Below are 57,671 nucleotides of genomic sequence, written 5' to 3'. Positions count from 1 at the left end.
GCGATCGTTCTTCAGCTCGGTCATAGAGTTTCCCGTTCTCGTCGGTAAAAATGGTCAGAGACAATGGGGAGCAATGATACCCCGTTTGCACGAATAAAAAAGGGCGGCTTACCCTTAGCAAGCCGCCCTTTCTGACTCTGGTCAATCCAGCGTTAAACGTCCAGGTAGTCCAGGATGCCTTCGGCCGCCTGACGTCCTTCCCAGATTGCGGTAACCACCAGATCCGAGCCACGCACCATGTCGCCACCAGCGAAAATCTTGGCATTGCTGGTCTGGAACGGGAACTCGGCTTCTTCTGCCGCAGCAACCCGTCCGGAGTCGTCCGTGTTCACGCCCAGCTCTTCAAACCAGGGTGCAGGGCTCGGGCGGAAGCCGAACGCTACCAGCACGGCATCAGCGGGAATCACTTCCTCACTGCCCGGAACCACTTCCGGACGACGACGGCCGTTTTCGTCCGGCTCACCCAGCTCCGTGGTGACTACCTTTACACCCTCAACGCGGTCTTCACCGATGATGGCGATGGGCTGACGGTTGAACAGGAACTTGACGCCCTCCTCTTTCGCGTTGGCCACTTCCCGACGGGAGCCCGGCATGTTGGCCTCATCGCGGCGATAGGCACAGGTCACGCTCTCGGCCTGCTGGCGAATGGAAGTCCGGTTACAGTCCATAGCGGTGTCACCACCACCCAGCACCACAACACGCTTGCCTTTCATATCGATGAAGTCAGATTCCTTTTTCTCGAAACCCAGGCGACGGTTCACATTCGAAATCAGGAACGGCAGGGCGTCATAGACACCCGGCAGATCCTCACCGGGGAACCCACCTTTCATGTAGGTGTAGGTGCCCATACCCATAAAGACGGCATCGAATTCTTCCAGGATTTTGTTCAGCTGAACGTCTTTGCCTACTTCGGTACTCAGGCGGAACTCCACGCCCATTTCCTCGAACACCTTGCGGCGACGGGACATAACGGATTTTTCCAGCTTGAACTCAGGAATACCGAAGGTCAGCAGGCCACCGATCTCCGGGTAACGATCAAACACCACAGGCTTGACGCCGTTGCGCACCAGAACATCAGCACAACCAAGCCCTGCGGGACCAGCGCCAATCACAGCCACCTTCTTGTCAGTCCAGGTGACATTGGACATGTCCGGTTTCCAGCCCAGCGCAAATGCGGTGTCGGTAATGTACTTCTCAACAGAACCGATGGTAACCGCGCCGTAGCCATCATTCAGGGTGCAGGCACCTTCACACAGGCGATCCTGCGGGCACACACGACCACAGACTTCCGGCAGGGAGTTAGTCTGGTGACACAGCTCCACCGCCTTCATGATGTTGCCCTCCGACACCAGCTTCAGCCAGTTCGGAATATAGTTGTGTACCGGGCACTTCCATTCACAGTACGGGTTCCCACACGCCAGGCAGCGATGGGACTGGGAGGCCGCATGGGTTTCGCTGAACGGGTGATAGATTTCCCCGAATTCCTTTTTGCGCTTCTTGGCAGGCACCTTCTTCGGGTCTACCCGCCCAACTTCCACAAACTGAAAGTCATTGTTGAGACGTTCTTTCATGTTGCCACTCTCATCAGCTCGATTTCGACGGGGGCCGCACCGGAGTGCGACCCATCAACCTTGTTGGACCTGCCCGTTATTCCGGACGAGCGCGGGTGCTTGCCAGCAGGCTGCGAAGGTTCGCGGCCTTGGGCTTGACCAGCCAGAAACGGCCGATGTAATCGTCGAAATCTTCAAGTAGGTGCTCTGCCCAGGCACTTCCGGTTTCGGAGATGTGCTCCCGGATCACGCCACGCAGGTGGTTCCGGTAGGCTTCCATGTCTTCACGGGAAATACGCTGGATCTCAACCAGTTCATGGTTGTATTTGTCCACAAAGGTGTTGTCCAGGTCCAGCACATAGGCGAACCCGCCGGTCATGCCGGCACCAAAGTTGTAGCCGGTGGACCCCAGCACGGTGACCAGACCACCCGTCATGTATTCGCAGCAGTGATCGCCAGCACCTTCAACCACGGCATGGGCGCCGGAGTTACGAACCGCAAAGCGCTCACCGGCGGTGCCGGCCGCAAACAGCTTGCCACCAGTTGCGCCATACAGACAGGTGTTACCGACAATGGAGGTTTCCTGGGTCTCGAAATCACTACCACGGGGCGGCTTGACGACCAGCTTACCGCCGGTCATGCCTTTACCCACGTAGTCGTTAGCATCACCCTCCAGAATCAGGTTCAGACCACCAACGTTCCAGACACCGAAACTCTGGCCAGCGGTGCCGGTCAGGTCCAGGGTGATGGGCGCATCGGTCATGCCCTGGTTGCCGTAACGGGCGGCAATCTCGCCAGACAGGCGTGCACCAATGGAACGGTCACAGTTAGTCACCCGGTAACTCCAGGCACCGCCGGACTTCTCGGCGATGGCAGCAGCGGTGTCTTGCACCATCTGCTCCGCCAGCTTACCTTCATCGAAAGGCTTGTTGCGTTCAATCTGACAGGTGTGCGGCTTGTCAGCCGGAATGTGGTCATTCTGCAGCAGACGGGTCAGATCCAGCTTCTTCTGGCGCTCGGTATTACCCGGCAGACGCTCCAGCAGGTCAACACGGCCGACCAACTCTTCCAGAGAACGCACACCCAGCTTCGCCAGCCATTCACGGGTTTCCTCCGCCACAAAGCGGAAGAAGTTCATGGCCATTTCCACGGTGCCCTTGAAGTGCTCTTCGCGCAGATAGTCGTTCTGTGTCGCGACACCGGTCGCACAGTTATTCAGGTGGCAGATCCGCAGGTATTTACAACCCAACGCCACCATCGGAGTGGTACCGAAGCCAAAGCTTTCCGCGCCCAGAATCGCGGCTTTCACCACGTCCAAGCCAGTCTTGATGCCGCCGTCGGTCTGCAGGCGAATCTTGCCTCGCAAATCGTTGGCGCGCAGGGCCTGTTGGGTTTCCGTCAGGCCCAGCTCCCAGGGGGAACCAGCGTAGCGGATTGAGGTCAGCGGACTGGCTGCGGTACCGCCGTCATAACCGGAAACCGTAATCAGGTCGGCATAGGCCTTGGCAACGCCCGCGGCAATCGTGCCCACACCAGGCTCTGATACCAGCTTGACGGAAACCAGCGCCTCCGGATTCACCTGCTTCAGGTCGAAGATCAGCTGCGCCAGGTCTTCAATGGAGTAGATGTCGTGGTGCGGCGGTGGCGAAATCAGGGTGACACCCGGCACCGAGTAACGCAGGCGCGCGATCAGGTCATTCACCTTACCACCCGGCAACTGGCCGCCTTCACCCGGCTTGGCACCCTGGGCCACCTTAATCTGCATAACATCGGCACTACGCAGGTACTCAGCGGTCACACCGAAACGACCGGAAGCCACCTGTTTGATCTTGGAACGCTTGTTAGTGCCGTGACGAGCCGGGTCTTCGCCGCCCTCACCGGAGTTGGAACGACCACCCAGCGTGTTCATCGCCACGGCCAGAGCCTCGTGCGCCTCCGGAGACAGGGCACCCAGAGACATCGCCGCAGAGTCAAAGCGCGGGAAAATATTCTCCACTGGCTCAACGTCGCTCAGGTCAATTGACTGGATGCCCTCACGGAACACCAGCAGGTCGCGCAGGGTGGCAACCGGGCGCTCATTGACCAGACCAGCATATTCCTTGTAGGTGCCATAGTCGCCACTGATCACGGCATCCTGCAGTTTGCCCACCACGTCCGGATTGAAGGCGTGGTATTCCTGGCCATGCACGTACTTGAGCAGGCCGCCCTGGGAAATCGGCTTACGGGGCTTCCAGGCGACCGCGGCCAACTGCTCCTGATCCTGCTGGAAATCGAAGAAGTCGGCACCCTGAATCCGGCTCGGGACGCCTTTGAAACACAGGTCTACCACATTGTCGGCAAGACCAATGGCTTCAAACAGTTGCGCACCGCGATAGGAGGTAATGGTGGAGATCCCCATCTTCGACAGGATCTTCAGCAAGCCCTTGTTGATGCCCTTACGGTAATTGTTCTTGGCTTCGATCGGATCCATCAGCATTTCGCCGGTGCGAATCAGATCGTTCAGGATCTGGTACGCCAGGTACGGGTAGACCGCCGTAGCACCAAACCCGAACAGTACCGCAAAGTGATGCGGGTCCCGAGCCCAGCCAGTCTCCACGATGATGTTGGAATCACAGCGCAGACCTCTCGCCACCAGGTGATGGTGCACTGCGCCGGTGGCCATCAGGGCATTGATGGGGAGATCGCCCTGAGCCAGATCCTTATCGCTGAGAATCAGCAGCACCTTGCCATCACGGACGACTTTTTCAGCCTCGTCACATACCCGACGAACCGCCTGCTCCAGGCCCTCTTCCGGGCGATAGCTCAGGGCAATTTTTGCCACTTCAAATCCCGGACGATCGTTATTACTGATCTTCAGGAACTTGGCCGGCGACAGCACCGGCGTGGTCAGGATAATCCGGTTAGCGTGCTCCGGAGACTCCTCGAAAACGTTCTGCTCTGCGCCCAGACAGGTCTCCAGAGACATGACGATGGTCTCACGGAGCGGATCAATGGGCGGGTTGGTGACCTGCGCGAATTTTTGCCGGAAGTAATCCGCCACATGGCGCACCTTGCTGGACAGAACTGCCATCGGGGTATCGTCCCCCATGGAACCGACCGCCTCCTGGGCACTCTCAGCCAGTGGGCGCAGCACCTGGTCCCGCTCTTCAAACGAGATATTGAACATCTTCTGATGAACCAGAAGCTCGTCGGATTCCATCAGTTTGAATTCCGGGGTCGCCTGATTCAGCGTGGTCTCGACTCGCAGCGCGTTGTCTTTGAGCCAGCGCTTGTAGGGCTGGGCTTTTTTGAGCCGCTGGTCGATATCCCCGGTATGCAGGACCTCGCCGGATTCGGTATCGATGGCCAGCATTTGACCCGGGCCAACCCGCCCCTTGGCCACCACATCATCCGGTGAGTAGCTGTACGTACCTACTTCCGAGGCCAGGGTGATGAAATCGTCCTTGGTGATAACCCAACGTGCAGGACGCAGACCATTGCGATCCAGCATACACAGCGCATAACGGCCATCTGACATTACCAGGCCCGCCGGGCCATCCCAAGGCTCCATGTGCATGGAGTTGTACTCGTAAAAGGCCCGCAGTTCAGAATCCATGGTATCGACATTCTGCCAGGCAGGCGGAATCATCATGCGCACCGCCCGGAACAGGTCAACACCACCTGCCAGGAGCACTTCCAGCATGTTGTCCATGCTGGAGGAGTCGGAGCCAGTCAGGTTAACCAGCGGCTGCAGGGTCTGCAGATCCGGCAAATCCGGTGAGCTGAACTTGGCTGCGCGGGCGATTGCCCAGTTACGGTTACCGTCGATGGTGTTTATCTCACCATTATGGGCCAGGAACCGGAACGGCTGCGCCAGCGGCCAACGCGGCATGGTGTTGGTCGAGAAGCGCTGGTGGAAAACGCAGATGGCCGTTTGCAGATCCGGATCACCAAGATCCTTGTAGAAGTTGGCCAGATCCGCGGGCATCATCAGGCCTTTGTAGGCCAACGTCTTATGGGAAAGACTGCAGATATAGAATTCCGGGTCTTCCGCCATATCTCGTTCAGCGTGGCGGCGCCCGACGAACAGACTGATCGCAAATTCCTTTTCTTCCTTGCCGCCGGGCTCTACAAATACCTGTTCGATGCGTGGCAGACAATCCAGAGCCATGGGGCCAAGGCAACTGTCATCGACGGGCACTTCCCGCCAACCCATAATTTCAAGGCCTTGCTCCGTCAGCCTTTTTTCAATAGCTGATCGGCCAGCAGAAGCTTTTGCGTCGTCCTTAGCCAAAAAAACCTGGCCAACCGCAAACAAGTCGCCAGGTTTTTTGCCGAAGGCTGCCTGGGCAGCTTTATAGAGGAAGGCCTTGGGGCTCTGAATAAGCAGACCACAACCATCACCGGTCTTGCCATCGGCAGCAATGCCGCCCCGGTGAGTCATGCAGGTCAGAGATTCAATGGCTGTCTGCAACAGCTTATGGCTCGCTTCGCCCTTCATGTGGGCAATCAGGCCAAAACCGCAGTTGTCCCTGAACTCATCAGGATGATACAAGCCTGTTGTCATAAGCGTTCTCTCGCGTGTAAATGCTTCCCGCCAGCGACGACCTTGCACCGAAATGGTGCGAGAAATGCGCTGACACCGAAAAAAAGGGGGAAGGGATTTTACACACGTGAAACTACGTATACAATTTTTTTCGCTGTTCGGGCCACCGCCACCCCGAAAAACGCACCACTATGGTGCAGACCTACAGGCTCCTGAATGCCCGCGCCCAGGCATTGCTCACTCCCAACTCCGGGGGAAGATTACGCGCCGCAGTCTGCGCTTCAGCCTGACTGGCGAAGCGGCCATACAACAACATGAACCACTGGCGCCCTTGCCTTTCACCGACAGTATACTCGAGGGCGGACCCGTCAGATGCCCGGCCAAGCACCTCCAGTACGGTCGACTCGTAATTACCGGCAACCAGTTGCAGTGTCCACCCTTCCCGCGCTCGCAGCTCACCTATTGGCACGTATGAGTCAGGCATTTCCGGAGCGAATTGGGGCAAATCTGGCTCTGGCTCTGGCCCTGGCCCTGGCCCTGGCCCTGGCTCTGGCCCTGGGACAATCTCTGTTTCAGGCGGGGCCTGTGTCAATTCCTCAGCCGCATTGTTCTCGCCCGGAACGACAGGCTCATCCTGGCCCGCAGGCGCAATCAAAGGCGCTATTTCCGGTTCAGGATCCTCAGCACCCGGACCAATGGTAATGCTCTTACGGACTAGCTCAGGCTCAACCTCGGCGCCGGCTTGTCGCTGAACCGTGCTCTCGTATTGCTGGGAAACAAACCACCAGGATGCCGCCAGCAACACCAGCCCCAGCGCAGGCCACCGTAAATGCGCAACCGTAAAACCAGCTTTTGAAGAGGACGTTGCCGAAGACGGCACCATGTCCAGCCAAACACCCGGCGCAACACGCTTTAGCCGACCAAAGCTACCCTGACTCAACACCTCAAGCTTTTTCAGCCGAGAGGCCGACAGCAGCTCAGACTGAGAACCACCCGCCCGGTGAACCCTGGGTTCGAGATAAGCCTTGACATCTTCGCGGCTTAACGGAGGCAGGTTCAGGTGATGCGCATAAGCGGAATCCGGACGATCTTCCAACTGGCTCCAGACCTGCTCGGTTCCGGCCAGAATCGGAACGGCAGAAACAGACCGTTCTGATGCCACAAAGCCTGCTACCAGAAGATTCAGAACATCCGACTCAACCCGGTCTGCATCGTCAATCAGCAGCACTTGCCGGTGACCTCGGCGGAGGCCGGATTCGGACCAGCGAAAAAAGCGATAAACGGCCTCTCTGGGCTCAGAGTCTGCCGGTATCCCGGATTTTGCCAGTTGTTTCAGGTAACGCGCGAGAGCCTGGCGGCTGGTAAGCGCCGACGCGGGAATTCGATGAAAATCAAGCCTTGAGGACTCGCTGCGCACCAACTCTGCCAATACCCGGGTCTTACCGGCCCCCGGCGCACCGGTCAGAACCAGCACCATGTCCCCGAACCCACAAAGATGGCGCAACGTCTCCAAAGCGTGCTGACGCATGGCATCCGGGAAAAACGGCGTTTCCATCTCGAGAGGATTGTCTCGAAGACCGTATCGCTGCTGGAGTCGAGGGAAAAGCCCCCCACCATCGGAACTGTTCAAGGATTCTTGAGTCACACGCTGTCCCTGTTTCGAAACTCAGAGCCCATCAGCCTGCCTGTGGCAGGAATGCCCTCAAGGTATCACGGATGTTGTCAGCGGAGGCATTCTCGGTGATAAAGGCATCACCTATTGCTTTCAGGAGAACCAACCGTAGCCGACCATCCACATTCTTCTTGTCCACGGACATCAGATTCATGAAGTCCTCTGATGTCATGCCGCTCGGTGCCCACTCAGGCAAACGAGCGCGCCGAATCAGGGCAACCGCCCGGGCCCGGTCGTCCGCCGAGATCAGCCCCTCTCTCACAGAGAGATCGGCTGCCATCATCATACCCGTGCCCACGGCTTCACCGTGCAACCAGTTGCCGTAGCCAGCAAAGGTTTCAATGGCATGACCAAAGGTATGGCCAAGATTGAGGATTGCACGCAACCCGCCCTCTCGTTCGTCAAGCGCAACAACTTCCGCCTTACAGACACAGGAACGATAGATCGCCTCACCTAATGCCTCAGCATCAAGTCGTAACAGGCTCTCCATAGAATCCTCAAGCCAGGCCAGGAAAGACTCGTCCCGAATCAGACCATACTTGATCACCTCAGCGAGTCCGGCAGACACCTCCCTCGCCGGCAGCGTTTGCAAGCTGTCGGTATCGATCAGGACCGCCTGCGGCTGATGAAAGGCACCGATCATGTTCTTGCCAAGCGGATGGTTGATCCCCGTTTTCCCCCCGACAGAGGAGTCCACCTGGGAAAGCAGCGTGGTCGGCACCTGAATGAAGGGAACACCACGCTGGTAACAGGCCGCCGCGAAACCTGCCATATCACCAACAACACCACCGCCCAAAGCGACAAGGGTGGTTTTTCGGGTATGACGTTTCTCCAGCAGAGCATCAAAAATCAGGTTGAGGGTCTGCCAGTCCTTGAACTTTTCGCCATCGGGCAAGGTAACCATGTCGATGGTTTTCCCGGGAAAACAGCCTTTCACTTTCTCAAGGTACAGCGGGCCAACGGTATCGTTGGTAACGATCATAACCTGCTGGCCCGTCACCCAGGGTGTCAGGTCAAACGAGCCCAGCAGCCCTTGCCCGATAATGATCGGATAACTACGCTCCCCAAGCTCAACCTTCAGCTCTCGAAGTACCTTGTGCATTATGCCTGCCCTCTTTCCGCCGCTGCCTTCTGTGGCGGGGCGTTTTAGGATTGATACGGTTGACCAGTTGCCGCACGACAAGACGTGGGCTTTTGCGATCGGTAAACATCACGATGTCTGCCAACTCGGTATAAAGCGGATCCCGAATCGCAAACAGCCTGCGCAACACGCCTTCCGGATCGTCATTCTGCAGCAACGGTCGGTTACGATCCTTTCGGGTGCGCTCAACCTGTTGATCGATGGAGGTTTTTAGGTAAACCACCACAGCGTTCTTTTTCAACAATCCGTGGTTTTCAGCACGCATGACGGCACCGCCCCCGGTCGCCAGCACCGTGCCCACCTCATTGGACAGCTCGTCAAGCATTGCGGTTTCACGCTGACGAAAACCGTCCTCACCTTCAACATCGAAGATCCAGGGAATATTGGCACCACATCGCTCTTCGATAATCCGGTCCGAGTCCAGGAATCGATAGCCGAGCTCCCTGGCCAGCAACCGGCCAATGGTGCTTTTTCCAGCCCCCATGGGCCCAACCAGAACAACACGTTTGGGCAAAGACATAATTTCCGCTCAACAGGTTTCAGGCGGGTGAGAATAGCATAAGGACCGGCAATCCATAAGCGGCTTGGAACCGGTGAACCACCCCTGAACGAAAAAACCGCCGGGGTTACCGGCGGTTTTGAACCATTGGCGAACGGTTACTGAATCAGATCGTTCTTGATGATCTTCGGTGTAATAAAGATCAACAACTCACTGCGCTCATCAATATGCTCCGTACGCTTGAACAAGCGACCAAGGTATGGGATGTCACCAAGGAAAGGCGTTTTGGTTGTCTGAGTAGCAACTTCTGACTGGAAGATACCGCCCAACACAACTGTCTCTCCATTGGCCACCAGGACCTGAGTCGTGACTTCGTTGGTATTGATGGAGGGAATACCAGCAGTTACTTCACCGCGGGAATCCTGATTCACAACGAGGTCCATAATAATGTTGTCGTCCGGAGTGATCTGAGGAGTAACTTCCAGTGACAGCACAGCTTCTTTGAACGATACCGAGGTGGCACCACTGGATGATGCTTCTTGGTAAGGAATTTCCTCACCCGATTTGATAGACGCGGTCTGGCGATCAGCAGTCACAACTCGAGGTTGAGACACTACTTCTGCCCGCCCGTCGCTCTCGAGCGCCGACAACTCCAAATCTACAAGAAAGTCATCACTACCCCAGCCGATCGCAATGGATGAAGCACCTTCACCGGTAACCCCGAGATCTGCAACCAGTCCCCCGGGGAATGAGAAGCTGTCTCCGTCGCCGTTTGCAATGTCAGTAGCCTCACTCAGAGTATCCAGGGAGCCACCCACCTTGACGATATTGTCCCCACGGATGTCAAATCCGCCGCCGCCCCAGCGGACGCCCAGATCCTCAGCAACGTTGGTTTGAGCTCGCACAATGCGGGCTTCAATAGAAACCTGACGGACTGGCACGTCCCAAGTAGATACCAGGCGACGAATTTCCTCAAGTTTCTCGGCCGTCTCACGAACACTGATGGTATTGGTTCTTGCATCAGAAGACACAAAGCCGCGGGAAGAGATCAGTTCTTCATCCGCCTGGATCAGCGACACTACATCTGCGGCCTTGGCATAGTTCACCTGAATAATATCCAGCCGCACCGGCGCCAGCTCAGCGATCTGCTTATTTGTCTCGAGCTCCAGCTTCTCACGAGCCGCAATTTCTTCAGCAGGCGCAACCAGCAGGACGTTGCCAATCTGGCGTTTGTCCAAACCTTTGGTTTTGAGGATCAGATCCAGCGCCTGGTCCCAGGGCACATTCTGCAGGCGCAGAGTGATACTGCCACCCACTGTATCACTGGCAACCAGGTTAAGACCGGTGAAATCAGCAATCAGCTGCAGGACAGAGCGAACTTCAATATCCTGGAAGTTCAGGGAGAGCTTCTCGCCGGTATACGGGAACTTCTCCTCTCTGCGAGCTTCGGCTTCCTCCTGAGTCAGCGCTTCAACACTCACGGTGAATTCGCGACCAGACTGATAAGCGATATAGTCGTAGTCGCCCTCCGGCCGAATTTCAACTACCGCACTGCCATCTTCTACATACGTATCGATGCGCGTAACCGGGGTAGCAAAATCAGTTACATCCAGGCGGCGCCGAAGATCCGCAGGCACCTGAAGATCCGGCATGGTCAAGCGGATCCGGCCGCCCAACTCATTCAGGTTTACGGTCGCCGTGTTACTTCCGAGATCGACGATCACCCGACCTTCACCCTCTTTACCTCGACGGAAATCGACGCCAGCCAACGCATTCGACGATGCTGGAGAATCCGTTGTCGTGCGCTGTGCCGGCTGAGAAGAGGTAGAGGCGGCGGCATCGGACTCACCGCCAATGGTCATTACCAGAGAGTTGTTGGTACGCACGGTGTCGTGAGGTACCAATTCAACCAGGTTAAAGATCAACCGAGTACGATCCTTGGTTTCCACCACGGTCACGCTCTGAGCATTACCTGAACCCAGAGGGATACTGCGCTGATTCAGAGCACTGGTGGTGTCCTTCAGATCTACCGCTATCCGGGCCGGCCGTTCTATGGTATAGCCCGACGGCTCCGGCGGCGTGCCATCAAACTGCATAGTGACTTCCAGCCGCTCTCCTGGCAGCGACGAAAACGACAAGTCCTGCAGCGTGACCGCGCTGGCCAGGCCGCTCCATAACCCGATGGCAATCACGCCTACGCAGACATTGAGTTTTTTGAACATCGCTAGCCTCGACCCTAAACCTGTTTGTTCGTGCATGTTTCTTGAATTCATACCGTTACCGCTCCTCAGCCTTCATCCAAAGACAGGGAGCGCGGGCGTTCTACCCAACCACCCCGGCCATTCGGAACGATTTCAATCAGTTCAATGCGGGTTTCACTGACGCCCACAATACGGCCATAGTTCTGGCCCATGTAATTACCGGTGCGCACCCGGTGAATGCCACCGGCGCTATCTCTTATCAGGGCGAACAGGTTCCCCTCAACCCCCTGCAGGGTGCCCACCATGGCCAGAGACTTCAGATCAAAGTTCTCGAGAACCTCCCTGGGGCGATCCAGATCCGGCTCAACATCACTGACCGGCTGTTCATCCACCATGGTAAGCTGAACATCGACTGGCGGCTCAAACGGCGCCCGGCGATCGGCCGCCGAATAACTGAAAGCCTCATAGGCCTTAAACTCCGGCAAGGGTTCCACGTGTCCCCGAGGCTTGGCCCGAGTATCCGCCATGAACTTGTCGAGATCCGAGAAACCGTTTCCCTGGGAACAAGCCGTCAGCAAAGACGCCAGACACACACCCAGCCAGGCTTTTCCCGCATGCTTTCCTGTCATGCTCATTCTCCAGCCCGGTAGCGGTAAGTACGGGCAACCACCTGCATGTCCAGCTGGTCTCCGTCTCCGCCCATTGGTTTAATGGTTAAATCGTGCAGTGTTACGATGCGCGGCAGGCTCGCCACACTGCTTACGAAAGAGGCCAGCTCATGATACGAACCTGACACTCGGATATTGATGGGAAGCTCGGAATAGAAGTCTCGCTGCTGCTCCGGCTGAAGCTTTACTTCCTGCAGCGCCAAACCGCTCCCTAACGCCGTATTGGTAATATCTTCCAGCAGGCCAGGCACCTCGGTTTCACTAGGCAGCTGACGCACCAGCGCTCCAAAGGTTTCCTCCATCTCTTCCATCTGTGCCTTGAAAACATCCAGGTTCGCCACCTGATACGCTTTTTGCTCGTAGCGCTGCTTGAGCTCCTGCTCTTGCTGCTCCACTCGATCAAGCTGGGCATACTGATCCTTGATAAAGAACCAGTATCCACCACCGAGTATCAGGCTGAAGACAATTAACGCCACGATAGCCTTTACCGGCGCGGGCCAGATACCTGCGTTGTTGAGATCAAGATCATTGATATCGAATTCGTTAAGACTTTTCAGAGAGTCCGCGAGGCTCATCAGTTATCCTCCCCTTCGGGCTCTGGTGTCCGTTGCTGGACAGAGAGATTGAACTGACTGTAGCCAGCGCGACGGCTGTCTGCTGCGGCCACATTAGTCAGATTGGGATTGGCAAACCATTCAGAATCTTCGAACTGACGCATCAGGTTCGAAATGCGGCTATTGGACTCTGCCATACCCACGATTTCGAGTCGCTCACCGGTTTTCTTGAGATCGGTGTAGTAAAGTCCGTCAGGAAGGGTTCTCACCAACTCATCGAACACCCGCACAATTACCGGCCGCTTGCCCTGAAGATCCTGAATCACCTGCATGCGCGCCAGCAACTCATCGCGCTGACGCTTGAGGTTTTCAATCTCCTTGATTTGCTTGTCCAGCTCTTTCGTCGCGGTCTCGATATAGGCATTACGGGATTGCTGGTAGGCAATCCGGCTGTCCATATCCGATTTCCAGAGGAAAGCGAGGCCACCCGCGATAATCACGGCGCCCAGTATCATCACGACAAACTGCTTCTGCTTCTCCGCGCGAAGCTCTTCCCGCCAGGGCCTGAGGTTAATCTTTGCCATCAGTCAAAACTCCTCATTGCCAGACCACAGGCAATCATCAATGAGGGGGCATCATTGCTGAGCGCAGAGGCGTTGACCCGGGAACCCACCGCCATGTTGGCAAACGGATTGGCCACCAGGGTTGGCGTTCCGGTTTTCTCTTCCACCATTTCCGTGAGCCCCTGAATCGACGCTGTTCCACCGGCGAGCACCACGTAATCCACCACGTTGTACTGACTGGCGCCGAAGAAAAACTGCAGCGCCCGTGCCACTTGCTGAACAACCGCTTCCCGGAACGGGGTCAGGACTTCCTCGTTGTAGTCGTCCGGCAAACCGCCCTGCTTCTTGGCCAGACCCGCCTCTTCAAACGAAAGCCCGTAACGACGCTGAATTTCTTCCGTCAGCTGTTTTCCGCCAAAGATCTGCTCGCGGGTATAGACCGTTTTGCCCTCTGCCAGCACACTCAGGGTTGTCATGGTTGCACCGATATCGACGATGGCAACCACCAACTCCTCGCCCTGAGAATCAAGCTGGGGCTCAATCAGACTGTAAGCGCGCTCCAGAGCGTAGGCTTCCACATCGACAATCCTGGTTGTCAGCCCTGCAATTTCCAGGGCGTCTTCGCGGATATCGACGTTTTCCTTACGGCAGGCCGCCAGCAGCACATCCACCTGGTCCGGGTTGGATTCGGAAGGGCCCTGGACTTCGAAATCGATCGCCACTTCATCGAGGGGGTAAGGAATGTACTGATCCGCTTCCAGTGCGATCTGGTCTTCCATCTCAAACTCGTTAAGACCACCATCCATCTGGATAACCTTGGTGATCACCGCCGAGCCGGAAACAGCAACAGCCACCTGTTTCACACTGGTGCGTGACTTGGACGCGACACGCTTGAGCACTTCCCCAACCGCTTCGACGTCTGTGATGTTTTTTTCAACAACTGCATTGGCCGGCAACGGCTCTACCGCATAGCTCTCGACCTTGTATCGATCGCCATGTTTTGACAGCTCTAGCAGCTTGACCGAACTGGAGCTTATATCCACCCCAAGGACGGCACTGGATTTTTTTCCTGGTAATCCGAACACGCGCTCACCCTATACCTGGTTAAATGCACCCGGCGTTGGAACCCCTGAACCACTCCCTGTAAAGGCGATCATTTCAGAGGCGTTCTATGTGTTTTTTATGTAAGAGAATTTCTTATTTATTCCGTCTACAATGCAATCTCTCGAATTTCGGGAGACATTGCAGACGGCGAGGCGACCGAACCTTCCTAAAGCAATTTCTCAAATAATAGACCTATATCCAACAGTTGTCAGAAAAAAATGTCTCATTTGTTGCGTACATCTCGCGTTTTTGCCTGGTTCTTTCTTACCGGCCTGAGTGTCGCCATTATTATTTCCTCAAGCCTGTATCTTTATCTTCGGCCCAATCTGCCACCGGTCGAGCAATTGCTGGATGTCCGGCTGCAGACGCCTTTACGGGTGTATAGCAAAGACAACAGATTAATAGCAGAATTCGGTGAAAAGAGAAGGGCACCGATCACAATAGAACAGATCCCTACAATTCAGTTACAAGCCTTTCTGGCGGCGGAAGACGCGCGTTTTTACGAGCACTTCGGAGTCGACATTAAAGGCCTGACGCGGGCTGCAGTGGAACTGATCACCACCGGAGAAATCCAGTCTGGCGGCAGCACCATCACCATGCAGGTTGCAAAAAATTACTTTTTGTCACGCGACCGGACCTTCATCCGAAAGTTCAACGAGATACTGCTGGCTCTTCAGATTGAACGTGAACTGGATAAAAACCGGATTCTTGAGCTCTACCTGAACAAGATCTACCTCGGTAACCGGGCCTATGGAATCGCCGCCGCAGCCCAGGTCTACTACGACAAACCGGTGACAGAGCTGTCACTGGCACAGATGGCAATGCTGGCCGGCCTGCCCAAAGCCCCTTCGGCCTATAACCCTCTCGCAAATCCGGAACGAGCCTTGATCCGCCGTAACTGGATTCTCGGCAGGATGAAAGACCTGGGCTACATCACCGAAGACGCCTGGTCTCTGGCCAGCAAAGCACCTCTGACCGCCAGCTATAACACCCGTGACGCCGAAGTGGACGCCGACTACGTGGCAGAGATGGCCCGGGCAGAAATGGTTCGCCGCTACGGGGAAAACGCCTACACCGACGGTTACAGCGTGACCCTGACCGTCGACAGCACCAAGCAACAAACTGCCACCAAGGCATTGAGAGCAGGCCTCGAAGCCTATGACCGCCGGCACGGATTCCGAGGCCCCATCGGACAGTTTGATATTGAAGGCCTGACCCCGGCTGAACTGTCGAACCAGATGCAGAACTACCCGCGGGTTGAAGCACTGGTACCAGCCGTTGTGACATCCATAGATGACGAAAAGGATGAAGTGAGAGTGCACACCCGGCGCCTGGGGCCGGGCGTTATGCCCTTTGACACCATGACCTGGGCACGCCGATTCCGCACCGAGAGCATCACCGGGCCCGAACCACAGAACCCTTCCGACGTGGTAAGCCCCGGGGATGTTATTTATGTAAAAGTTGACCAACTACCACAGATTGCAGACGCTGAAGCAGAGCCTGAGAGCGAGAGCGTATCGACTCAGACAGTCACCGAACTGCGGGTTTCCCTGGCGCAGGCACCCAGAATCGAGGGCGCGCTCATCTCTCTCGAGGCCAAAACTGGCGCCATTGAAGCCTTGGCGGGCGGCTACAGCTTCAACCAGAGCAAATACAATCGCGCCACCCAGGCCAACCGTCAACCAGGCTCTACGTTCAAGCCGTTCCTGTACCTTTCCGCGCTGGAGAACGGAAGAACACCCGCCACCATCTACAACGATGCCCCGATTGTGTTCGAAGATTCCGAACTTGAAACCGCATGGCGGCCACAGAACTCATCAGGTCAGTTCTACGGACCAACCACCTTGCGCGAAGGCCTTTACCGTTCTCGCAACCTGGTTTCCATTCGCCTGCTGAGAGACCTTGGCATCAACACCACCCTCAACTATCTTGAGCAACTCAAGCTCCCGACCGAAAACATGCCGTCCAACCTCTCACTCTCTCTGGGCAGCGGCCTGCTGACCCCCATGGAGCTGGCAAGAGGCTTTGCGGTGATAGCCAATGGCGGTTACGACGTACAACCCTACCTGATTGAACGAATCGAGGAATGGGACGGCAACGTAGTCTATGAAGCCCCGAAGACCATATTGTGCGACGAAAACTGCGACGCTGCCTCTACGCAGGCCGCCGATGCCGAACAACGCACTTCGGAGCAACCACCCGAAATTGAAGGCATGACACTGCCAGCCTCCGCTGCCGGGGAGAACACAACCGAACCACGAATCATGCAACGCCTGGCCGACGAACGATCAATCTATATCATGCACTCCATGATGCAGGACGTGGTTCGCAGGGGAACCGGGCGGCGCGCTCTGGCCCTGAACCGCAGCGACATCGCCGGCAAGACCGGCACCACCAACGAGCAGAAAGACACTTGGTTCGCGGGCTTCAATCACGACATTGCAACCACGGTCTGGGTCGGATTTGACCAACCCTCTCCCCTGGGTCGCGGCGAGTATGGCGCCAGTACCGCACTGCCGATATGGGTCGACTATATGAAAGTAGCACTGGCAGGCCAGCCAGCAGCCACCATGCCCAGGCCCAATGGCATCGTGAATATCCGGATCAACCCGAAAACCGGAGAAAGAGCTCGACCCGGCGAAGAAGCCGTTTTCGAGATATTCAAGGAAGAAGACGCACCCTCGCCTCTGCCAGCCGAGAGTATCGGAGGGAATGGCGACAATAGTAACGGGGACGACCTGTCACGGCAGATCTTCTGATCGGCCGTAGCCCCCAACCAGTAAGCACAAAAAAACCGGCGGGATCTCCGCCGGTTTTTTTGAAGCCAGACTACATCCCGATCAGATGATGTCGTCCATGGACTTCAGCGGGTAGTGCGCAGGGTACGGATTACGCGCAACACCGGAATCTACCGCAGCACGGGCCACGGCGGCCGGCACCACTTCCAGCAGACGAACATCCATCGGCTTTGGAATGATGTATTCCTTACCGAATTCGAACGAATCAACACCGTAGGCTTCACAGATTTCCTGCGGCACCGGCTCTTTGGCCAGCTCACGGATTGCGTTAACCGCGGCAACCTTCATTTCCTCGTTGATAGCGGTTGCACGTACATCCAGTGCACCACGGAAAATGAACGGGAAGCCAAGCACGTTGTTCACCTGGTTCGGATAGTCAGAGCGACCTGTCGCCATGATCAGATCATCACGGGTAGCCAGAGCCACTTCCGGGCTGATTTCCGGATCCGGGTTGGAACAGGCAAACACCACCGGGTTCGGCGCCATTTTCGCCAATTGCTCGGCAGTCAGAAGGTCCGGGCCGGACAGACCCAGGAACACGTCGGCACCGTCGATGGCGTCGTCCAGAGTACGCTTGCCGGTATCGTTGGCGAACATCGCCTTGTACTGGTTCAGATCATCACGACCAGAGTGGATCACACCCTTACGGTCGAGCATGAAGATGTTCTCAGAGCGCATACCGCAGCTGATCAGCAACTTCATGCAGGCAATGGCGGCCGCACCGGCGCCCAGACATACCACCTTTGCCTCTTCAATTTTCTTGCCCTGCAGCTCAAGGGCATTGATCATGCCGGCCGCAGTTACGATAGCGGTACCGTGCTGGTCATCGTGGAAGATGGGCACGTTACACTTTTCAATCAGCGCACGCTCAATCTCGAAGCACTCCGGTGCTTTGATGTCTTCGAGGTTGATACCACCGAAGGTATCGGCGATACGCTCAACAGTTTCAATAAACGCTTGCGGGCTTTCGGAATTAACCTCGATGTCGAAGACGTCAATTCCGGCAAAGCGCTTGAACAGTACGCCCTTGCCTTCCATTACCGGCTTGCTCGCCAGGGGGCCGAGATTACCCAGACCCAGGATGGCAGTACCGTCAGAAATAACGGCTACCAGGTTACCCTTGGCTGTGTATTTGTATGCATTCTCGGGGTCCTTCGCGATCTCGCGGACCGGTTCGGCAACCCCGGGGCTGTACGCCAGGGAGAGGTCGCGGGAAGTCTGGGTCGGCTTCGTGATTTCAACACTCAGCTTACCCGGCCGCGGTTTGGCGTGATATTCAAGGGCTGCTTCTTTCAGATCTTGAGACATTGCCACTGTTCCGTTTGTCACGTTTAAAGGTAAATCCCGCTGGAGCTCGCCCAACGGAGCGCGCCATTATGGCGCGCCCGACCCAAAACGACAAGCCGAAATCGAATATTTTGTGAACAGTCAATAGTGCATTTTGCGTATATAGCAAACTTTATTTTTCAATGGCGCACAAAAAAAGCGCCCAAAGGCGCTTTTTCAACATCCCGGCGCGGATCAGTCTTTCTTGCCACCGATACGGCTGCCGAAACGCTTCTGGAAGCGATCGATACGACCACCGGTGTCCATAACCTTCTGCTTGCCGGTGTAGAACGGGTGGCACTGGGAACATACGTCCAGCTGCAGATCGTGACCGATGGTAGAACGGGTCTTGATCACATTACCGCAGGAACAGGTAGCGGTGATGTCTTCGTACTTCGGGTGAATACCTTCTTTCATGGCGAACCTCGTTAGGTCATGCCGCTACCTGATCACGGGGCACCTTAGCTGCCCAGGTGCCAGGCACCGCATGTTTGAATCAATTGAAAAGACCGTGCACAATCAAGCCCGGCCAGAAACAGACCGCGAATCTTACTGACAAACCCGACCACAGGCAAGTATCTTGGCCCTCCGGAACCGTCCGGATACCATGCAACCAGCCTACTTTTGCCCGCTTTCAGGATACGCAGTTACCGTGACACGGCCCTCAATCGCCCGCATCGCCCTGAATCGCCCGCTCCGGCGACTCTTTGATTACCGAATCCCGGAGACCATCACGGTCTCACCCGGGCAACGCGTAAAAGTACCCTTTGGCAGGCAAACCCTTACCGGCCTTGTCGTGGAAACCGGCGTCACACCACCAGACGGCATTACCCTGAAACAAATTCTGGACGTGCATGAGCCCTGGCCCGCCTTACCCCAAGCCACCTTCCGGCTCCTGAGCTGGGCCAGTGACTACTATCAACACCCCTTGGGTGAGTGCCTGTTCACCGCCCTGCCTCCCGCATTACGCCGAGGCCGGCCGTCACAGCAGAAACAGGATGAACACTGGCAAGGCACCCAAAACATCGCCTCACTGCCGGCAAACGCCCATCGACAGAAAGCCTTGCTGGAAGCCATCCAGCGCGCCCCCGGCATATCGACCGGCGAACTGGTTAAAGCCGGCTTCAACCGCCCTCAGATCAAAAGCCTTCACGATAAAGGCCTCATCGAACTTAGCGATCCACAGCATCCGACTTCCAGCGAGAGCATCGTCACAGTCGACGGCCCCAGACTCTCACCCGCGCAACTGGCAGCGGCCAAAGAATTACCGCAGGTTACAGATCGCTTCAGCGCCACACTTCTTTATGGCATCACCGGGAGCGGCAAGACCGAGCTCTATCTTCATTATCTGACACAAAAACTGCGGGACGACCAACAGGCTCTGGTACTGGTTCCCGAAATCAACCTCACCCCCCAAACCCTCGCCCGCTTCCGGCGCTACTTCGGCAACCGGATTGTAGCCTGGCACTCGGCTCTAAATGATGGCGAACGCCTGGATACCTGGCTGAGAATCCGAAACGGGGAACCCATTATACTGATCGGCACCCGTTCTGCTGTCTTGCTGCCCTTTACCAACCTGCGCGCCATTATTGTGGATGAAGAGCACGACAACTCCTACAAGCAGGGGGAGGGATTTCGCTACTCGGGGCGAGACGTCGCGGTATACCGTGCACACCTCAATAAGTGCCCCGTCATCCTGGGTTCGGCCACGCCATCACTGGAATCCTGGCACAATGCCAGGCAAGGCAAATACCACCTTATCCGGCTGGAGCAAAGGGCTGGTAACGCCTTGCCACCGGAAGTGGCCTTGCTCGACATACGCAGCCGACCTCTGGAGGCCGGCCTTTCGCGACCCACCCTGAACGCCATAAAGGAAACACTGGCACGAGGTGAGCAGGCACTGGTATTTGTGAACCGGCGGGGATTCGCCCCCATCATGATGTGCTTCGATTGTGGCCACATGGAGGAATGCCCGCGCTGCGATACCCGACTGACATACCATCGCCGGGACAGAGCCATGCGTTGCCATCACTGCGACTTCCAGATGGCCGCAAGCCACATCTGCCCCAAATGCCAGAGCGAAAATTTCAAGCCCGTAGGCCAGGGCACAGAGCGCACAGAAGAAACCCTGGCCGAACAGTTTCCGAACACCCCCATTGTACGGGTAGACAGGGACAGCACCCAGCGCAAAGGGAGCATCCAGAATATACTGGCTCAGGTTAACAGCGGTGCGCCCTGCATACTGGTGGGCACCCAGATGCTCGCCAAGGGCCACGACTTTCCGAACGTGACGCTGGTTGCCGCCGTCAATGCCGATGGCGGCCTGTTCAGTGTCGATTTTCGGGCGCCGGAACAGATGGTACAGACGCTTTTGCAAGTCAGCGGCCGCGCTGGCCGGGGCGAAAAACCTGGCAAAGTGATGATCCAGACCTGCCACAGCGACCACCCGCTATTGAAATCGCTCTGCAAGGGCAACTACGCCGCCTTGGCAGACCAACTTCTGGCCGAGCGCCAAACCGGCGCCCTTCCACCATTCCGTGCTATGGCCATACTCCGCGCGGAAGCCGACACCATGCAGGCAAGCCTGCAACTGCTGGACACCATTAAACCCATGACGGCAGTGAGCGGCATAGAAACCTGGGGGCCGCTACCGGCGGTAATTGCACGTAAAGCCGACCGGCACCGGGCGCAACTGATCCTGTGCAGCGACAATCGGCGCCGACTCAACCACTTGCTTAGTCACATATGTCAACACCTGGATCAGAGCAAGCTGCCTGCGAGCACTAAATGGATTGTGGATGTGGATCCCCAGGAAACGAGTTAATTTCTCAGACACCACTGGCGCCCCAACGTTTTTGCTTGCAGCCCGACTTTCCGCGATAATACGCCCCTTCTGTTTTCAACGGGCGCCCTGCCCTGACACCCATTCTTCTGCAAACCGAGTCATTCGACAGCATGAAAGAGACCGTATCCGAGCTTCTCCAGTCTGCACTGGCGACCCTTCAGTCTGACGGCACACTGCCGGCAGACCAGAGCTTCACTCCTCAGGTGGGCAACACCAAAGACAAGTCCCACGGGGACTATGCCTGTAATATTGCCCTGGTGGCATCCAAAGCCGCCGGCTGCCCGCCTCGCAAGCTGGCCGAAGCCCTGGTGGCGGCATTGCCAGAGAGTTCTGCCGTGGAAAAGGTGGAGATTGCCGGGCCGGGATTTATCAATTTTTTCATGAGCACCGCCAGCGCCTTCGGCATTGTGAACACCATCCTGGACGAAGCGCAGCAGTTCGGCCGCAACAACTCCGGTAACGGCGAGAAGGTTCAGGTGGAGTTTGTGTCTGCCAACCCCACCGGCCCGCTGCACGTAGGCCACGGCCGTGGCGCCGCCATTGGCGATTGCCTGTGTCGGTTACTGGAAGCCAACGGTTACGACGTTACCCGGGAGTTCTACTACAACGATGCCGGCGCCCAGATCAATAATCTGGCCCTGTCGGTACAGTCCCGCGTTAAGGGACTGACGCCGGAAGACGAAAGCTGGCCGGAAGACGGCTACCGGGGCGATTACATTGTCGATGTGGCCAACGCCTATATGGCCGGCGAAACCGTGATTGCCGACGACCGGGAAGTCACTGCCAAGGCCGACCCGGATGATCGGGACGCCATCCGCGAATTCGCCGTGGCCTACCTGCGCCGTGAGCAGGACCTGGACCTGAAAGCCTTCGGGGTTCAGTTCGATGTGTATTTCCTGGAATCGTCCCTGTACGAGGACGGCAAGGTGGAAGCCACCGTTGAGCGCCTGAAAGCCAACGGCTACACCTACGAGCAAGATGGCGCCATGTGGCTGAAAACCACCGAGTTCGGCGACGACAAAGACCGGGTTATGCGCAAAAAGGACGGCGGCTACACCTACTTCCTGCCGGACGTGGCCTACCACCTGGACAAGTGGCAGCGCGGCTTTACCACTGTGATCAACGAACAGGGCGCAGACCATCACTCCACGGTAACCCGTGTGCGCGCTGGCCTTCAGGCACTGAAAGCCGGCATCCCCCAAGGCTGGCCGGACTACGTTCTGCACCAGATGGTGATGGTGACCCGCTCCGGCCAGGAAGTGAAAATCTCCAAGCGGGCCGGCAGCTACGTCACCGTACGGGACCTGATCGACGAAGTGGGCCGGGATGCCACCCGGTTCTTCCTGGCGGCACGGCGCGTGGATTCCCAGTTGACCTTCGATATCGACCTGGCCCGCTCCCAGACCAATGAAAACCCGGTGTATTACATCCAGTATGCCCATGCCCGGATTTGCAGCGTACTGCGCAAACTGGCCGCCGAGGGCGTGCAGCGTGGCATGAACGAATGTGTCGGCGACCTGAGCCTGCTGACTCTGGATGAAGAGAAAGAGCTGGCCAACCAGTTGGCGAAGTATCCGGAACTGATTGCCAACTCCGCCGCCCAGCGCGAGCCCCACCACCTCACCCATTACCTGCGTGAGCTGGCGGGCCAGTTCCATACTTACTACAACGCCCACAAGGTGCTGATTGAAGATACCGCCCTGCGGGACGCCAGAGTCAGCCTCTACCTGGCCGTGCGCCAGGTGATTGCCAATGGCCTGGACCTGCTCGGCGTAAGCGCACCAGAGGAGATGTAATCAGGCCATGGCCAGAGATTACGCCAGGAAAGATCGCCCTGCGGGCAAAGGGGCCGCCGCCAGCAAGCCCGCGGCCAGGCCCCGCAAGCCGTCCAAACCCAAAAAGAGTGCACCCTCGCATTCACAGCATGGCGCCTTGTCTATGAAAACCATCCTGTCTCTGGCCGCCGTGGGTGGCTTCATCGGCTTTATCGTCTACCTGAACACCTTGCCCGGCGGGCCGGAAACGGCCAGGCAAACCCCGATTCAGGAGCAAACCCCGGTAGCGCCCAAGCAACCCGCCAACACCACGGCTAAACAGAACACTCGGCCGAAAGAGCAGAACTTCCGATTCTACGAAATGCTGCCGGAATCCGAGGTCGTTCCGCCCAAAGTGGAAGAATATACCCCGGGCCCGGCCATGCAGGAGTTCGATTATGTCGTACAGTCTGGCTCGTTCAGGAGTAAGGAAGACGCCGAGCGACAGCGTGCGCAGATCGCCTTCCAGGGACTCAGGGCTCATGTACAGCGTATTGATCTCGACAACGGAAGTGTGTGGTACCGCGTAAATGTGGGGCCATTCAACTCCCGCAGCCAGATGAACTCGGCGGTCGACAAGCTGGTTACTATCAATATCCAGCCTCTGGTGCGCAAGATCCCGAAAGAAGGCTGAACTGTGTTCAGCCACCTCCCCTGCTCTTGAAATCCCGCCCAGCGCCTCCATAAAGCCAAAATACAAATTCAAACAGGCAACTGGAGCCCCAATGACCACCATAGTTTCCGTACGCCGGGAGAATGAAGTCGCCATGGGCGGTGATGGCCAGGTATCCCTTGGCAACACCGTTATGAAAGGCAATGCCCGAAAGGTACGCCGCCTGTACAACGGCCAGGTAATCGCTGGCTTTGCCGGTGGCACCGCCGATGCCTTTACCCTGTTCGAGCGATTCGAGGCCCAACTGGAAAAACACCAGGGCAATCTCACCCGTGCCGCTGTAGAGCTGGCCAAAGACTGGCGCACGGACCGTGCCCTGCGCAAACTGGAAGCCCTGCTGGCCGTTGCGGACAAAACCGCTTCCCTGATCATTACCGGCAACGGCGACGTAATCGAACCGGAGCAGGGGCTGATCGCCATCGGCTCCGGAGGTCCGTTTGCCCAGGCCGCCGCCCGGGCACTACTGGAGAATACCGAGCTCAGTGCCCATGAAATCGCCGAAAAAGCGCTCGAAATTGCCGGTGATATCTGCATTTACACCAACCAGAACCGCACTCTGGAAGTGCTGCCCATTAAAGACTGACGACCGGAGCGACCATGTCTGCAATGACTCCCCGAGAGATTGTCCACGAACTGAACAAACACATCGTGGGCCAGGAAGAAGCAAAACGCGCCGTCGCCATTGCCCTGCGTAACCGCTGGCGCCGCATGCAACTGGACAGCAGCCTGCGGGATGAAATTACCCCGAAAAACATCCTGATGATCGGCCCTACTGGTGTCGGTAAAACGGAAATCGCCCGCCGGCTGGCCAAACTGGCGGATGCCCCCTTCCTGAAAGTGGAAGCCACCAAATTTACCGAAGTGGGCTATGTAGGCCGGGATGTGGAATCTATCATCCGCGACCTGGCCGACATGGCGGTGAAAATGCTGCGGGAACAGGAAATGAAGCGGCATGAACACCGTGCACTGGATGCCGCCGAAGACCGCATTCTGGATGCCCTGCTGCCGCCTCCCAGGGATTTTAACGAAGACAGCCAGCGCACCAATGCGGACTCCTCAACCAGACAACTGTTTCGCAAGAAACTGCGGGAAGGTGAACTGGACGACAAAGAAATCGAGATCGATTTGCGCAGCAGCAGCGCCGGCGTGGAGATCATGGCGCCTCCGGGCATGGAAGAGATGACCTCTCAACTGCAGAGCATGTTCTCCAACCTGTCTTCGGACAAGCGCAAGACCCGCAAGATGAAAGTGGCGGATGCCATGAAGCGGGTGAAGGACGAAGAAGCCGCCAAGCTGGTGAACGAGGAAGAGATCAAGCAGAAGGCCATTCAGGCGGTTGAGCAGAACGGGATTGTCTTTATCGATGAGATCGACAAGGTTGCCAAACGCTCGGAAAACACCTCCTCGGATGTGTCCCGGGAAGGCGTTCAGCGCGACCTGTTGCCTCTGATTGAAGGCAGCACAGTAAGCACCAAATACGGCTCCATTCGGACTGACCACATTCTGTTCATCGCCTCCGGCGCGTTCCACCTGTCCAAGCCTTCAGACCTGATTCCGGAACTGCAGGGCCGCCTGCCGATTCGCGTGGAGCTGCAGGCGCTGACGCCGGACGACTTCAAGCGCATTCTGACCGAACCGGATGCCTCGCTGGTGCAGCAGTATGAAGCGCTGATGGGCACCGAAGGTGTGAAACTGACCTTCGCCGACGATGCCATCGCCCGCATTGCGGAAGTGGCTTACAAGGTGAACGAAACCACCGAAAACATCGGCGCCCGCCGCCTGCATACGGTGCTTGAGCGCTTGCTGGAAAGTCTGTCCTACGACGCCGGCGACCAGGTCACCGAGACCTTTGAGGTGACAGCGGACTACGTTGACGAGAAACTCGGCGAACTCTCTGAAGACGAAGACCTGAGCCGCTACATTCTCTGATTCGCGGTTTCCTGAAATGCCAACAAAAAAGCCGGAGGGGATGACCTCTCCGGCTTTTTCACGCCCGTATCAGCAACATCAGTACTTATTCTGCCTTTGAGAACAGGTGCGTGACGGTACTGAAGCCGCTCGCAATCCGGTTCTTCTCGCCCTGCTTCTTGCGACCTTTGGCCACATACAGGGGCAGCATTTCACCATACAGGCTGGTACTGATGGTTCTCTGCTCATCCTCAAGACGATCCCGGCGCAGCGTAATGCCGTACTTGCGCAGTTTGGGCTCCAATTCATCTGCCCGCCGGAGCAGATCTCGGCGGGTCATCTGATAGGCGTGCTCACACACCATACGGCGACTCTGGAAGCTGAACACGTTTGAGAAAAACAGCTTGGCATCATCCCGGGTAGGTTCAAACAGCAGTATGTCCTTATCCGGATAATCACGGGTGTATTGAGCAATACCCGACTGCATACGGGAATAAACCATGGTCCGGAACATCTGGGACAACAGATTCGGCATTCCGGAACGGGTAAGCTCTCCCGGCTTCATGGTACCGGCGCGTACCGCAGCACTGGCATCAATGGGCACCTGGGGATTGACCGCCAACACCAGATCCGCGCCGTCTTCAAAGGCGACAGAAGCATGCAGCCCCTTTCTCAGGGTACCGTCCACGTAAAAACGACCATCAATCTCGACCGGTACGTACAGACCTGGCGAAGAGGTGCTGGCCTGAACCGCCCGGGATATGGGGACATGATCGTACCCGGGCGCACCAAAGCAGACCGCCTCCGTGCTCTCCACGTCTGCAGCAACCACATACAGACTCCGCTTGAGCTGACGAAAATCATTGGTGCGGCCAAGCATGGTGAAGGCGCGTTTCAGATACTCGTGCAACCCCTCGTTATCGAAGAGTCCGGCCGGTGCCGCCTGGGCCAGGATAGTCATGGCTTCCAGCAGGCTCTGGTCGTAAGGATTGTTCACGAACCGGCTGACCGCCGTTGAAAGCAAGCCCGGCACGGCGAGCAGCCGGCGCCCGATCTCACGCAAGGCAGGGCGATAGAAAACCTCAGGATGGAACGGATGAACCTCGGCTTCGTTCCGCACGAAGATACGGCAAAGCTGGGCCGTGGTCATCTGGTTTGCCAGGTTGGCGGCCACAAAAGAGCCTGCGTTCACGCCGACATAGACATCGATATTATTGAAGTCCAGACCATCCAGCGCTTCGTCCAGAGCCCGCAGGGCACCGATCTCGTAAATGCCACCCAGAGGGCCACCGCCGCCAAGGGCGAGGCCGATTCTCGGTGCTGGCTTGAGCTCGGTCGCTGTCTTCATTGACTGTCCTTATCGGATACTGCTGCAGGATTTCAGTTATCCAACAACCTAACAAGGGAATTTAGAGTGCGCACACTATAACCCTCATAATGCTCAGGAAACGGCCTGTTCCGCCAGCGCTGCTGACGAGGTACGGGCAGGACGTAAGTAGCGACCAAACCCTGCATTGCGTAACGCCAGATCAACACAGCTCTTGATGACATGGGGCGAATCCAGCAACAGCACATCTTCCAACAGTTGAATGGCCCATTCCCGCCCCACGCTGCGGATTACGGACTTCACTTTTGGCAAACTGGCCGCGTTCATCGACAGGGAGTCATAGCCCATGGCCATCAGCAACAGAGCACCGCCCGGATCACCCGCCAGTTCGCCACAGATACCCACCGGTTTGCCCACCGAATGGGCATCCTGCGCCACCCGCACCAGCGCCTGAAGCACCGCCGGATGATAGGAGTGATAAAGCTGCGCTACCCGCGGGTTGTTGCGATCTACCGCCAGCAGATATTGAGTCAGATCGTTGGAGCCCACCGACAGGAAATCCACCCGCTCGGCCAGCTCACGAATCTGGTAAACCGCGGCCGGGATTTCCACCATCACACCCACCTTGGGCATGTGGATGTCGTAACCTTCCTCACGGACTTCGTGATAGACCCGATAGATCAGGTGCAGGGACTCCTCCACCTCAGAGATATTGCTGATCATCGGTAACATGATCTGCAGGTTGTTCAAGCCTTCGCTGGCCTTGAGCATGGCCCGCACCTGAACCAGGAAGATCTCGGGGTGGTCCAGCGTTACCCGGATACCGCGCCAGCCCAGGAACGGGTTTTCTTCCTGAATGGGGAAATAGGTCAGCGCCTTGTCACCGCCAATATCGAGGGTTCGCATGGTGACCGGATTGGGGGCAAAGGCCTCCAGCTGTTCCCGGTAGTATTCCCTCTGCTCCTGCTCGGACGGGAACCGGTCCTTGATCATGAATGGCACTTCGGTGCGGTACAGGCCGATACCCTCGGCACCATGGGAAAGAGAGCGCACAACGTCGGTCATCAAACCGGTGTTTACCAGCAGGGAGACCCGGTGACCATCTGTGGTCTCGCAGGGCTTGTCACGCAGCGCTTCAAGGCCCCGAACCAGCTCGTCTTCTTCGTCGCAGATAGCCTGAAAAAAGGTCCGGAGATCGGCCGAGGGAGACGCGAAAATCTGCCCCTCGAAACCGTCAACAACCAGCTCCCGGCCGTCGAGCTGGTTAACCGGGATATCCACCAGCCCCATTACGGTGGGAACACCCATGGCCCTGGCCAGGATGGCCACATGGGAATTGCTGGACCCCTTAACGGAAACCAGGCCGACCAGCTGCCCTTTGGGCACTTCACCGAGCATGGCCGGTGTCAGCTCTTCACTGACCAGTACGGTGCGTTCGGGATATTCCAGATGCTTCTGCTCACCTTCCTGCAGGTGTGAGAGTAATCGGCGGCCCAGATCACGGATGTCGACTGCGCGTTCTTGCAGGTACAGGTCGTCCATCATCTCGAAATGACGAACATACTGCTGAACCACCTGTTTCAAGGCACCCTGAGCCCAGACGCCTTCCCGGATTCGATTCGCCACCTCACCCGGTAGCGCCTCATCTCCCAGCATCCGCAGGTAAACATCGAACAACGCCTGCTCTTCCGGCCGGAGCTGGGACGCCAGGCGGTTGGCAACGCGTTCGATATCTTCCCGCACCGCCGAAACAGCTGAACGAAAGAGCTCGAGCTCCTGGCCAATGTCTTCGGTCGGCTTTTCCGGAACCACGTCCAGATCGGCAGCAGGATAAACCACCACGCCCGTTCCAATGGCGACACCCGGCGCGCCGGGAACACCACTAAAACTCACATCCCGCGCTTCCTCACCCGTCAGCGACAGGCCACTGATGGCCCCTGTCGCCTCGCTGTGGGCAATCACACCTGCCAATTGAGCTGAAACCGTGACCAGAAAAGCTTCTTCACCTTCATCGAAGCAACGGGAACTCTCCCGCTGCTGCACCACCAGCACGCCCATTACCCGGCGATGGTGGATAATCGGCACCCCCAGAAACGAGCGAAAGCGCTCCTCACCGGTTTCCGGGAAGTAACGATAGCGCGGGTGGGATGGTGCATCCTCAAGATTGATGGGTTCTTCACGTGAACCCACGAGACCCACCAGACCCTCGGAATAGGCCAGGCTGACCTGGCCCACGGAGTCTTTGTAAAGGCCTTCAGTGGCCATCAGGATATAGCGATTGGAGGCGGGATCCAGCAGATAAACCGAGCAGACTTCTGTGCCCATGGCCTTTTGCACCCGCGATACAATGATTTCCAACGCCTCCTGGAGATCGCGGGCGCTGTTTACCTCTTGTACTAGACTTCGCAGGATGCTCAGCATGGAGTCAGTCCGTCATTTCTGATGTTCCTTCATACGCCGTGGGTTCTCGGCCCGGTGCCACTGCTCCATGTTATGAAACAGTCTTGGAGCCAGCTCCCTCAACGCGCGCCTGTATACTTCTCGTTTGAATGAAACCACCTGCCCCAACGGATACCAGTAGCTCACCCACTGCCAGCCGTCGAATTCCGGTGAATCCGTGCCATCCACGCGTACGTGCGCGTCTGGCGATAACATCCTCAGCAGGAACCATTTCTGTTTTTGCCCCACGCATACGGGGTGCGAGTTATGGCGTACCATCCTCCTCGGAAGCCGGTAACGCAGCCAGCCCCGGGTGCAGCTGATGATTTCCACATCGCTGGCACACAGGCCGATTTCCTCTCCAAGCTCCCGGTAGAGTGCATCCTCGGGGGTTTCGTTGTGCTTGATACCGCCCTGAGGAAACTGCCAGGAGTCCTGCCCTATTCGCCTTGCCCAGAGAACTTCTCCCCTGTGGTTGGCCAGAATGATTCCGACGTTGGGTCTGAAACCGTCTGAGTCGATCACGGCACAGTCCTCGTAGTAGTCGGCTGCCGGTTATTTTTTAACCGGCGAAAATTGTCCAAGTTGCTCTCATTCTTACAGAAACCCAAGGCTTCGGCAAACGGAGCTGTTGGCGGCACGTTACTGCCATGCCGTGGTAGACTGTCGCCTTTGCCATGATGCCTGTACGGATGGGAGGAGAAGGCTTGACGCTCGCGATTTTTGATCTGGATAACACTTTGCTGGCCGGGGACAGCGACCATGCATGGGGCGAATTCCTGGTGGAAGAGGGCATGGTGGATGCGGAGGAGTACAAGCGGGCCAACGACCGCTTCTATCAGGAATATCTGAATGGAGAGCTGGATGTTTTCCATTACCAGCGCTTTGTCCTGGCCCCCCTCACCCGCCACAATCTGGAAGAGCTTGAAGGCTGGCGGGCTGCTTTCATGGCCAAGAAGGTGCAGCCGATGATGCTGGACAAGGCGGTGAAGTTACTCGCGGATCATCGCGAGCGGGGCCACACGCTGATGATCATTACGGCAACCAGCCGTTTTATTACCGAACCTATCGCCGAAATGCTGGGAGTGGATCATTTGATTGCCACTGAGCCAGAGCTGGTGAACGGGAAATTCACGGGTGAAGTGGCGGGCACACCGAGTTTTCAGGAGGGCAAGGTGGAGCGACTGAATGACTGGCTGACTGCCCACGGCGAGAGCCTTGAGGGCGCCTGGTTCTACAGCGATTCCCACAATGATTTGCCGCTGTTGCGGAAGGTGGATAATCCCGTGGCGGTGGACCCGGACCCTACCCTGGAGAAAACGGCAATTGAGAATGGCTGGGCGGTGATGTCTTTACGGGATTGATCCTGGTTGGTGCTACCGGACCGGCCATGGGCCGGGTGAGCCTTTCCGGGATACGCTGTGAATACATCCATGTACGCTCGACAAAATCATCCATGATTTTGACGATCCCGGAAAGGCTCACCCAGCCCACGGCCTGCTTTTGGCGAACTCGCCGATTATAGAAATCCAGTCAATGACCGCACAAAGCAGGACTTGATGTAGTCTGTCTCCGGAATCCCCGGTACGATCGGATGATCCGGCGCCTGGTGACCCTGCTCCAGCAACTGCACAAACCGATCAATTTTGCGGCCGCTGCTACGAATAATATCGATCAGCTTTTCCTGGGAAAGGTGCATGGAACAGGAGGCCGACACCAGCAATCCGTCGCGCTCCAGCAGCCTGAGTCCCAACTGATTCAACCGGGCATAGGCCTGCTCACCGGCTTTCTGGTCCCGGCGGCGCGGGATCAGTGCGGGCGGGTCCAGCACCACGATGTCGAATTTTTCCTTTTCGTCCGCCAGGGCTTTCAGGGCATCAAAGGCATCACCTTCAATGGTATCCACGTTTTCCAGCCCATTCAGTTTGGCGTTGTGGTGTACCGCATCTACGGCGGCTGACGATGCGTCCACGCAGGTCACCTGGGATGCGCCGGCGCAAGCGGCCTGAATGCCCCAACCGCCCACGTAACTGAACACATCGAGAACTTTTTTGCCGGGCGCGTAGGCCTGCAGGCGCTGGCGATTCATGCGGTGGTCATAGAACCAACCGGTTTTCTGGCCGCCCGCCAGGGGCACTTCAAAGCGGGCGCCGTTCTCTTCCACCAGTACGGTGTCGGCTTCCGGACCGTGGGCAAACTCCACGTAAGTATCCAGCCCTTCTACTTTGCGCATTTTGCCATCGTTCTTCAGCACGATGATGCGGGCATGAGCCAGGCGCTGGACGGCACGGACAATAGCCTCCTTCATCTGCTCCATGCCGGCGGTGGAGATCTGCACTACGACGACATCATCGAACCGGTCTACTACCAGGCCAGAAAGACCATCGCTGTCGCCGAATACCCAGCGATAGAAGGGTTTATCAAACAATCGCTCCCTCAGACTCAGGGCCGCCTCCATGCGATCAGTCAGCCGCTTGGGCGTCATGCCGTGAGCAGCATCACGACTGATCAAACGACCGCAGATCAGGGAATGGGGATTCACAAACGCCACCCCCATCGGTTTGTCGTTCGATGCCCGAACCTGCACCTGCGCGCCGGGCTGAAACTCCGTCAGCGGGCTGCGGCGGGTATCCACCTCGTTGCTGTACACCCACAAATGACCGGCCCGGAGACGACGTTCTGCGCCTTTGCGCAGATAGAGAACGGGGAATTCCATCAATAATTATTCCTCAGCAGCCACGTGTTCAGCGTAGGCAGCCGCATCCATGAGGCCTTCCAGCTCGCCTTCGTCGGCCAGCTTTACCTTGAACATCCAGCCATCGCCGTAGGGGTCTTCGTTCACGATTTCCGGCTCGTCTTCGAGCTTTTCATTGATCTCGATGACCTCGCCGGTTACCGGACTGAATACGTCCGACGCGGATTTCACGGATTCTGCCACGCCGGCTTCTTCGCCGCCGTTTACCGTTGCGCCCATTTCCGGCACACCGATGTAGACCACGTCTCCCAGCTGCTCCTGGGCAAAATCGGTGATGCCCACGGTGGCGGTGCCGTCAGCGTCCACGCGCACCCACTGGTGAGTTTCGATGTACTTCAGATCAGAAGGGATTTCACTCATGATTTGTGTGTCCTGTGATAATTTTCCGCGCAGTTTAACCGAAGAGATTAGTTCCAGCGAATGCTGCGGGCCAGCTTCACGAACGCGTTCAGATAATCCACCGCCTCGTCACGCTCCCGGAAACCCAGAAAAATCTGTTTGGGCATACCTTGTTGACCGAGTTTCAGGGCTCTGATGGGCATGTTCCGGGCATAGTCATCCACCAGCCAGCGTGGTAACGCACTCACCCCTCGCCCTGCAGCAACCATCTGCAACATGATATCGGTGGTCTCAATGGTCTTATGGCGTGCCGGTGCGGTATGCGCCGGCAGAAAAAACCGCGTGAAGATGTCCAGACGCTCTACTGCCACCGGATAAGTAATCAGCGTTTCTTTTTCGAGTTGATGCGGCTCTACCCATTTTTCATCAGCCAGCGAATGATCCTCCGACACCACCAACACCTGTTCATAATCAAACACGGGCTCAAAACTGACCCCTGGCTTGTGCAACGGGTCCGGGGTAACCAGCAAGTCGATGTCATGACCAAACAACGCGCCCATACCACCGAATTGAAACTCCTGTTTTACATCCACATCGACATCCGGCCACTGCTGCAAGTAAGGGCCTACTACTTTCAGAAGCCATTGATAGCAGGGGTGACACTCCATGCCAACTCGCAAGCTGCCGCGCTGCCCTTGGGCAATCTGGTGAATCTGCATCTCAGCGTGTTCAAACTGCGGCAGCAAACGATTGGCCAATGCCAGCAGTTGATGACCAGCCTGCGTCAAACGCAACTGACGCCCCTCTCGGAGCCAGACCGAAGTGCCCAGTTGTTGCTCCAGTTTACGAATAGCGTGGGACAACGCCGACTGGGTGAGGTGTAGCTGTTCCGCCGCAGCCGTCAGTGAACCCTGGCGCTCCACCGCTCGCATGATTTCCAGATGATGCCGCTCGACCATAACCTTTCCGTGAACGTTTTTCATGATTTAGTGAAATAATACCATTTTTATTCATGCAAAAGCCCACCTAACCTTGAGACCTGACTCAACACACAGGATTCAAGGACTCAATCATGGCAACCACACATAACCTCGGCTTCCCCCGTATCGGTGGCCAGCGTGAGCTGAAATTCGCGCTGGAAGACTATTGGGGCGGCCGGCAAACCGAACAGGAACTGGCCATCACGGCAGCCGATCTGCGTCGGCGTCACTGGCAGCAACAGGCCGGGCTCGATTACGTGCCGGTAGGCGATTTTTCCCTTTACGACCAGGTGCTGGATATGTCCGTCACTCTGGGAAACCTCCCCATCCGGGCCGCCGGCAAAGAAGGCTCGGAGCTGGACGCTTACTTCCGTGCCGCACGTGGCCGGGGTGCCAATGATAGCCCCTGCTGCGCCACCGCCGCTGGCGAGATGACCAAGTGGTTTGACACCAACTACCATTACATTGTGCCAGAGCTGACGGCTGACACTCACTTTGAACTCAATCCGGAACGATTGTTAACACAACTGTCCGAAGCACGGAAACAGGGACTCAACGCAAAACCCGTGATTATTGGCCCGGTGACCTATCTCTGGCTGGGCAAAACCTCGGATGCTAGTAATCGACTGGATTTGCTGGAGCGCCTGCTGCCGGTGTATTCGCAACTCCTGGAAGCTCTGGCGGATGCCGGTGCGGAATGGGTTCAGCTTGACGAACCGGCCCTGGTCACAGATCTTGATGCCAACTGGCGTTATGCCTTCAATCTGGCTTACCACCAGCTCAAAGCGAACCGCCCGAAACTGCTATTGGCCACCTATTTCGGCGAGCTTCGGGACAATCTTCAACTGGCGTGCGAATTGCCCGTTGCAGGACTGCACATCGATGCCATCAGCGCGCCGGCCGAAGTCAGTCGCGTGGCAGACTGGCTGCCGAGTCACAAAGTGCTTTCTCTCGGCGTGGTCAACGGTCGCAACATCTGGAAATCGGATCTGAACAGCACCCTAGGCTGGTTGGAGCCCCTGAACGAAAAACTGGGCCAACGTCTGTGGCTGGCACCGTCCTGTTCGCTTCTGCATGTCCCTGTTGACCTCTCCCGAGAACAAGAGCTTGATAGCGACATCCGCAACTGGCTAGCGTTTGCGGTTCAGAAACTCGACGAACTGCAGATTCTCGCCCGAGCACTGAACGAGGGCCGCAGCAGTGTGCGCGCCGAGCTGGCAGACAACCAATTGGCCATCGATAGCCGCCGAAACTCCCATCGCGTGACCAATCCGGAGGTTCGAAAGGCCGTTGCTTCGGTTACACCTGAGCTTGGCAATCGCCAGAGCCCCTACCCTCAGCGAATCGCCCGCCAGCGGGAGAGACTAAATCTGCCCGCCTTCCCGACCACGACCATCGGATCTTTCCCACAAACCCGCGAGATTCGACAGGCGCGACTGCAATTCCGTAAGGGCGAGCTGAGCGAACAGGCTTACATCGAACAAATGCGAGCAGAAATTGTTCGCTGCGTGGAAGCGCAGGAAAAGCTCGGACTGGATGTTCTGGTACACGGCGAACCGGAACGTAACGACATGGTGGAATACTTTGGCGAGCAACTGGACGGCTATGCCTTCACGCGCTTCGGCTGGGTTCAGTCTTACGGCTCGCGCTGCGTGAAACCGCCAATTCTGTTTGGCGATATCCGCCGCCCCCAGGCCATGACCGTGGAATGGATCCGTTATGCCCAGTCGCTGACCGACAAACCGGTGAAGGGGATGCTGACCGGCCCAGTGACGATTCTGAACTGGTCTTTCGTACGGGATGATCAGCCTCGCAAGGATTCCTGCCTGCAACTGGCCCTGGCGATTCGCGAGGAGGTTCAGGATCTGGAAAAAGCCGGCGTGAACATCATCCAGATCGACGAAGCCGCTCTGCGCGAAGGTCTGCCGCTGAGAAAGTCGGACTGGGCAACGTATCTGGAGTGGGCAATCAACAGCTTCCGCATCGCCGCCAACGGCGTAGATGACAGCACCCAGATCCATACCCATATGTGCTACTCGGAATTCAACGACATCATCGAAGCCATTGCCCGTATGGATGCCGATGTCATCACCATCGAGACCTCTCGGTCAGACATGGAACTGCTGGATGCGTTCCGGAGCTTTGAATACCCCAACGACATTGGTCCGGGCGTATACGACATCCATTCGCCCAACATTCCAGACAAGGAACATATCATCAACCTGATGACTCTGGCGGCTGAACGTATCCCCGCAGAACGGCTGTGGATTAACCCGGACTGCGGCCTGAAAACGCGGAAATGGGAAGAAGTGACGCCGGCACTGGAAACCATGGTAGCGGCCGCACGGGAACTGAGAAGCTAGGTTTCACAAGCGGCAATCTGTGGGTGCGCCCAAGGAAATGCACCCGCAGATTTAGCGGTGCGGCTACCACTTGTCGAGCTGCAAGCCATGCTCTTCCAGGTAATCGCCATGCTCTTCCAGATAAGATGCTGTGGCACTGGCAAAATCGTCGGGGTCACCCTCAACCTCAGTAGCAGATACTCGCATCACCTCCACTGCGTTACTTTGCTGGCTCATCATCCACATTACGACCTGGCCGCCGGGGGCCAGGCCAAGTACCAGGCTATGGCGGGGCATATAACGTTCTTTGCCACCAGGAGTCGTGGTAAGGGCGGGCACACTCATTCTGGCTTCCAGATCGTCAGGAACCCTGATCAACGTTGAGTAAAACTTCTGCTCGGCATACGAGAACCAGTGAAGCGCAATCAAGTTGGGAAACGGATCCATTTCACCGCCACCACCTCGTGGACCATACTTGCCCGTCCAACAACATGAAACAGTGCCTATAGGCACGCGCCAGCTGCGCTCACCCGACCTCTCGAGGTGCATGTTCATCACCCACATCTGATAGTGCTGCGGAGCAGCTACACCAATATACCAGGGAATATCACCTTTCTTCGCTGTGGAGCAGCCAGTGATAAGCAAGCCAACGCTGACAATCATCAAAAGCCTTCGAAGAGAATACATAACGGCACCTTATCGGTTGGCATGAATGGCGCGCTCTCCTGACGAAGCAGGAGCATTAGGACTAAAGTTTCGTCCGAAACGAATGTTCGTAACGGTTTCACCGATCATAAACCTTAACGCGTTATAGTTTGCCGAATAGTGAACATAGCGCTGCCTAATCAATGCCTGTTGACCCAAGGTCAACGAGGGAGAATCACAACCAGAAATAACTTGATGAAGAATGTCCTCGGAAACTTGCATCAAGTCATCAGGTATACGCGTTTCTTCGTCTGCACGAATATCTCGTAGCGGCACTCCAGCCTGGCTGGCCAATTCCCACATAACTTTGAAAGCTATTCTGGAATACTCTCCCCGAACCTGCCGCACCATCCGCAACGCCAGCTCTACCCGTCCATCTGGCGCCGGGTGAGCGGATACTTTCTTATGCACTTGATAATAAGCATCTCCCAGCGGACCGAGCTGACTGGGTGCTGGATCCGGTTCTTCAGATGATTGAACAGGCATGCTGTATTCCCCGATCCAGCCTTCCGATTCAAATTTGAGTTTCAAGTTATTCAGGTTATCCCATTCCATCGTCTGCTCTGGCCAACGATGACGATGTGTCGGAATCACATAGTAAGGAGTTACCAGAACATCCTCGCGTTGATTATCCGAGTAACCACCACCGATATCGGAATGCACCCCCGGCAATGAGATTTCCCGGAAGTTTTCAGGGAGACTGCCATCAGAATTCCGTAAGCTGTTGAGGGAGAAATTTTCCCGATGTTCGTCAGCTGCAATTAAATGCGCTGCGGCCTCTACCTTTTTGGGATCGAGATAGACAGTAACAGGTGCATTACGCTCATTCGACGGCGATAAATCAATGGCGAGCGGATTAATTACCGCAGCCACAGTGTCGAATACCCCCACAAAGCGGACAGCAACCTTACCTGGCCATTCCATGTCAAATGACTGAAACATCCGCCCCAGTGCACCAGTTGATCCTTCGAGTATTTCGTGGGCTGCCAAGCGAGCAGAGGCTGCGCCACGACTGAACCCGAATAAATCTACCGTTAGCGTTCTAATATTGCTCGAGAGTCCCAAACCATATATTCGCCGAACCACTCTAGAAAAGGCATTTCTCACCTGACTAACGATTCCTGTCTCCCCCATTCCAGAAACAGATCCAACCAACGAGTCACCTTCGCCAGTTTTAGTGCCAATACCAGGTGCATAAATCCATAGACGATGTGTAGCTCGACCATTCGATTCTTCACTGGACTCAATATAATGACGAGCCAGCTTCGCCACATTACTCGGCGCATTGCCATAACTCCCACCCAATGCCAGAGACAATCGATACTCACATTCCTCCAGTGACATCTCGCCGCGCTCAAAAGCCTCAACGCATTCGGTCGCCACTCGCTCTTCCAGTTCCCTGGAATTTTCAGCATTGTTGAGGGTGCCATCAGTGAAGATGCCGATTTCGAGATGGACCTCCGGAGGTGCTTCGGTGGTGGAAGATTCGGTCGTCTTGGTCAGTGGAGAGACAGGCAAAACGTTTTTCGAGAATGAGCTGGGTGAGCCGCCGGATTGAACGTCTTGCCGCGAAGCCTGCTCGCGCTGTTTAAGGCGATACTCCATCGCGAAATCGCCTGAAGGCAGACTTCCCACGCCCAGACTGCCCTGAACCCGCAAATCTCCCGGGGTAATACCGTGCTGATTCAGAGCGTTTACTCCGGCGATGATCTCATGATCAACTCCGGCGTCTGTCACCTGCCAACGGCCCTCGCCTCTCTCCCCCTCACGCCAACGCACGACGGGTGAGGATGGTGCGCCATCAATACTGTCAAAAACCAGAAGAAGTCGCCCATCCCGTATTTCCCGGAGGACATTTTCGATATGCGTATTGCGCTGTTCCTTAAACGCACGTGCTCCCAGACCGTAAGTTGCCGGCCGTCCAAGCAGACGCTCAAGGTTCAGGTTGGGGTCGTTCTGAATAAAACCGCGGGCTTTTTCCAAGGCAAAGAAGGGCGATTCCAGCCCTGGCAGATCTGCAGCCTGCAGATCCTGAGGTTGTATGATTTTCATTGCGTGTCATCCGTTGACGGGTGCTGATTTTCCCTGTGAAATCCCTTTCACAGGGATGTCATATTATCAAAGTCGTCAACGTAAACCGTGATCTGCCTTCAGCCAGGCCCGAATCAATACCCGGTACTCTTCTCATCCAGGTCAAACTCGAAACTGGCCGCCCGGCGGACTTCCGTTTTGAAGCATCCCGAGGGGTCAAGTTCCAGCCAGCGATAGCCGGGGGCCAAAGGCTCCACGGCAAAGTCGCTGGATCCTGTGGCAAACTGGATGCAGGTGGAGGGTGTAGCCAGCAGACATGCACCATTGCGCTGCTGTTCAAGCTCTTGATGAATATGACCCCATAGCACCACACGAACCTGCGGATGCCGGTCAATCACTTGCCAGAAGGCGTCCCGGTTTTTGAGCCCGATTTTTTCCATCCAGTCTGAGCCGATATCCACCGGGTGGTGATGCAGGCAAACCATAGCAGGCAGCTCTGGCCGTTCGGACAGAGCCCGATCGAGAAAACTCAATTCATCGGCCGAAAGCTCACCAAACACTTTGCCGTGTACCGAGGAATCCAGCATGACAAACTGCCAGCCGCCCTGTATCCATTGTTTCTGATCAGAGCCGGTCTCCGCCGCAATCGCAGACAACAGCGCAGAATCGTCGTGATTACCAGCAATCCAGAGCGAGGGGCAATCAAACGCCTGCAGTTGTTCACCGAAATACCGGTAGGCCTCCGGCGATGCATCCTGGGTGAGGTCTCCGGTGGCAAGAATCAGGTCGGGCTGGCCGTGATTGCGAAGCACTTCGCCAATCACCGCCGCCAGGCTGTCACGGGTGTTGACTCCCAGCAAGGCGCCATCCGCAGACGCCATCAGGTGCGGATCGGTAAGCTGCAACACATTGAGTGGGCGCGCCGTTGTGGGTTTGGTCATGCCAGGCCTGTTCTGTTTTCTGCAAGCAGTTGATAATCCAGACAAGTGTACGATGGCTGAGTTCAGATTGATTGTTCACGAATGGAAGGTGGATCACATTCTGACCAGCGGCACGCTAGATTTTGCAGTATTTGACAACTCTGCCACAGGTCCGACAACCGACTTTATAGACTTTCGGCGAACTGAGAAACCGTGCAGAGATGATGTCTTTCAATCGATGCCTTCGCCCGCCGACCAGGCTGCATGCTCCATCGGCAGGTGCCCGAAACGCAGGCAGTAGTCCAGCCAATCGGCCAGGAAGCCGTTCACCTGAACCTTTTCATCCGGGTGATGCATAAACCGGTTCGGATAGTCATTCACGGGCGCAATCTGTCGCTGCCGGTAGCAGCTGATTACTTCGGCCATCAGGGCGTCGTGGTATACGCGCACTGTCATCCGCGGGTTATTCAGCCACCGACCACTATTGTGAACTTGTTCCAGCAACAGGGTTTCGGTGAATCTGGCCGTCTGCAGTACTTCAATCCGCACCCGGCCCAGGTACTGGTTCTCCCGGTGCAGTTCGAACTCACATACGGGCTTGCCATCCACCTCAAGCTGGCGCAGCTTGCGCAGGCGCTGATAGTTGCCGTCGCAGAGTGCCCCCAACTGGCGCAGGTCCGGCACATACTGCCTGGGCCGTTTTACCCACTCCGTCATGCTTGCCACTCCCGCCGCAAACGCTCCCGGTTCAGTTGCAGCCACTGGATGGCAATAATCGCGGCGGCGTTATTGATGCGGCCATCAGCAATCATGGCAAAGCATTCATCCGCTGACACCACGTGGCTGAGAATGTCCTCGTGCTCATGTTCCATACCGAAAACACCACCAGCCTCGGCGGTGCTGATCTGACCGCAATACAGGTGGATCATTTCCGTGGTACCGCCTGGGGACACCAGGTAATCGCAGATCTTGTCCAGGCGACTGAAACTCAGCCCAGCCTCTTCCTGACCTTCTCGCTGAGCCACCTCTTCCGGGCTCTCACCATCCTCATTCATACCAGCAACAAGCTCCAGTAACCAGGGGGACTGATTACGGCCGAGCGCACCCAGACGAAACTGCTCCAGAAGTACAACCTCGTCGCGCCCCGGATCGTATGGCAGCACGCAGGTGGCATCACCTCGGATGAACAGTTCCCGGCTAAAAACGGGCATGTCGCGGCCATCGAAGCGCGGATGTGTCAGCCAGAGTTTGTCCATGCGGAAGAAGCCCTGGAACACAGTTTCGCGCATTTCAACTTTGACATCACTGGCGTTGAACTGGAATGGTTTTGGCATTACTGCTTCCGGTTGCACATTCGGCCTTGAACGATAGCCGGAGCCACGGCGGGGTGCAAGTTAACAGCCCGCCAGGCTCGGATTCACGCTATGGCGGAAGCATGCAGATGCGGGTCAGACCTTGTCGTAGATCTTGCTGCCTGATTCCACGAATTCCCGCGATTTCGCCTGCATACCGGCGTCAATCGCCGATACCTCATCAATGCCTTGCTCTGCCGCGTAGTCCCGGACTTCCTGGGAGATCTTCATGGAGCAGAACTTAGGCCCGCACATGGAGCAGAAATGCGCCACCTTGGCCGATTCCTTGGGAAGGGTTTCGTCGTGGTAGGCGCGGGCGGTGTCCGGGTCCAGGCCGAGGTTGAACTGGTCTTCCCAGCGGAACTCGAAGCGGGCCTTGGACAGCGCGTTGTCGCGGATCTGGGCGCCTGGGTGGCCTTTGGCGAGATCGGCAGCGTGGGCGGCGATTTTGTAGGTGATGATGCCGGTTTTTACGTCGTCTTTGTTGGGCAGGCCCAGATGCTCTTTCGGGGTGACGTAGCAGAGCATGGCGCAGCCATACCAGCCGATCATCGCCGCGCCGATGCCGGAGGTGATGTGGTCATAGCCCGGGGCAATATCCGTGGTCAACGGGCCGAGGGTGTAGAACGGCGCCTCGTCGCAGCATTCCAGCTGCTTATCCATGTTTTCTTTGATCAGGTGCATGGGCACGTGGCCGGGGCCTTCGATCATGCACTGGACGTCGTGTTTCCAGGCAATTTTGGTCAGCTCACCCAGGGTTTCCAGTTCGCCGAACTGGGCTGCGTCGTTGGCGTCGGCGATGGAGCCGGGGCGCAGGCCGTCGCCAAGGCTGAAAGAGACATCGTAGGCTTTCATGATTTCGCAGATGTCTTCGAAATGCTCATACAGGAAGCTTTCTTTGTGGTGCGCCAGGCACCACTTGGCCATGATGGAACCACCCCGGGAAACGATGCCGGTGGTGCGTTTGGCGGTGAGGGGCACGTGGTGTAAACGAACACCCGCGTGGATGGTGAAGTAATCCACGCCTTGCTCGGCTTGTTCGACCAGGGTGTCCCGGAAGATTTCCCAGGTCAGGTCTTCCGCAACGCCGCCCACCTTTTCCAGCGCCTGATAGATAGGCACGGTGCCGATGGGAACCGGGGAGTTGCGGATGATCCATTCGCGGGTTTCGTGGATGTTCTTGCCGGTGGACAGGTCCATCACCGTATCGGAACCCCAGCGGATACCCCAGGTGAGCTTTTCCACTTCGTCTTCGATAGACGAGGTGACCGCGGAGTTGCCGATGTTGCCGTTGATCTTCACCAAAAAATTGCGGCCAATGATCATCGGCTCGATTTCCGGATGGTTGATGTTGGCGGGGATGATGGCCCGGCCACGGGCGACTTCATCGCGCACGAACTCCGGAGTGATTTCCGCAGGCAAACTGGCCCCGAATGACTGGCCGGGGTGCTGGTCCGCCAGTAGGCCGTTGTCCCGGGCTTCCTGCAGCATCATATTTTCCCGGATGGCCACGTACTCCATTTCCGGCGTAATAATCCCCTGGCGTGCGTAGTGCATCTGGCTGACGTTTTTGCCGGGCCTGGCACGCAGGGGTTTGCGTTCATCCATAAAGCGGAGCGGGTCCAGCTGCGGGTCTTTCATGCGACGGCGGGTGAATTCGGAGGTGTAGCCTTCCAGTTGCTGTACATCGCCCCGCTCGGCAATCCAGGCGGCGCGAACCGGCGGCAAGCCCTTGCGCAGATCAATGGTGGCTTCCGGGTCTGTGTAGGGCCCAGAGGTATCGTATACCACCACGGGCGGGTTCTTCTCGCCACCCATTTCAGTGGGAGTGTCGCCCACAGTAATTTCCCGCATTGGCACCCGCAGATCGGGTCGGCTACCCTGCACGTATATTTTTCGTGAGCTTGGTAATGGTTTGATTGCTGCGGAGTCTACTTTTGCGGAGTCGCTGAGGTATGCTGGTAAGTCCGTCATGATCTGCTCCCGGATGGTCTTGTGGTATCGGGTCGCGTATGACGGAGTTGCGACAGACTGCCCTACAGGCTTAGTGTCGCGGTTCATCTGGTCTTAATCCCTACGCCGGTATTATCCGGATCAGGTCGCGGGTTCTGCGTTGCAATCTCAGCCGATCGCCAGTTTATGGCGAATCAGCACCCCGTCAGGACGCGATTCTGAATTCGTTTGTCCACAAAATACGTGGACTTAGCAAGTCTAGAGACGGGAGCGATTATTGTCCATAATGGTCAACCAATACCTTTGGGTCATTGCCGGGCAGATTCCCGGAGTCAGTATTTCAGGAGAACCAATGAAAAAACGTTTACTTCCAGGATTGATCACCCTGCTCGCAGCCCAGCCCGCTTTCTCTCTGGATCTTGTGGAGGCTTATGAGCAGGCACTGTCATATGACTCCGGCATTGCCTCTGCCATGGCACAGTTCCAGGCCCAGCAGGCAACCAGCGATGTCAGCAAGAGCGCCCTGCTGCCCAAAATCTCGGCGGTTGGGTCAGCAAGCTACACACGTTTCAAGCCCAGGAATATACCCGGGGGGGCAAACGCCGATGAGCTGGTGCGGCAACTCTTCGCGGGAGACAGTTATCGAACCTACCGCTACGGCGTCGAGCTGACCCAGCCACTGTTCCGGGCTCAAGACTGGTTCAGCTACGAAGCCAGCCAGTTCCAGGCCGAGGCGGCCGAGGCCCAGTACAACCTGGCCCAGCAACAACTGATTCTGGATGTGGCAACCGCCTACTTCGATGTCCTGCGCGCCAAGGACACCGTCACAACCGCAAAAGCGACTGAAACGGCCATCCAGCGCCAGTACGAACAGGCCCGGGAACGGTTTGACGTGGGGCTCATTGCCGTCACCGAAGTCTATGAAGCGCGTGCCAGCTACGACGATGCCAGGAGCCAGCGCATCGCCGCCGACAACGACCTGAATGTGGCCAGGGAACAACTGGCCCGGTTAACCGGAGAATATCCGGACGCCATGGAAAATCTCAGGCAGAATTTTCCGCTCGGGCGCCCGGAGCCCATGGATCCGACTTCGTGGGAAGCAACCGCGGTGGAGCAAAACTGGTCTATTCAGGCGGCCCTGAGGCAACTCAATGCCAGCGAAGCCAGCCTGAAAGCGGCAAAGTCCGGTCATTTGCCAACCCTTGAGCTGAGCGCCTCCTACCAGGAAACCAGTCTGGAGAACGCCCTTTTTACCCAGCAGGAGCGCAGCCAGTCCGTTGCCTCACTGTCACTGACCATCCCGCTCTACACGGGCGGCGGCACCCAGGCCGGCGCCCGGGAACAGCGTTCGCTGGTCACCGCCGCCGAACAGGACCTGAATACGGTGCGCCGGGATGTACAGGTGAACACCCGCAGCCTGTTCCTGACCGTGAACAACAACGTGGAGACAGCCTCTGCCCTTGAGCAAACCATCATCTCCCGCCGCAGTGCACTGGATGCAACCCGCGCCGGCTATGATGTAGGTACCCGGAACATTGTGGAAGTGCTGGATGCAGAACGTGCGTACTACGTGGCGCTGCGGGATTACGCCAACGCCCGCTATGACTACGTGATCAACACCCTGAAACTGAAGCAGGCGGCAGGCACCCTGAGCCCGCAGGATCTGATTGACCTGAACAACTGGCTCAGCGAAGGCGCCCGGGGCATTGAAGCCCTGGCCGAAGAAGGAAAGACACTGGACGATCCGGTGCAGTAAATCGGGCAGCTTGCAGAATATTCCGGGTGCCAGTGCGGCACCCGGAGTTACAACCGCTCCGTAATACCCTCCACGACCTTATCCAGCGCACCCCGGTTCTTGTTGACCACCGCCAGAGCCCGCTCACCGTACGCCTTCAGCGCCTCCGGGTCGTCTATCAGTGAACAGATCGCCCGCGCCAGCTCATCCGCATTTTCGACCAGCTGGACACCCTGATCATCCAGTAAGCGCTGATAGATTGTCTCAAAATTAAACACATGAGTGCCGGAGAATACCGGAATGCCCCAGGCCGCAGGCTCCAGCGGATTGTGCCCTCCCCGCTCGATCAGTGAGCCGCCCACGAAGGCGAGGTCACTGGCTCCGTAAAGCATCATCAGCTCTCCCATGGTGTCGCCAAGATACACCTCCGCACCAGCGGGAGATGCTCCTGTTGACCGGCGAACCACGGAAAAGCCTTCGCCTTGAGCCATCTCAGCTACCGAATCAAACCGGTCCGGATGCCGGGGCACAATGATGAGTAAGGCATCGGCGTGCTGAGCCAGAATCTGGCGATGAGCCGCCAGCAATTGCTCGTCTTCTCCGGTGTGGGTGCTGCCGGCAATCCAAACGGGGCGCTCACCCAGGGATTTTCGGAAGCTGACAGAGGCCGCACGGACATCATCAGGAATATCCGCATCGAATTTTACACTGCCGGTGACCTCAACATTACCCGGAGCCACTCCGATGCGGCGAAACCGCTCTGCGTCTTTTTCGGCTTGCGCAGCCACCCAGCTGATGCTTTTGATAATAGGTGCTGCCACGCCCCGAACCCGTTCATACCCCCGGGCAGATCGTTCAGACAGACGGGCATTGATCAGAAAAACAGGCACATGACGGTGTCGGCACTGGCGGATCATATTGGGCCAGATTTCCGTTTCCATGATCACCAGGATGCGGGGGTTAACCCGATTCAGGAAGCGCCGAATAGCCCCGGGCGTGTCGTAAGGGGCGTAGGCATAGGCTACCCTGTCACCAAACATCTTCCGGGCCTGGGCCAGCCCGGTATCAGTCATGGCAGTCATCAGGATGGTCGCACCCAGGTTACGGGCCAGCAGGCGCCGGACCATGGGGCCGGCGGCAATGGTTTCTCCCACCGAAACCGCGTGCACCCAAATCACCGGGCCCTGCATTTGCGGCACCAACCCAAGGCGATGTTGCCAGTCTTGCCGCAACGCCGGCGCCTTGCGGCCCTGCCACCAGAGCCGGACAAGGATAAACGGCAGGGCGAGCCGGATCAGCAGGGAATAGATAAACTGGAACACGCAGGACTCCCGGCAAAACAGTGCGTTATCATAGGGATAAATTTGTTGTGGACGGGCATCTTGCCCCCCGGAAAACCGTTTGTCGATGCAGGATTCACGATTTTGAAGAAGAAGTACCGCAAACTACCGCGAAACACAGACTATTCAGCCTATCGCCATCCTCGGTGGTGGCCAACCTGGCTTGGCATAGCGGCGATGTGGCTGGTGGCCCAGTTGCCCCTGCGCCTGCAATGGTGGCTGGGCAAAATTGCTGGCCTACTGGCCTGGCGGCTGGCGAAAAGCCGACGCCATATTGCCGAAGTGAACATTCGCCTGTGTTTTCCGGAGCTGAACCAGCAGCAACAGGCTGCGCTGGTTCGCAATGCCTTTATCGCCAACGGGATTGGCTTGATGGAGCTTTGTTTTGCCTGGTTTCGTGATCCAGCGAAACTGACGGGCATCACCCGAGTCCATGGCCTCGAACACTTCGAGCAGGCTCTGGCCCAGGGCAAAGGCGTTTTGTTGCTGGGCGGCCATTACAGCACCCTTGACCTGGGCGGGAGCCTGGCGACTGAATTCATAGAAGCGGATGTCATGCAGCGGGATCACAACAACCCGTTGATGAACGCGGTAATGACAAGAGCCCGGGAACGCCGATACGGAACCGTGCTGGGCGCCAGAGATCTTCGTGGACTGTTCCGCAGCCTGAAGAAAAACCGGGCGGTCTGGTATGCCACCGATCAGGATTATGGCCGCAAGGATATTGTCTTTGCACCGTTCTTCGGAATACCGGCGGGCACCATCACCGCCACATCCAGAATTGCGGAGCGAAGCGGATGCAAGGTGGTTCCGTTCAGTCATTTCCGTCGCGACGATGGTCCGGGCTATGACATTTATTTCCACCCGGCCCTTGAGAATTTCCCCAGTGGGGATGATCTCAAGGATGCAACATTGATCAACCAGACTATCGAGAAGGAAGTGCGGCGGGCCCCCGATCAATACCTCTGGATGCACCGGCGCTTCAAAACCCGCCCTGATGAGAACGACCCGGGATTCTACGAACGCAGGTAACGAAGAATTCAGGCAACACGGAGGCCGGCATTGCCTGCCGGAACACCATGGCCAAACCCGAACCCAGAACGCAGGATGCATCCGCACCGGTGGTGTGGCTGCTGACCGACAACAAGCCGGGCCACCGGAATCAGCTCAAGGGGCTGGGCAACCGGCTTCGCGTCCTGGCCGGGGCAAGCACTTACTGGGTTGATGCCTCGTGCATAAAGGTACCGCTCTGGCGGGCATTGCTGGCTTCTCCGCCCCAAATGGATGCGTCACTGCCTCGCCCCGATCTTGTCATCGCGGCGGGGTCTGGCACGCATCGCCTGCTGCTTTCACTGCGAAAACTTCGTGGAACACGAACACTGGTCGTTATGAAGCCAGCGTTCCCACTATCTCTGGTCAGCGGCGCCCTGATTCCGGCCCATGATCGCGTGCAGTCAGGTCCGCGGATTCTGTTAACCGAGGGCGTTCTGAATACCATCACACCCCTGGCCAGAATCACCGAGAAACGGGAAGCGCTGCTACTCATTGGCGGGCCTTCTCCGCATTTCGACTGGGACGACGATGTTGTCCTCGGCCAGATATCCCACCTGATCGGTCACTACCCCGACTGGCGATGGACCATCAGCACCTCCCGAAGAACACCAGAGCCCATGCAGGAACGCCTTAACGAAATGGCCGGGCTACGGATTACCGTTGTTCATCCTGGCCAGACCCACGAGGACTGGCTAAGCCATCAACTATCGGCCTCACGAGCAGCCTGGGTCACCCCGGACAGCATGTCCATGGTCTGTGAGGCGGCAACCTCCGGGGTGCCAACGGGCCTTTTCGAGTTGCCGGCGAGATCCGGCAGCCGCGTAGTAGAAGGTGTGGAACGATTGGTACGGGGCGGGTATGTTGCCCAGTGGACCGACCACGCCAGCGTCATGGCAGGTCGGGCCGACCACGACCGCGCCCTCTGGGAAGCCAACCGCGCAGCCCGATGGGTACTTGATAACGGGTTACTGCCAAAGAGCCAAAAAAGCAGTCAACGCCTGCACCAGGGGGTCCAACTTTGAGAATTCTTCAGGCACTTCCGGCGCTTTACAGTGGCGGCGTAGAACGAGGAACGGTTGAGTTCGCCGCCGATCTCGTCAAACGCGGTCACGAATCCTTTGTCGTCTCCAAGGGCGGTCCCATGGCCGAGCAACTGCGAGGACAGGGGTCAACGCATATCTTCATGCCAATCCACCGAAAAACCCCGGCATCCTTCGGTCAGATTCTGCCAATGCGAAAACTGCTTCTTGAGCTGAAGCCAGACATCGTTCATGTCCGCTCACGCATGCCCGCCTGGATAATTTTCCTGGCCCTGAAAAGCATTCCGAAGCAGCAGCGCCCCGCTGTTGTATCCACCTTCCATGGCATGTATTCGGTAACACCCTACAGCGCCATCATGACCCGGGCCGATCACATCATTGCCGTGTCCCAGTGCGTGCGGGATTACGTGATGAACAATTACCCGGTTTCCGAGGAGAAGCTGACGGTCATCCAGCGGGGGGTCGATGTGGATGCCTTCCATCAACGGGAGCTTACACAGCAATGGCTGGACCGCTGGTTCCGTCAGTACCCACAGCTTGCCGGCAAGAAAATCATTATGATGCCCGGGCGGATTTCCCGCTGGAAAGGCCAACTGGATTTCCTGGCCATGATGTCGAAACTGGTGCAGGACCGGCCCGATTGCCATGGCATTATTGTGGGAGGTGCAGAACCGGGCAAAGAGCATTTCCTGGATGAACTGGAAAAGGAAAGGGCACGCCTGGATCTGACCGACAAGGTCAGCTTTCTTGGCCAACGCAATGACATGACCAACCTGTACCTGCTCGCCGAGGTGGTGTGCCATATGAGCACCAAACCGGAACCTTTTGGCCGGACAGTGACCGAGGCTCTGGCCTCGGGAACACCGGTTGTAGCCTATAATCGGGGCGGAGCGGCGGAAACACTCCAGGCCTGCTTCAGGGATGGGCTGGTGACACCGGACAACGTGGAGGAATTTGCCCAAGCGGTTTCCCGGCTGCTGGATGCCAAACCGCCGGCCATCGAGATCCCCTATCGGTTCAGGTTGGAAGCACAAACCGAAGCAACCTTGCGGGTTTATGAGAACGTGCTGAATAACGCAGCCGGCCGATCATGACGTCTTGCAGCCAATTAACCATTGCCCTTCTTGTCGCCACACCCGGAACCACCTGGGGCGGCATGGAACAGCACACCGCGGATCTGGCGGGTGCGCTGGCGGTACGCGGGCATAGAGTCCATGTGCTGGGCCATAAAGCCTACCGGGACAAATTCCCTGCCGGCGTCCAGTTTCATCCATTGCCGGTTCAACTCGGGCGACGGAACCTCTGGCTGCAATTGGCTCTCCGCCGGCGACTTCGCGAATTATTGCCCGATATCTTGCACGCCCAGGGCAATAAGGCAGCGCAACTGGCCGGTAAAACAGGAAAACTTGCCCGTGTGCGAGTCGGTACGGTGCACGGCACCAAATCCAGCCACAAGGCATTTGATCGCCTCGACGAGATCGTTGCAGTAAGCCCGAGGATCCTGGGATCTCTGCGACACCCCCATAAACACCTGATCTACAATGGTGTCGACTCAGAACGCAAAAAAATTAACTCGGACGATGGCCCCAACCTTCCGGCAGGTGTCACCAATGTAATCGCCGCGGGGCGCCTGGAACCGGTAAAAGGTTTTGATGCGCTGATCAGGGCCTGGGCCCAGCTTGGCCCAGCCAGGGACACATGTCACCTGACCATATTCGGCGAAGGAAGCCAGCGGCCACAACTGGAACAGCTAATCCGCAAGTCAGAACTGGATCATTCGATCACCCTGGCAGGTTTTAGCCAGAACCTGGCGCCTGTCTACGGCAAAGCCGACATGACAGTGATCAGCTCCGAGCGGGAAGGATTTCCCTATGTGCTGGCCGAGTCGCTCATCTATGGTTGCCCGGTTGTCTCCACTCCGGTATCGGGGCCTCGTGATCTTCTGCCGCCTTCCTCTCTCAGCAAGGGACACCAGGACAGAGACCTTGCCAATCTGATGGCCCGGGCCATCGCAAATCTGGAGACACTGAAACAAAGCCAGCGGACCGCTATGGCGTTTGCACGCGAAAATCTGACAGTCACAGCCATGGCCGACCAAACAGAAGCCCTTTATCGGAAAGCCCTTGATGAGCGCCGGGCCACTCAAAGGTGATCCGGGCACACTGATTCCTACCGAGTTCTTTCCTGTTCAAACTCAGACAACATCTGAATCTCCCGAGCCTTTGCCAGGCGCATAAAGTTCCGGTTAGCGGCTATAATCGCAACGCTAAGGCCAAACCAGCCGTTCAGAATCTGGCGATGCAACAGGTAATACTTCAGGAACTTCAGCGGAAACTCGGCGAACAGGCGGGCACTGGAGATCCGTCGCCCCTTTGCAGCAATAAAGCGGGCCTGCTCCGTAGACAACTGGCAGTACTTGCGCTCCATTTGCTCCAGGGAAATCAACGTGCGATGCAATACATCACCCTTGAGATCCAGAGCCCGACCGGCTTTCACCCGGGGACGGTCATTATTGCTGTCTTTTTCAGCCTCAATCACCGCCTTGTTCCGATTATAGAGTCTCAGGATTTTTTTCGATTTATCGTGTCGGAACGGATGACAGGGGTCCGGCTGGGACAGCACCCATCGCATCCGGAACCCGGCAATGTCCGGGTCGACCGGCTTTGAAAACAGCGCCTTGATGTTGGCCACAAGCTCGTCCGACAACACCTCATCCGCATCCAGATCCAGAACCCAGTCATTGCGACACAGGCTTGCGGCGAAGGCTTTCTGGCAGGCAAACCCCTGCCAGTCGTTATGCACGAACCTTGCACCGGCAGCTTCGGCAATTTCGCGGGTTCGGTCAGTGCTCCCGGAATCAACTACGATAATCTCATCGACCCAGCCGGAAACCTTCGCCAGGGACTCTGGCAATCTCAGTTCTTCATTCTGAGTGATGTAATAAACGGACAACGGCAGCTTCATCACAATTCCTGGTGTCAGGGCAATCAGTTTACGGACTGGTCAGAACAATATCATGGTTGCCTTATGATAAGATGTCGCGCCTGATTTTGACGTTTTACTTGGCATTCTTTAACTCAAGCCCGGAGTGTACAGATGATTCACCCCGTCATTATGGCTGGCGGTACCGGCTCACGCCTTTGGCCGATGTCGCGCCAGCTGAATCCGAAGCAGTTCCTGAAACTGACCAACGGCCCCCTGTCGATGTTGCAGGCCACCGTTGCGCGGCTTGAGGGCATGGTCGCAGCAAACCCTCTTCTGATCTGCAACGAGGAACACCGGTTCCTTGCTGCGGAACAAATGCGGCAATCCGGCCACGAGGATACCCGGATCATTCTGGAGCCCTATGGCCGGAATACGGCGCCGGCCATTGCCTTGGCAGCGCTGCAGCTGACCGAGGCTGCAGAAAACGGTGCCGACGATCCCCTGATGCTGGTGCTGGCAGCCGACCACCTGATCAAGGACGTCACGGCCTTTCAGGAAGGAGTGAAGAAAGCCATTCCGCTCGCACGGGAAGGGAAACTGGTCACCTTCGGCATTGTCCCGAACCATCCGGAAACCGGCTACGGCTACATCCACCGGGGCACCGAACTGGGCCCCGACAGCTATCTGGTGGACAAGTTTGTCGAAAAGCCGGACCAGGCAACCGCCAATCGCTATCTGGATTCCGGCGAGTACCTCTGGAATAGCGGGATGTTCCTGTTTGGTGCCCGTCAATACCTTGAGGAGCTGGAAGCCCATCGCCCCGATATCCTGGCCGCGTGCCGTGCTGCCATCGCAGATACTGCCGATGACCTGCACTTCACCCGGATCAACGCCGAACGATTCGCAGAATGCCCCTCAGACTCGGTGGACTACGCCGTCATGGAGAAGACCGACAAGGCCTCCGTGGTTTCCCTGGATGCCGGCTGGAGCGATATCGGCTCCTGGTCCGCGCTCTGGGAAGTCAGCGACAAGGACGCGGACGGCAACAGCCTGACCGGCGACGTGATTACCCACAACACCGCCAACACGCTGGTCCGTGCCGATAGCCGTCTGGTGGCAACGGTTGGCGTGGACAACCTGGTGGTTATTGAAACCAAGGATGCCCTGCTGGTTGCCCACAAAGACAGCGTTCAGGACGTCAAAACCGTGGTGGAACGGATAAAAACCGATGGCCGCCACGAACACATGAACCATCGGGAAGTCTACCGGCCCTGGGGTGTATACGATTCCATCGACAACGGCGCCCGCTATCAGGTCAAACGTATCACGGTAAAACCCGGCGCCAAGCTCTCCGTGCAGATGCATCACCATCGTGCCGAACACTGGATCGTAGTCAGCGGCACCGCGCGGGTTACCAATGGTGAGAAAACCTATCTGGTTACAGAAAACCAATCCACCTACATTCCGGTTGGCCAGGTGCACTCGCTGGAGAACCCGGGGGTCATCGACCTGGAACTGATTGAAGTCCAGTCAGGCTCTTACCTGGGTGAAGATGACATTGTCCGTTATGAGGATCGGTACGGCCGCAAATGAGCAAGCTCAAGTATTTCATCATTGCCGGGCTACTCAGGATTGCCGGCTGGCTCTCCCTTGCCGGCGCCCAGCGGGTGGGTCGTTTCGTAGGCTATCTGGTATGGCGACTGCCCACCAAGTCGAGGCAGGTAACGGACATAAACCTGTCCATCTGTCTGCCCGAGCTCTCAGACACCGAACGCGCGGTTATGTCGAGGAACTCTCTGGCCCAGACCGGCATGACCATGCTCGAGGTGCCCCTGATGTGGGAGTGGCCGGTGGAGAAATGCCTTGGACAGGTCCGGGAAACCGAAGGGCTGGAACTGATCGACACAGCCATGGCCGGCGACAAAGGGCTGATTCTCCTCGCGCCGCATCTGGGCAACTGGGAGCTGGCCGGGCTGTTCTTTTCCTCTCGCTACAAAATGGCAGCGCTCTACAGTCCGCCGAATATGCCCGAATTTGAAGATTATATGATCAAGGTGCGTGGGCGCCTTGGCTCCGAGCTGGTCAGGGGCGACCGTCGGGGTCTGGCCCGACTCGCCTCGATTCTGCGGGAAGGCGGTGTTGCCGGGATCCTGCCGGATCAGTCACCCCGGGGCAAAGGCAATGCCTTTGCGCCTTTCTTCGGCATGGAAGTGAAAACCATGACCCTGGTATCCAAGCTGATCCAGCGTACCGGTGCCAACGTTCTGATCACTTATGCCGAGCGTCTGCCCGATGCCTCCGGTTTCCGGATTGTCGTGCGCGAGACTGGCCCGGGCCTCGGTGACAAAGACCCTGTTGCCGCAACTACCGCCATGAATCACGCCATCGAGCAATGCGTGCGAGAAATCCCGGAGCAATATCAATGGGAATACAAACGCATGCGCCACAGACCGCCCGGCGAAATCAATCCCTATAACCCGGATCGCGTATGTTAAACCCGACACTGGCCTTCCATGCACTGCTGATCATCGGGCTTGGCGGCGCGCTCCTGTCGTCGAGCATCCTGGCCGGCGCCACTCTGTTGCTCGCTAGTGCCGGAATGGTGCTCAGTATCAGGAAATCTCTGTATAAAACCGGTTGGGACAAGCCCAAAGAACTCAGATTGCTGCACTTTTCCTTCTGGCTCTTCGTGCTGGTGAGCTTTCTGTCCTGGGCTCTTGAAGGCTTTGACTACGAGGGCGGAAAAACACTTGGCACCCACGCGCGGTTTATCCTGTTCTGGCCCCTGATTGTTGCCGCCAGCTATGCCCGGATCGGTGCCAAAACAACCTTTTGGGCTATCGGACTGATGGCTGCCTCTGTTATCGGCATTTTTATCATGACCGTTGCTGCCCGCCAGGGGGCTCTGGATCAGGTTTTGAACTCCCGGTTTGGTGGCGGAATCAACCCTATCAGCTTTGGAAACCTCGCCCTCCTCGGCGGAATGTTGACGATTGTTGCCACCCTGTTCTTTATCAAGGAAAAGCGGTTTGCCCTGGCGATACTCTTTTTTACCCTTGGGGTGGCTGCCGTCGTGATTTCGATGCTGTCGGAAACCCGAAGCAATCTGGTAGCTCTGCCCTTCCTTCTGGTCTTGCTGATACCGTTGCTCAGCAAAAGACTTCGAATTGCCGGATTGATTGTTGTACCAGTTCTCGTCGCCGGCGCGATTATCACCAGCGACCGTATGTCCAGCTCACTCAATGGCTTGCTCCATGACGGCCACCTGGATTCCGGCATGGAGATTCGCCTGGAGGTCTGGGGGCAGGCCCTGACCATGTTTGGAGAAAATCCCTGGTCGGGGGCAGGCCTCGGAGGCTATACCCATCGCATAGAGTCGGAAGTTGCCGCGGGAAATCTGCCAGAGTTATTTCTGGACTGTTGTACGGGGCATGCCCACAACGACCTGCTTAACAATGCGGCTACCAGCGGCGTTCCGGGCATTCTCAGCTGGGCCCTGCTGATTTTCATTCCGTTGGCCATCTTTGCCAGGAACCTGGCCAGCCGTCATTCTGCCACGGCTCACCTTGCGGCGGCTGGTTGCATGGTCTCCATCGGCTACTTCCTATTCGGGCTTACAGAAGCCACGTTCAATCGAACGCTGTTCCTGACCTTCTACCTGCTGGCAGTTGCATCAATCGCCTCGGCCATGTTCACAGAGTTAAGCGCCTCTTACGTACGAAACAGGGCCCGCAAGGTTTCAGCGACCATCATCACGAAAAACGAAGAAGACCACATTACCGACTGCCTTAAATCCGCAAGGCTGGTTGCCGACGAAATTATTGTTCTGGACAGCGGCAGTACTGACCGGACGGTGGAGTTGGCCAGAGAATTGGCCGATGTCGTCGAAGTGACTGACTGGCCGGGTTTTGGCATCCAGAAACAGCGCGCTCTTGAAAAAGCGACCGGAGAGTGGGTGCTGTCACTGGATGCGGACGAGCGTGTCACACCGGAGCTGGCACGGGAGATCAACGATCACCTGGCAGACCCTGACGCGGACGCCTACAAGCTCCCCTGGGCGGTAACCATTTACGGTAGCCGCCTGGACTTCGGGCGCAGCGGTCGGGCGCCGCTCCGGCTGTTCCGTCGAGAAGGCGTAAGCTTTTCAGACGCTCTGGTACACGAACGGATCCTGATTCCGTCCGGACGCAAGATCAAAACCCTCAGAGGCCGCCTAACGCACTACACGCACCGGGATTTCGGTCACTCTCTGGAGAAAAGCGCGAAATACGCCTGGCTTGGCTCTCTGGAGAAGCATCGTAAAGGCAAGAAAACCCGCACCATGATCTACCCGACTCTGCGGGGCCTGATGACGTTTGTGCAGGTGTACTTTATTCGGTTCGGTTTTCTGGATGGCGCTGTGGGCTATCTGACGGCCGTGACCTATGCGCAGGTAACCTTCAACAAGTATGCGGGGTTATGGACTCTGGACCGGCCGGCCCGCTTTGAAGACTCGTGATCCCCGGAGGAGCGTCGTTTCCACACCGATGCTCCTGAACATACACCGTATTTCCTCGTAATAGGGTAGCCGCGCGCCCAGCGCGGCGTCATCAATCTGGAACACCCGGATCTCCGGAAAAATCTTTTTCAGGGTAAACAGGGCGGTTGAAGCAAAGCTGTAGAACGCCAGATACGTTTCTCCGGACAGGGCTACCTCCACCTCTATCGGACGACCGGCCTGCCGTATCTCGAGCGGAAATTCCGCCAGCAAGGCCTCCAACTCTTCCCGGCTTTCCTTGCGGTGCATAAAGTACACGACGCGGCTATCAGGATGACGTTCCACCACGTGCTGAATCTGCAGTTTCAGTTGCGCAAGCCGATCCTCACCACCAAAGGGCTGGCCAAGGAACCCCACCATGGGCGTCTGGCTGCGGTCACGGGCTGATGTTTTAAAGGTTCTACGAAACACCGGAAAATCGTGAACCTGCACCTGAACGAGCCCGGAGCTAGGTAACGGAAAGAAGGTAAAGAAGGCGATCACATCCGGAACAACGCGGTGAATCCGGATACCCATGGTTCTGAGGAGCCGTTTCTTGGCCGGTGAGATCCGGGAGGCGATCCCCTCATCATGAATGGCATGGTAGTAGGTTACTGTCGCCAGGCCGTCATCCACAAAAATCAGCTGCTCGCTGTCGAATCCCCGATAGAACACTTCGTGGATCCAGCTGGATTTGTTGCCGATGAACAACCTTTCGATTTTGCGTCGCGAAAGACCCTTGGCGACCGCCCCCAGACGCAGATAAAAGGAACTTTTCTTCAGATAGATGGTTTCGATGTCCTGCCAGCCCAGGGCATCGGCGAGAAAAGCCATTTGCCCTTCGGTCTCCCGGTTATCAGGCCTGGCAATGACAAGAAGCGTGGTTTCAGCGCTGCAGCCATAATGGTAGCGAGCCTCGGAGCAACTGATCAGTTGGAGGGGCGTGCTCGCAACAAAGACGTTAATAGGACTGGCGGCGCTGCTCAAATCATTCGTTTCCCGGTTTGGACCTTCGAAGAATCTATCCTGAGCTTTCCGGTGCCATGCGTGCAAGTTCCTTGCGCAAACGGCGCCTGACTTTCAGTTTGCGCAGCAGATTCATCGGCTTGCGTTTCAGTTCGCCTCGCTTGTTGATCAGGAAATCCTCAACCGCATCCAGTACCCGTCCGCTGGAGCGACCATCCCTGAAGCTGTGCAACTGGTCGCAAAGGGCTCGTGTTTCTTGCATCAGGGTGTCGGGATACTGCACGGCCTCTGCGAGGGCTGACTCAACGTCCTCAACTTCGTGGACGTCGATAAGATAGGGACCCGGCATTTTCGTCCGGAAGGTAACCACCGGGCGATCCAGGAACATGAATTCAAACATGATGGACGAAGTATCGCACAGCATCACATCTGCCTGCGGAAGCAGGGGGAGCAGATCCTCATCGCTTTCGACAAAACGGAGGTTATCGCCGCTCAGCCTGCGATACTGATCGACTACCGCGGGATCCATCTTTGGGTGCAGGGTAACAATAAATTTCCAGCGACCATTCCGGGACAGTTCGCCGATTTTCTCCACCAGATCCGGAGCGGACGTAACGGAGCGACTGAACGTGGAGGCGTAAAATACGACGGGCAGCTCATTTTCCGAGCGTTTTCTCTTCCCCTCACCAGGCTGCGATAGAAGAGGATCCAGCTTTGGCCAGCCGGTATGGGCAACCCCGAAATGCTGGTATTGGGCCGCCAGCTCACGGAACTTTTCCGTGTCTTTCATGGCATGGGTGCAGTAGAGATCAAACCATCCGCGAATGCGATAATGGTCACTTTCGTCCTCGCTGCTGTGGCCCCGCTTGTTGCGAGCCATGCCATGGAATACCTCGACCTTGATTCCCGGGAAGAAATAGGGCACCCAGTCCCCGGGGACAAAGGTAGCATCGGCGTTGTATTCCATAACCTCTTTTACGCTGCCAAGACGGCGCTCATCGGACCGAAGCGGCGCCGTTGAGCAACCCGCGACAAACCAGGCCGATTCGTCACCCCGACGCAGTATCTCTTCCTGCAGAGGTCGCAGAATCGAATAGGAATAGGGTTGATTG

The 57,671-nt window shown here is 57.0% G+C and carries 45 protein-coding genes and 1 riboswitch (2 of these 46 only partly in view); of the genes, 16 read left to right on the top strand and 29 right to left on the bottom strand.

Annotated elements, in window-relative coordinates; genetic code table 11:
• From hemE to ARC85_RS11885, 11 genes are all read right to left on the bottom strand, one after another.
• Window positions 1–24 carry the 5' portion of a uroporphyrinogen decarboxylase gene (hemE, locus tag ARC85_RS11935; RefSeq protein WP_014420576.1) on the bottom strand. Its footprint begins 1,047 nt before the window's first position, so only the first 24 of its 1,071 coding nucleotides appear in the window; the start codon lies at window positions 22–24; its stop codon lies off the left edge, out of view.
• Window positions 25–152: 128 nt separating this feature from the next.
• Complete coding sequence (locus ARC85_RS11930) at window positions 153–1,571, bottom strand: glutamate synthase small subunit GltD family protein (RefSeq protein ID WP_286714917.1); 1,419 nt, start codon at window positions 1,569–1,571, stop codon at window positions 153–155.
• A 76-nt stretch (window positions 1,572–1,647) separates the two neighbouring features.
• The gene (gene gltB / locus ARC85_RS11925; RefSeq protein ID WP_041654565.1) at window positions 1,648–6,096 is read right to left on the bottom strand and encodes a glutamate synthase large subunit; all 4,449 of its coding nucleotides are present in this window, start codon (window positions 6,094–6,096) and stop codon (window positions 1,648–1,650) included.
• Between the two features lie 181 nt (window positions 6,097–6,277).
• Window positions 6,278–7,720, bottom strand: a complete 1,443-nt coding sequence (locus ARC85_RS11920; RefSeq protein WP_286714916.1) for an AAA family ATPase — start codon at window positions 7,718–7,720, stop codon at window positions 6,278–6,280.
• A gap of 31 nt (window positions 7,721–7,751) precedes the next feature.
• Window positions 7,752–8,849: a 3-dehydroquinate synthase gene (gene aroB / locus ARC85_RS11915; RefSeq protein WP_286714915.1), complete on the bottom strand. Its 1,098-nt coding sequence runs from the start codon at window positions 8,847–8,849 to the stop codon at window positions 7,752–7,754.
• Window positions 8,818–9,408 (bottom strand): shikimate kinase AroK, encoded by a 591-nt coding sequence (aroK, locus tag ARC85_RS11910; protein ID WP_286714914.1) that lies wholly within the window; start codon window positions 9,406–9,408, stop codon window positions 8,818–8,820. Before aroK ends, aroB begins: the two co-directional genes overlap by 32 nt.
• Window positions 9,409–9,545: 137 nt before the next feature.
• Entirely contained in the window at window positions 9,546–11,609 is a 2,064-nt protein-coding gene (locus ARC85_RS11905; protein WP_502688016.1) for a type IV pilus secretin PilQ, read from the bottom strand.
• Window positions 11,610–11,674: 65 nt separating this feature from the next.
• Complete coding sequence (locus ARC85_RS11900) at window positions 11,675–12,217, bottom strand: pilus assembly protein PilP (RefSeq protein ID WP_023010978.1); 543 nt, start codon at window positions 12,215–12,217, stop codon at window positions 11,675–11,677.
• 2 nt (window positions 12,218–12,219) lie between these two features.
• Complete coding sequence (locus tag ARC85_RS11895) at window positions 12,220–12,831, bottom strand: type IV pilus inner membrane component PilO (RefSeq protein ID WP_286714912.1); 612 nt, start codon at window positions 12,829–12,831, stop codon at window positions 12,220–12,222.
• Window positions 12,831–13,394 carry a PilN domain-containing protein gene (locus ARC85_RS11890; RefSeq protein WP_153741469.1) on the bottom strand — a complete coding sequence of 188 codons (564 nt, stop codon included), beginning with the start codon at window positions 13,392–13,394 and terminating at the stop codon, window positions 12,831–12,833. Before ARC85_RS11890 ends, ARC85_RS11895 begins: the two co-directional genes overlap by 1 nt.
• Window positions 13,394–14,458 carry a pilus assembly protein PilM gene (locus ARC85_RS11885; protein ID WP_031211232.1) on the bottom strand — a complete coding sequence of 355 codons (1,065 nt, stop codon included), beginning with the start codon at window positions 14,456–14,458 and terminating at the stop codon, window positions 13,394–13,396. The genes ARC85_RS11890 and ARC85_RS11885 overlap by 1 nt, the downstream gene beginning before the upstream one ends.
• 237 nt (window positions 14,459–14,695) lie before the next feature.
• Here ARC85_RS11885 and ARC85_RS11880 point away from each other — a divergent pair, with 237 nt between their 5' ends.
• Window positions 14,696–17,236 carry a penicillin-binding protein 1A gene (locus tag ARC85_RS11880; protein WP_286714911.1) on the top strand — a complete coding sequence of 847 codons (2,541 nt, stop codon included), beginning with the start codon at window positions 14,696–14,698 and terminating at the stop codon, window positions 17,234–17,236.
• 81 nt (window positions 17,237–17,317) lie between these two features.
• Here the strand turns inward: ARC85_RS11880 and ARC85_RS11875 are convergent, their stop codons facing one another.
• Together ARC85_RS11875 and rpmE are read right to left on the bottom strand one after the other, a co-directional pair.
• Window positions 17,318–18,583, bottom strand: a complete 1,266-nt coding sequence (locus ARC85_RS11875) for a malic enzyme-like NAD(P)-binding protein (protein WP_286714910.1) — start codon at window positions 18,581–18,583, stop codon at window positions 17,318–17,320.
• Between the two features lie 213 nt (window positions 18,584–18,796).
• Entirely contained in the window at window positions 18,797–19,018 is a 222-nt protein-coding gene (gene rpmE / locus ARC85_RS11870) for a 50S ribosomal protein L31 (protein WP_014420566.1), read from the bottom strand.
• 235 nt (window positions 19,019–19,253) lie between these two features.
• On the opposite strand from rpmE, the gene ARC85_RS11865 reads away from it, so the two are divergent.
• From ARC85_RS11865 to hslU, 5 genes are all read left to right on the top strand, one after another.
• A complete protein-coding gene (locus ARC85_RS11865; protein ID WP_502688015.1) occupies window positions 19,254–21,425 on the top strand; it encodes a primosomal protein N' in 2,172 nt (723 codons plus the stop codon).
• A gap of 131 nt (window positions 21,426–21,556) precedes the next feature.
• Entirely contained in the window at window positions 21,557–23,242 is a 1,686-nt protein-coding gene (gene argS, locus ARC85_RS11860; protein ID WP_286714908.1) for an arginine--tRNA ligase, read from the top strand.
• A 7-nt stretch (window positions 23,243–23,249) separates the two neighbouring features.
• Window positions 23,250–23,894, top strand: a complete 645-nt coding sequence (locus ARC85_RS11855) for an SPOR domain-containing protein (RefSeq protein ID WP_286714907.1) — start codon at window positions 23,250–23,252, stop codon at window positions 23,892–23,894.
• Window positions 23,895–23,985: 91 nt separating this feature from the next.
• Entirely contained in the window at window positions 23,986–24,516 is a 531-nt protein-coding gene (gene hslV, locus ARC85_RS11850; protein WP_011784337.1) for an ATP-dependent protease subunit HslV, read from the top strand.
• Between the two features lie 14 nt (window positions 24,517–24,530).
• Window positions 24,531–25,862: an ATP-dependent protease ATPase subunit HslU gene (gene hslU, locus ARC85_RS11845; RefSeq protein ID WP_286714906.1), complete on the top strand. Its 1,332-nt coding sequence runs from the start codon at window positions 24,531–24,533 to the stop codon at window positions 25,860–25,862.
• A gap of 85 nt (window positions 25,863–25,947) precedes the next feature.
• Here hslU and ARC85_RS11840 read toward each other — a convergent pair whose 3' ends face one another.
• The 3 genes from ARC85_RS11840 to ARC85_RS11830 form a co-directional block, all read right to left on the bottom strand.
• Entirely contained in the window at window positions 25,948–27,189 is a 1,242-nt protein-coding gene (locus ARC85_RS11840; protein WP_022992070.1) for a patatin family protein, read from the bottom strand.
• A gap of 93 nt (window positions 27,190–27,282) precedes the next feature.
• A complete protein-coding gene (ptsP, locus tag ARC85_RS11835) occupies window positions 27,283–29,589 on the bottom strand; it encodes a phosphoenolpyruvate--protein phosphotransferase (protein ID WP_153741315.1) in 2,307 nt (768 codons plus the stop codon).
• 12 nt (window positions 29,590–29,601) lie between these two features.
• A complete protein-coding gene (locus ARC85_RS11830; protein WP_011784333.1) occupies window positions 29,602–30,132 on the bottom strand; it encodes an RNA pyrophosphohydrolase in 531 nt (176 codons plus the stop codon).
• A gap of 182 nt (window positions 30,133–30,314) precedes the next feature.
• Between ARC85_RS11830 and ARC85_RS11825 the strand changes: the two genes are divergently transcribed.
• A complete protein-coding gene (locus tag ARC85_RS11825) occupies window positions 30,315–30,971 on the top strand; it encodes a histidinol-phosphatase (protein ID WP_041656166.1) in 657 nt (218 codons plus the stop codon).
• Between the two features lie 155 nt (window positions 30,972–31,126).
• Here the strand turns inward: ARC85_RS11825 and ARC85_RS11820 are convergent, their stop codons facing one another.
• Genes ARC85_RS11820 through ARC85_RS11810 form a run of 3 tightly spaced genes read right to left on the bottom strand, consistent with a single transcriptional unit; the run spans window position 31,127 to window position 33,660 of the window.
• Window positions 31,127–32,323, bottom strand: a complete 1,197-nt coding sequence (locus ARC85_RS11820; protein WP_286714905.1) for a class I SAM-dependent rRNA methyltransferase — start codon at window positions 32,321–32,323, stop codon at window positions 31,127–31,129.
• Between the two features lie 6 nt (window positions 32,324–32,329).
• The gene (gcvH, locus tag ARC85_RS11815) at window positions 32,330–32,722 is read right to left on the bottom strand and encodes a glycine cleavage system protein GcvH (RefSeq protein WP_011784330.1); all 393 of its coding nucleotides are present in this window, start codon (window positions 32,720–32,722) and stop codon (window positions 32,330–32,332) included.
• Window positions 32,723–32,769: 47 nt separating this feature from the next.
• Window positions 32,770–33,660, bottom strand: a complete 891-nt coding sequence (locus tag ARC85_RS11810; protein WP_286714904.1) for a LysR family transcriptional regulator — start codon at window positions 33,658–33,660, stop codon at window positions 32,770–32,772.
• 113 nt (window positions 33,661–33,773) lie between these two features.
• Here ARC85_RS11810 and metE point away from each other — a divergent pair, with 113 nt between their 5' ends.
• The gene (gene metE / locus ARC85_RS11805; RefSeq protein ID WP_286714903.1) at window positions 33,774–36,044 is read left to right on the top strand and encodes a 5-methyltetrahydropteroyltriglutamate--homocysteine S-methyltransferase; all 2,271 of its coding nucleotides are present in this window, start codon (window positions 33,774–33,776) and stop codon (window positions 36,042–36,044) included.
• A gap of 63 nt (window positions 36,045–36,107) precedes the next feature.
• Here the strand turns inward: metE and ARC85_RS11800 are convergent, their stop codons facing one another.
• The 6 genes from ARC85_RS11800 to thiC form a co-directional block, all read right to left on the bottom strand.
• A complete protein-coding gene (locus ARC85_RS11800; RefSeq protein ID WP_286714902.1) occupies window positions 36,108–36,710 on the bottom strand; it encodes a DUF2931 family protein in 603 nt (200 codons plus the stop codon).
• Window positions 36,711–36,719: 9 nt separating this feature from the next.
• Window positions 36,720–38,780: a T6SS phospholipase effector Tle1-like catalytic domain-containing protein gene (locus tag ARC85_RS11795; RefSeq protein WP_286714901.1), complete on the bottom strand. Its 2,061-nt coding sequence runs from the start codon at window positions 38,778–38,780 to the stop codon at window positions 36,720–36,722.
• A 113-nt stretch (window positions 38,781–38,893) separates the two neighbouring features.
• On the bottom strand, window positions 38,894–39,700 hold the full coding sequence (cpdA, locus tag ARC85_RS11790) for a 3',5'-cyclic-AMP phosphodiesterase (protein ID WP_011784325.1): 807 nt from the start codon (window positions 39,698–39,700) through the stop codon (window positions 38,894–38,896).
• Between the two features lie 210 nt (window positions 39,701–39,910).
• Window positions 39,911–40,396 (bottom strand): DUF1249 domain-containing protein, encoded by a 486-nt coding sequence (locus ARC85_RS11785; RefSeq protein ID WP_023010963.1) that lies wholly within the window; start codon window positions 40,394–40,396, stop codon window positions 39,911–39,913.
• On the bottom strand, window positions 40,393–41,013 hold the full coding sequence (locus ARC85_RS11780) for an NUDIX domain-containing protein (RefSeq protein ID WP_153741307.1): 621 nt from the start codon (window positions 41,011–41,013) through the stop codon (window positions 40,393–40,395). Before ARC85_RS11780 ends, ARC85_RS11785 begins: the two co-directional genes overlap by 4 nt.
• Before the next feature lie 114 nt (window positions 41,014–41,127).
• Window positions 41,128–43,005, bottom strand: coding sequence for a phosphomethylpyrimidine synthase ThiC (thiC, locus tag ARC85_RS11775; RefSeq protein ID WP_286714940.1), 1,878 nt, complete (start codon window positions 43,003–43,005; stop codon window positions 41,128–41,130).
• Window positions 43,006–43,085: 80 nt separating this feature from the next.
• A riboswitch (TPP riboswitch) is annotated at window positions 43,086–43,199 on the bottom strand.
• Window positions 43,200–43,336: 137 nt separating this feature from the next.
• Here thiC and ARC85_RS11770 point away from each other — a divergent pair.
• Window positions 43,337–44,740 (top strand): TolC family outer membrane protein, encoded by a 1,404-nt coding sequence (locus ARC85_RS11770; RefSeq protein ID WP_286714899.1) that lies wholly within the window; start codon window positions 43,337–43,339, stop codon window positions 44,738–44,740.
• 47 nt (window positions 44,741–44,787) lie between these two features.
• On the opposite strand, the gene waaA is transcribed toward ARC85_RS11770, so the two are convergent.
• The gene (gene waaA, locus ARC85_RS11765; protein ID WP_286714898.1) at window positions 44,788–46,041 is read right to left on the bottom strand and encodes a lipid IV(A) 3-deoxy-D-manno-octulosonic acid transferase; all 1,254 of its coding nucleotides are present in this window, start codon (window positions 46,039–46,041) and stop codon (window positions 44,788–44,790) included.
• 102 nt (window positions 46,042–46,143) lie between these two features.
• Between waaA and lpxL the strand changes: the two genes are divergently transcribed.
• Genes lpxL through ARC85_RS11745 form a run of 4 tightly spaced genes read left to right on the top strand, consistent with a single transcriptional unit; the run spans window position 46,144 to window position 50,304 of the window.
• Window positions 46,144–47,091 (top strand): LpxL/LpxP family Kdo(2)-lipid IV(A) lauroyl/palmitoleoyl acyltransferase, encoded by a 948-nt coding sequence (gene lpxL, locus ARC85_RS11760; protein WP_286714896.1) that lies wholly within the window; start codon window positions 46,144–46,146, stop codon window positions 47,089–47,091.
• A gap of 47 nt (window positions 47,092–47,138) precedes the next feature.
• Window positions 47,139–48,134: a mitochondrial fission ELM1 family protein gene (locus ARC85_RS11755; RefSeq protein ID WP_286714895.1), complete on the top strand. Its 996-nt coding sequence runs from the start codon at window positions 47,139–47,141 to the stop codon at window positions 48,132–48,134.
• On the top strand, window positions 48,131–49,246 hold the full coding sequence (locus ARC85_RS11750; protein ID WP_286714893.1) for a glycosyltransferase family 4 protein: 1,116 nt from the start codon (window positions 48,131–48,133) through the stop codon (window positions 49,244–49,246). The genes ARC85_RS11755 and ARC85_RS11750 overlap by 4 nt, the downstream gene beginning before the upstream one ends.
• Window positions 49,243–50,304, top strand: coding sequence for a glycosyltransferase (locus ARC85_RS11745; protein ID WP_286714892.1), 1,062 nt, complete (start codon window positions 49,243–49,245; stop codon window positions 50,302–50,304). The genes ARC85_RS11750 and ARC85_RS11745 overlap by 4 nt, the downstream gene beginning before the upstream one ends.
• Before the next feature lie 17 nt (window positions 50,305–50,321).
• Here the strand turns inward: ARC85_RS11745 and ARC85_RS11740 are convergent, their stop codons facing one another.
• On the bottom strand, window positions 50,322–51,116 hold the full coding sequence (locus ARC85_RS11740; RefSeq protein WP_286714891.1) for a glycosyltransferase family 2 protein: 795 nt from the start codon (window positions 51,114–51,116) through the stop codon (window positions 50,322–50,324).
• Between the two features lie 132 nt (window positions 51,117–51,248).
• On the opposite strand from ARC85_RS11740, the gene ARC85_RS11735 reads away from it, so the two are divergent.
• From ARC85_RS11735 to ARC85_RS11725, 3 genes are read left to right on the top strand one after another with little or no spacing between them, the layout of a single operon-like run.
• Window positions 51,249–52,670 (top strand): mannose-1-phosphate guanylyltransferase/mannose-6-phosphate isomerase, encoded by a 1,422-nt coding sequence (locus tag ARC85_RS11735; RefSeq protein WP_286714890.1) that lies wholly within the window; start codon window positions 51,249–51,251, stop codon window positions 52,668–52,670.
• A complete protein-coding gene (locus ARC85_RS11730; RefSeq protein ID WP_286714889.1) occupies window positions 52,667–53,572 on the top strand; it encodes a lysophospholipid acyltransferase family protein in 906 nt (301 codons plus the stop codon). The genes ARC85_RS11735 and ARC85_RS11730 overlap by 4 nt, the downstream gene beginning before the upstream one ends.
• Window positions 53,566–55,575, top strand: a complete 2,010-nt coding sequence (locus ARC85_RS11725; RefSeq protein WP_286714888.1) for a glycosyltransferase — start codon at window positions 53,566–53,568, stop codon at window positions 55,573–55,575. Before ARC85_RS11730 ends, ARC85_RS11725 begins: the two co-directional genes overlap by 7 nt.
• On the opposite strand, the gene ARC85_RS11720 is transcribed toward ARC85_RS11725, so the two are convergent.
• Together ARC85_RS11720 and ARC85_RS11715 are read right to left on the bottom strand one after the other, a co-directional pair.
• Window positions 55,534–56,580, bottom strand: coding sequence for a polysialyltransferase family glycosyltransferase (locus tag ARC85_RS11720; protein ID WP_286714887.1), 1,047 nt, complete (start codon window positions 56,578–56,580; stop codon window positions 55,534–55,536). The two genes, ARC85_RS11725 and ARC85_RS11720, sit on opposite strands and share 42 nt — an antisense overlap.
• A gap of 34 nt (window positions 56,581–56,614) precedes the next feature.
• Window positions 56,615–57,671, bottom strand: partial view of a CDP-glycerol glycerophosphotransferase family protein gene (locus tag ARC85_RS11715; RefSeq protein WP_286714886.1) — the 3' portion only. The gene runs 23 nt beyond the window's last position; 1,057 of the gene's 1,080 nt are visible here — the last part of the coding sequence; its start codon lies beyond the right edge, outside the window; it ends in the stop codon at window positions 56,615–56,617.

This window comes from Marinobacter sp. tcs-11 (assembly GCF_002049515.1).
GTDB classification, from domain to species: domain Bacteria; phylum Pseudomonadota; class Gammaproteobacteria; order Pseudomonadales; family Oleiphilaceae; genus Marinobacter; species Marinobacter nauticus.
Note: the sequence above shows the minus strand (reverse complement) of the source record. Positions and strands in the feature narration are given on the sequence as shown.

Excerpts from the sequence above, each read along its gene's own strand:
- ARC85_RS11930 (WP_286714917.1), bottom strand. The coding sequence starts at position 1,571 with ATGAAAGAACGTCTCAACAATGACTTTCAGTTTGTGGAAGTTGGGCGG.
- gltB (WP_041654565.1), bottom strand. The coding sequence starts at position 6,096 with ATGACAACAGGCTTGTATCATCCTGATGAGTTCAGGGACAACTGCGGT.
- aroB (WP_286714915.1), bottom strand. The coding sequence starts at position 8,849 with ATGCACAAGGTACTTCGAGAGCTGAAGGTTGAGCTTGGGGAGCGTAGT.
- aroK (WP_286714914.1), bottom strand. The coding sequence starts at position 9,408 with ATGTCTTTGCCCAAACGTGTTGTTCTGGTTGGGCCCATGGGGGCTGGA.
- ARC85_RS11905 (WP_502688016.1), bottom strand. The coding sequence starts at position 11,609 with ATGTTCAAAAAACTCAATGTCTGCGTAGGCGTGATTGCCATCGGGTTA.
- ARC85_RS11900 (WP_023010978.1), bottom strand. The coding sequence starts at position 12,217 with ATGACAGGAAAGCATGCGGGAAAAGCCTGGCTGGGTGTGTGTCTGGCG.
- ARC85_RS11895 (WP_286714912.1), bottom strand. The coding sequence starts at position 12,831 with ATGAGCCTCGCGGACTCTCTGAAAAGTCTTAACGAATTCGATATCAAT.
- ARC85_RS11890 (WP_153741469.1), bottom strand. The coding sequence starts at position 13,394 with ATGGCAAAGATTAACCTCAGGCCCTGGCGGGAAGAGCTTCGCGCGGAG.
- ARC85_RS11880 (WP_286714911.1), top strand. The coding sequence starts at position 14,696 with ATGTCTCATTTGTTGCGTACATCTCGCGTTTTTGCCTGGTTCTTTCTT.
- ARC85_RS11875 (WP_286714910.1), bottom strand. The coding sequence starts at position 18,583 with ATGTCTCAAGATCTGAAAGAAGCAGCCCTTGAATATCACGCCAAACCG.
- rpmE (WP_014420566.1), bottom strand. The coding sequence starts at position 19,018 with ATGAAAGAAGGTATTCACCCGAAGTACGAAGACATCACCGCTACCTGT.
- argS (WP_286714908.1), top strand. The coding sequence starts at position 21,557 with ATGAAAGAGACCGTATCCGAGCTTCTCCAGTCTGCACTGGCGACCCTT.
- ARC85_RS11855 (WP_286714907.1), top strand. The coding sequence starts at position 23,250 with ATGGCCAGAGATTACGCCAGGAAAGATCGCCCTGCGGGCAAAGGGGCC.
- hslV (WP_011784337.1), top strand. The coding sequence starts at position 23,986 with ATGACCACCATAGTTTCCGTACGCCGGGAGAATGAAGTCGCCATGGGC.
- hslU (WP_286714906.1), top strand. The coding sequence starts at position 24,531 with ATGTCTGCAATGACTCCCCGAGAGATTGTCCACGAACTGAACAAACAC.
- ARC85_RS11840 (WP_022992070.1), bottom strand. The coding sequence starts at position 27,189 with ATGAAGACAGCGACCGAGCTCAAGCCAGCACCGAGAATCGGCCTCGCC.
- ptsP (WP_153741315.1), bottom strand. The coding sequence starts at position 29,589 with ATGCTGAGCATCCTGCGAAGTCTAGTACAAGAGGTAAACAGCGCCCGC.
- ARC85_RS11820 (WP_286714905.1), bottom strand. The coding sequence starts at position 32,323 with ATGGAATTCCCCGTTCTCTATCTGCGCAAAGGCGCAGAACGTCGTCTC.
- gcvH (WP_011784330.1), bottom strand. The coding sequence starts at position 32,722 with ATGAGTGAAATCCCTTCTGATCTGAAGTACATCGAAACTCACCAGTGG.
- ARC85_RS11810 (WP_286714904.1), bottom strand. The coding sequence starts at position 33,660 with ATGGTCGAGCGGCATCATCTGGAAATCATGCGAGCGGTGGAGCGCCAG.
- metE (WP_286714903.1), top strand. The coding sequence starts at position 33,774 with ATGGCAACCACACATAACCTCGGCTTCCCCCGTATCGGTGGCCAGCGT.
- ARC85_RS11800 (WP_286714902.1), bottom strand. The coding sequence starts at position 36,710 with ATGTATTCTCTTCGAAGGCTTTTGATGATTGTCAGCGTTGGCTTGCTT.
- ARC85_RS11795 (WP_286714901.1), bottom strand. The coding sequence starts at position 38,780 with ATGAAAATCATACAACCTCAGGATCTGCAGGCTGCAGATCTGCCAGGG.
- cpdA (WP_011784325.1), bottom strand. The coding sequence starts at position 39,700 with ATGACCAAACCCACAACGGCGCGCCCACTCAATGTGTTGCAGCTTACC.
- ARC85_RS11785 (WP_023010963.1), bottom strand. The coding sequence starts at position 40,396 with ATGACGGAGTGGGTAAAACGGCCCAGGCAGTATGTGCCGGACCTGCGC.
- ARC85_RS11780 (WP_153741307.1), bottom strand. The coding sequence starts at position 41,013 with ATGCCAAAACCATTCCAGTTCAACGCCAGTGATGTCAAAGTTGAAATG.
- thiC (WP_286714940.1), bottom strand. The coding sequence starts at position 43,005 with ATGACGGACTTACCAGCATACCTCAGCGACTCCGCAAAAGTAGACTCC.
- ARC85_RS11770 (WP_286714899.1), top strand. The coding sequence starts at position 43,337 with ATGAAAAAACGTTTACTTCCAGGATTGATCACCCTGCTCGCAGCCCAG.
- ARC85_RS11755 (WP_286714895.1), top strand. The coding sequence starts at position 47,139 with ATGGCCAAACCCGAACCCAGAACGCAGGATGCATCCGCACCGGTGGTG.
- ARC85_RS11745 (WP_286714892.1), top strand. The coding sequence starts at position 49,243 with ATGACGTCTTGCAGCCAATTAACCATTGCCCTTCTTGTCGCCACACCC.
- ARC85_RS11740 (WP_286714891.1), bottom strand. The coding sequence starts at position 51,116 with ATGAAGCTGCCGTTGTCCGTTTATTACATCACTCAGAATGAAGAACTG.
- ARC85_RS11735 (WP_286714890.1), top strand. The coding sequence starts at position 51,249 with ATGATTCACCCCGTCATTATGGCTGGCGGTACCGGCTCACGCCTTTGG.
- ARC85_RS11730 (WP_286714889.1), top strand. The coding sequence starts at position 52,667 with ATGAGCAAGCTCAAGTATTTCATCATTGCCGGGCTACTCAGGATTGCC.
- ARC85_RS11725 (WP_286714888.1), top strand. The coding sequence starts at position 53,566 with ATGTTAAACCCGACACTGGCCTTCCATGCACTGCTGATCATCGGGCTT.